48 protein-coding genes and 1 pseudogene (2 of these 49 only partly in view) are annotated in these 57,087 nt (G+C 72.3%); 27 read left to right on the forward strand and 22 right to left on the reverse strand.

The genetic code is table 11. The features are described 5' to 3' along the window. A protein-coding gene (gene map, locus AC07AW_RS10310; protein WP_478814998.1) for a type I methionyl aminopeptidase crosses the window boundary here: on the reverse strand, positions 1-732 show its 5' portion. Its footprint begins 126 nt before the window's first position; only the first 732 of its 858 coding nucleotides appear in the window; its start codon is at positions 730-732; its stop codon lies beyond the left edge, outside the window. A 61-nt stretch (positions 733-793) separates the two neighbouring features. Between map and AC07AW_RS10315 the strand changes: the two genes are divergently transcribed. Next, the gene (locus tag AC07AW_RS10315) at positions 794-1,027 is read left to right on the forward strand and encodes a hypothetical protein (RefSeq protein WP_478814999.1); all 234 of its coding nucleotides are present in this window, start codon (positions 794-796) and stop codon (positions 1,025-1,027) included. Positions 1,028-1,219: 192 nt separating this feature from the next. Here AC07AW_RS10315 and AC07AW_RS10320 read toward each other — a convergent pair whose 3' ends face one another. After that, entirely contained in the window at positions 1,220-2,533 is a 1,314-nt protein-coding gene (locus AC07AW_RS10320) for an MFS transporter (protein WP_478815000.1), read from the reverse strand. A gap of 129 nt (positions 2,534-2,662) precedes the next feature. Here AC07AW_RS10320 and AC07AW_RS10325 point away from each other — a divergent pair, with 129 nt between their 5' ends. The 3 genes from AC07AW_RS10325 (at position 2,663) to AC07AW_RS10335 (ending at position 4,283) form a co-directional block, all read left to right on the forward strand. Beyond that, positions 2,663-3,265 carry a hypothetical protein gene (locus tag AC07AW_RS10325; protein ID WP_478815001.1) on the forward strand — a complete coding sequence of 201 codons (603 nt, stop codon included), beginning with the start codon at positions 2,663-2,665 and terminating at the stop codon, positions 3,263-3,265. A gap of 56 nt (positions 3,266-3,321) precedes the next feature. Beyond that, the gene (gene npdG / locus AC07AW_RS10330; RefSeq protein WP_478815002.1) at positions 3,322-4,020 is read left to right on the forward strand and encodes an NADPH-dependent F420 reductase; all 699 of its coding nucleotides are present in this window, start codon (positions 3,322-3,324) and stop codon (positions 4,018-4,020) included. Positions 4,021-4,097: 77 nt separating this feature from the next. Beyond that, complete coding sequence (locus AC07AW_RS10335) at positions 4,098-4,283, forward strand: hypothetical protein (protein WP_478815003.1); 186 nt, start codon at positions 4,098-4,100, stop codon at positions 4,281-4,283. A 111-nt stretch (positions 4,284-4,394) separates the two neighbouring features. Here the strand turns inward: AC07AW_RS10335 and AC07AW_RS10340 are convergent. After that, positions 4,395-5,531 (reverse strand): annotated as a pseudogene (locus AC07AW_RS10340) (carotenoid oxygenase family protein); the annotation flags it as partial. Between AC07AW_RS10340 and AC07AW_RS10345 the strand changes: the two are divergent. Then, positions 5,464-5,778, forward strand: coding sequence for a virulence activator alpha C-terminal domain-containing protein (locus AC07AW_RS10345; RefSeq protein WP_478815329.1), 315 nt, complete (start codon positions 5,464-5,466; stop codon positions 5,776-5,778). The pseudogene AC07AW_RS10340 and the gene AC07AW_RS10345 sit on opposite strands and share 68 nt — an antisense overlap. A gap of 57 nt (positions 5,779-5,835) precedes the next feature. Here AC07AW_RS10345 and AC07AW_RS10350 read toward each other — a convergent pair whose 3' ends face one another. Beyond that, entirely contained in the window at positions 5,836-6,633 is a 798-nt protein-coding gene (locus AC07AW_RS10350; protein WP_478815004.1) for a site-2 protease family protein, read from the reverse strand. A gap of 192 nt (positions 6,634-6,825) precedes the next feature. On the opposite strand from AC07AW_RS10350, the gene AC07AW_RS10355 reads away from it, so the two are divergent. After that, positions 6,826-10,095 carry an AfsR/SARP family transcriptional regulator gene (locus AC07AW_RS10355; RefSeq protein WP_478815005.1) on the forward strand — a complete coding sequence of 1,090 codons (3,270 nt, stop codon included), beginning with the start codon at positions 6,826-6,828 and terminating at the stop codon, positions 10,093-10,095. 15 nt (positions 10,096-10,110) lie between these two features. On the opposite strand, the gene AC07AW_RS10360 is transcribed toward AC07AW_RS10355, so the two are convergent. From AC07AW_RS10360 to panB, 3 genes are all read right to left on the reverse strand, one after another. Next, entirely contained in the window at positions 10,111-10,971 is an 861-nt protein-coding gene (locus tag AC07AW_RS10360; RefSeq protein ID WP_478815006.1) for an ABC transporter permease, read from the reverse strand. Then, positions 10,968-11,978, reverse strand: a complete 1,011-nt coding sequence (locus AC07AW_RS10365) for an ATP-binding cassette domain-containing protein (RefSeq protein ID WP_478815330.1) — start codon at positions 11,976-11,978, stop codon at positions 10,968-10,970. Before AC07AW_RS10365 ends, AC07AW_RS10360 begins: the two co-directional genes overlap by 4 nt. 146 nt (positions 11,979-12,124) lie before the next feature. Further along, positions 12,125-12,988 carry a 3-methyl-2-oxobutanoate hydroxymethyltransferase gene (gene panB, locus AC07AW_RS10370; RefSeq protein ID WP_478815007.1) on the reverse strand — a complete coding sequence of 288 codons (864 nt, stop codon included), beginning with the start codon at positions 12,986-12,988 and terminating at the stop codon, positions 12,125-12,127. Between the two features lie 191 nt (positions 12,989-13,179). On the opposite strand from panB, the gene AC07AW_RS10375 reads away from it, so the two are divergent. The 4 genes from AC07AW_RS10375 to AC07AW_RS10390 all read left to right on the forward strand — a co-directional run bounded on the left by AC07AW_RS10375 (position 13,180) and on the right by AC07AW_RS10390 (position 18,362). Further along, complete coding sequence (locus tag AC07AW_RS10375) at positions 13,180-14,814, forward strand: MFS transporter (protein ID WP_478815008.1); 1,635 nt, start codon at positions 13,180-13,182, stop codon at positions 14,812-14,814. A 342-nt stretch (positions 14,815-15,156) separates the two neighbouring features. After that, on the forward strand, positions 15,157-15,804 hold the full coding sequence (locus AC07AW_RS10380) for a TetR/AcrR family transcriptional regulator (RefSeq protein ID WP_478815009.1): 648 nt from the start codon (positions 15,157-15,159) through the stop codon (positions 15,802-15,804). Positions 15,805-15,974: 170 nt separating this feature from the next. Then, positions 15,975-16,997, forward strand: coding sequence for an endonuclease/exonuclease/phosphatase family protein (locus AC07AW_RS10385; RefSeq protein ID WP_478815010.1), 1,023 nt, complete (start codon positions 15,975-15,977; stop codon positions 16,995-16,997). Between the two features lie 135 nt (positions 16,998-17,132). Further along, positions 17,133-18,362, forward strand: a complete 1,230-nt coding sequence (locus AC07AW_RS10390) for an MFS transporter (protein WP_478815011.1) — start codon at positions 17,133-17,135, stop codon at positions 18,360-18,362. On the opposite strand, the gene AC07AW_RS10395 is transcribed toward AC07AW_RS10390, so the two are convergent. Together AC07AW_RS10395 and AC07AW_RS10400 are read right to left on the reverse strand one after the other, a co-directional pair. Continuing rightward, a complete protein-coding gene (locus tag AC07AW_RS10395; RefSeq protein ID WP_478815012.1) occupies positions 18,328-20,088 on the reverse strand; it encodes an NAD+ synthase in 1,761 nt (586 codons plus the stop codon). The two genes, AC07AW_RS10390 and AC07AW_RS10395, sit on opposite strands and share 35 nt — an antisense overlap. Positions 20,089-20,146: 58 nt before the next feature. Further along, positions 20,147-20,917, reverse strand: coding sequence for a DUF4352 domain-containing protein (locus AC07AW_RS10400; protein WP_478815013.1), 771 nt, complete (start codon positions 20,915-20,917; stop codon positions 20,147-20,149). 430 nt (positions 20,918-21,347) lie between these two features. Between AC07AW_RS10400 and gadC the strand changes: the two genes are divergently transcribed. Further along, on the forward strand, positions 21,348-22,856 hold the full coding sequence (gadC, locus tag AC07AW_RS10405; RefSeq protein ID WP_478815014.1) for a glutamate/gamma-aminobutyrate antiporter GadC: 1,509 nt from the start codon (positions 21,348-21,350) through the stop codon (positions 22,854-22,856). Between the two features lie 97 nt (positions 22,857-22,953). Here the strand turns inward: gadC and AC07AW_RS10410 are convergent, their stop codons facing one another. The 4 genes from AC07AW_RS10410 to AC07AW_RS10425 form a co-directional block, all read right to left on the reverse strand. Further along, positions 22,954-23,373 (reverse strand): CBS domain-containing protein, encoded by a 420-nt coding sequence (locus tag AC07AW_RS10410; RefSeq protein ID WP_478815015.1) that lies wholly within the window; start codon positions 23,371-23,373, stop codon positions 22,954-22,956. A 122-nt stretch (positions 23,374-23,495) separates the two neighbouring features. Next, positions 23,496-24,119, reverse strand: coding sequence for a DUF305 domain-containing protein (locus AC07AW_RS10415; protein WP_478815331.1), 624 nt, complete (start codon positions 24,117-24,119; stop codon positions 23,496-23,498). A gap of 2 nt (positions 24,120-24,121) precedes the next feature. Next, positions 24,122-24,799 (reverse strand): DUF3105 domain-containing protein, encoded by a 678-nt coding sequence (locus tag AC07AW_RS10420; protein WP_478815016.1) that lies wholly within the window; start codon positions 24,797-24,799, stop codon positions 24,122-24,124. Positions 24,800-24,866: 67 nt separating this feature from the next. Then, a complete protein-coding gene (locus tag AC07AW_RS10425; RefSeq protein WP_478815017.1) occupies positions 24,867-25,244 on the reverse strand; it encodes a hypothetical protein in 378 nt (125 codons plus the stop codon). A gap of 281 nt (positions 25,245-25,525) precedes the next feature. On the opposite strand from AC07AW_RS10425, the gene AC07AW_RS10430 reads away from it, so the two are divergent. The 3 genes from AC07AW_RS10430 to AC07AW_RS10440 are packed head-to-tail and all read left to right on the forward strand — an operon-like array spanning position 25,526 to position 27,859. Continuing rightward, entirely contained in the window at positions 25,526-26,887 is a 1,362-nt protein-coding gene (locus tag AC07AW_RS10430; protein ID WP_392297116.1) for a glutamine synthetase family protein, read from the forward strand. Positions 26,888-26,892: 5 nt separating this feature from the next. After that, on the forward strand, positions 26,893-27,330 hold the full coding sequence (locus AC07AW_RS10435) for a hypothetical protein (RefSeq protein WP_478815018.1): 438 nt from the start codon (positions 26,893-26,895) through the stop codon (positions 27,328-27,330). Positions 27,331-27,370: 40 nt separating this feature from the next. Beyond that, a complete protein-coding gene (locus tag AC07AW_RS10440; protein ID WP_478815019.1) occupies positions 27,371-27,859 on the forward strand; it encodes a GNAT family N-acetyltransferase in 489 nt (162 codons plus the stop codon). A gap of 4 nt (positions 27,860-27,863) precedes the next feature. Here the strand turns inward: AC07AW_RS10440 and AC07AW_RS10445 are convergent, their stop codons facing one another. Continuing rightward, positions 27,864-29,057 carry an MFS transporter gene (locus AC07AW_RS10445; RefSeq protein ID WP_478815020.1) on the reverse strand — a complete coding sequence of 398 codons (1,194 nt, stop codon included), beginning with the start codon at positions 29,055-29,057 and terminating at the stop codon, positions 27,864-27,866. Between the two features lie 139 nt (positions 29,058-29,196). Continuing rightward, a complete protein-coding gene (locus AC07AW_RS10450) occupies positions 29,197-29,571 on the reverse strand; it encodes a MerR family transcriptional regulator (RefSeq protein ID WP_478815021.1) in 375 nt (124 codons plus the stop codon). Between the two features lie 92 nt (positions 29,572-29,663). Between AC07AW_RS10450 and AC07AW_RS10455 the strand changes: the two genes are divergently transcribed. Continuing rightward, complete coding sequence (locus tag AC07AW_RS10455) at positions 29,664-30,353, forward strand: histone deacetylase (protein ID WP_478815022.1); 690 nt, start codon at positions 29,664-29,666, stop codon at positions 30,351-30,353. Here AC07AW_RS10455 and AC07AW_RS10460 read toward each other — a convergent pair. After that, a complete protein-coding gene (locus AC07AW_RS10460) occupies positions 30,280-30,711 on the reverse strand; it encodes a VOC family protein (protein ID WP_478815023.1) in 432 nt (143 codons plus the stop codon). The two genes, AC07AW_RS10455 and AC07AW_RS10460, sit on opposite strands and share 74 nt — an antisense overlap. 58 nt (positions 30,712-30,769) lie before the next feature. Beyond that, positions 30,770-32,812: a PIG-L family deacetylase gene (locus AC07AW_RS10465; protein ID WP_478815024.1), complete on the reverse strand. Its 2,043-nt coding sequence runs from the start codon at positions 32,810-32,812 to the stop codon at positions 30,770-30,772. A 417-nt stretch (positions 32,813-33,229) separates the two neighbouring features. Between AC07AW_RS10465 and AC07AW_RS10470 the strand changes: the two genes are divergently transcribed. Then, positions 33,230-36,217 carry a bifunctional [glutamine synthetase] adenylyltransferase/[glutamine synthetase]-adenylyl-L-tyrosine phosphorylase gene (locus AC07AW_RS10470; RefSeq protein WP_478815025.1) on the forward strand — a complete coding sequence of 996 codons (2,988 nt, stop codon included), beginning with the start codon at positions 33,230-33,232 and terminating at the stop codon, positions 36,215-36,217. Between the two features lies 1 nt (position 36,218). Here the strand turns inward: AC07AW_RS10470 and AC07AW_RS10475 are convergent, their stop codons facing one another. Continuing rightward, a complete protein-coding gene (locus AC07AW_RS10475; protein ID WP_478815026.1) occupies positions 36,219-36,662 on the reverse strand; it encodes a MarR family winged helix-turn-helix transcriptional regulator in 444 nt (147 codons plus the stop codon). Positions 36,663-36,727: 65 nt separating this feature from the next. Between AC07AW_RS10475 and AC07AW_RS10480 the strand changes: the two genes are divergently transcribed. Further along, positions 36,728-37,138: a VOC family protein gene (locus AC07AW_RS10480; RefSeq protein ID WP_478815027.1), complete on the forward strand. Its 411-nt coding sequence runs from the start codon at positions 36,728-36,730 to the stop codon at positions 37,136-37,138. Here AC07AW_RS10480 and AC07AW_RS10485 read toward each other — a convergent pair. Further along, entirely contained in the window at positions 37,129-37,743 is a 615-nt protein-coding gene (locus AC07AW_RS10485; RefSeq protein ID WP_478815028.1) for a TetR/AcrR family transcriptional regulator, read from the reverse strand. The two genes, AC07AW_RS10480 and AC07AW_RS10485, sit on opposite strands and share 10 nt — an antisense overlap. Positions 37,744-37,859: 116 nt before the next feature. Between AC07AW_RS10485 and AC07AW_RS10490 the strand changes: the two genes are divergently transcribed. Both AC07AW_RS10490 and AC07AW_RS10495 read left to right on the forward strand, forming a co-directional pair. Next, a complete protein-coding gene (locus AC07AW_RS10490; RefSeq protein WP_478815029.1) occupies positions 37,860-39,395 on the forward strand; it encodes an APC family permease in 1,536 nt (511 codons plus the stop codon). Next, on the forward strand, positions 39,305-40,873 hold the full coding sequence (locus AC07AW_RS10495; RefSeq protein ID WP_478815030.1) for an amidohydrolase: 1,569 nt from the start codon (positions 39,305-39,307) through the stop codon (positions 40,871-40,873). Before AC07AW_RS10490 ends, AC07AW_RS10495 begins: the two co-directional genes overlap by 91 nt. Before the next feature lie 9 nt (positions 40,874-40,882). Here AC07AW_RS10495 and AC07AW_RS10500 read toward each other — a convergent pair whose 3' ends face one another. Next, positions 40,883-41,794 carry a phosphatase PAP2 family protein gene (locus tag AC07AW_RS10500; protein WP_478815031.1) on the reverse strand — a complete coding sequence of 304 codons (912 nt, stop codon included), beginning with the start codon at positions 41,792-41,794 and terminating at the stop codon, positions 40,883-40,885. Between the two features lie 75 nt (positions 41,795-41,869). After that, positions 41,870-42,904, reverse strand: coding sequence for a LacI family DNA-binding transcriptional regulator (locus tag AC07AW_RS10505; protein WP_478815032.1), 1,035 nt, complete (start codon positions 42,902-42,904; stop codon positions 41,870-41,872). 337 nt (positions 42,905-43,241) lie between these two features. Between AC07AW_RS10505 and AC07AW_RS10510 the strand changes: the two genes are divergently transcribed. From AC07AW_RS10510 to pulA, 7 genes are all read left to right on the forward strand, one after another. Then, on the forward strand, positions 43,242-44,519 hold the full coding sequence (locus AC07AW_RS10510) for an extracellular solute-binding protein (protein ID WP_478815033.1): 1,278 nt from the start codon (positions 43,242-43,244) through the stop codon (positions 44,517-44,519). A 19-nt stretch (positions 44,520-44,538) separates the two neighbouring features. Then, complete coding sequence (locus AC07AW_RS10515; RefSeq protein ID WP_478815034.1) at positions 44,539-45,552, forward strand: carbohydrate ABC transporter permease; 1,014 nt, start codon at positions 44,539-44,541, stop codon at positions 45,550-45,552. Between the two features lie 26 nt (positions 45,553-45,578). Then, entirely contained in the window at positions 45,579-46,418 is an 840-nt protein-coding gene (locus AC07AW_RS10520) for a sugar ABC transporter permease (RefSeq protein WP_478815332.1), read from the forward strand. Positions 46,419-46,463: 45 nt separating this feature from the next. Next, positions 46,464-48,131, forward strand: a complete 1,668-nt coding sequence (locus tag AC07AW_RS10525) for a glycoside hydrolase family 13 protein (protein WP_478815035.1) — start codon at positions 46,464-46,466, stop codon at positions 48,129-48,131. Next, complete coding sequence (locus tag AC07AW_RS10530; RefSeq protein ID WP_478815036.1) at positions 48,119-49,198, forward strand: LacI family DNA-binding transcriptional regulator; 1,080 nt, start codon at positions 48,119-48,121, stop codon at positions 49,196-49,198. The genes AC07AW_RS10525 and AC07AW_RS10530 overlap by 13 nt, the downstream gene beginning before the upstream one ends. Before the next feature lie 135 nt (positions 49,199-49,333). After that, a complete protein-coding gene (locus AC07AW_RS10535; RefSeq protein ID WP_478815037.1) occupies positions 49,334-51,019 on the forward strand; it encodes a carbohydrate-binding module family 20 domain-containing protein in 1,686 nt (561 codons plus the stop codon). Positions 51,020-51,093: 74 nt separating this feature from the next. After that, positions 51,094-56,382 carry a pullulanase-type alpha-1,6-glucosidase gene (pulA, locus tag AC07AW_RS10540; RefSeq protein WP_478815038.1) on the forward strand — a complete coding sequence of 1,763 codons (5,289 nt, stop codon included), beginning with the start codon at positions 51,094-51,096 and terminating at the stop codon, positions 56,380-56,382. Here pulA and AC07AW_RS10545 read toward each other — a convergent pair. Continuing rightward, positions 56,369-56,887, reverse strand: a complete 519-nt coding sequence (locus AC07AW_RS10545) for an N-acetyltransferase family protein (protein ID WP_478815039.1) — start codon at positions 56,885-56,887, stop codon at positions 56,369-56,371. The genes pulA and AC07AW_RS10545 overlap by 14 nt on opposite strands. A 54-nt stretch (positions 56,888-56,941) precedes the next feature. Here AC07AW_RS10545 and AC07AW_RS10550 point away from each other — a divergent pair, with 54 nt between their 5' ends. Then, on the forward strand, positions 56,942-57,087 hold the start of the coding sequence (locus tag AC07AW_RS10550; protein WP_392152780.1) for a 5-carboxymethyl-2-hydroxymuconate Delta-isomerase. 187 nt of this gene lie beyond the right edge of the window; the window shows 146 of its 333 coding nt (coding positions 1-146); its start codon is at positions 56,942-56,944; its stop codon lies off the right edge, out of view.

A 57,087-nucleotide genomic window follows, 5' to 3' on the forward strand; every position in this document is an offset into this window, starting at 1 on the left:
GCCGAGCGTCAGCATCGGCTCGATCGTGAACGTCATGCCGGTCTTGATCTCGGTGGTGTGGTGGGGGGAGTCGTAGTGCGGGACGATCAGGCCGGAGTGGAACGACGAGTTGATGCCGTGCCCGGTGAAGTCGCGCACGACCCCGTAGCCGAAGCGCTTGGCGTACGACTCGATGACCCGTCCGATGATGTTGATCTGGCGGCCCGGCTTCACCGCCTTGATGGCCCGGTTGAGGGACTCCCGGGTGCGCTCCACGAGCAGCCGCGACTCCTCGTCGACGTCGCCGCAGAGGTAGGTGGCGTTGTTGTCGCCGTGGACGCCGTTGATGTACGCGGTGACATCCAGGTTCACGATGTCGCCGTCCCGCAGGATGGTGGAGTCCGGGATGCCGTGGCAGATGACCTCGTTGATCGAGGCGCACAGCGACTTCGGGAAGCCGCGGTAGCCCAGCGTGGACGGGTAGGCGCCGTGGTCGCACATGTACTCGTGCGCGACCCGGTCGAGCGCGTCGGTGGTGACACCCGGGGCGATGTGCTTGGCGGCCTCCTCCATCGCCTGTGCGGCGATGCGGCCGGCGATCCGCATCCGTTCGATGGTGTCGGAATCCTGCACCTCGGGCCCGGTGTACGGGGCCGGTGCGGGCTTCCCGACGTACTCGGGGCGGCGGATGGAGCCCGGAACGGAGCGGTGGGGGGAGAGCTCCCCCGGTACGAGAAGCGACTGGCCAGACATGCCAGCGAGTCTAACGACCGGGTCTGGGGCAGCATGGTCTCGGAGGAAGGAGCCGAAGACGATGGCCCTGTTCAAGAAGCGCCCCACGGGCAAACCGGGCGAGTGGTACTACTGCCTGGAGCACAAGAAGGTCGAGGAGGGCCCCGAGTGCCCGGCGAAGAACCGCTTCGGCCCGTACACCAGCCGTGAGGAGGCCACCCACGCCATGGAGACCGCCCGCGAGCGGAACCTGGAGTGGGAGACGGACCCGCGCTGGCACGACGCGGCGGGGAAGGACAAGACGCCGGAGGAGTAGCCGCCCGGGGCCCCGGACTCCGGCCTGTGGAGTCCTGGGCCCGCGGGTCCTCAGAGGTCGCGGGTCCGCGAGCCGGCGGGTCCGTGAGCCGGCGGGTCCGTGAGCCGGCGGGTCCGCGGGTCCGCGGGTCGGCGGGTCCTCAGCGGTCGCCGGTCGGCGGGTCCTCGGAGGTCGCGGGTCCGCAGGCGACGCTCAGGCGACCTCGGCGGCCTGGGCGGTCTCGCGCTGCGTCGCCTCCTGCTGGGCCTTCCGCCGCAGGGAGTCCTCGTCCGTCGCCGAGTCGTACGTGAGGAGCTTCGGCAGCGCCAGGCACAGCAGGCCCACCGAGGCGACGCACGCCACGCCACCCGTCCAGACGGCCGCCCGGGTGCCGGTCCAGCCGGCCATCACGCCCGCCCGGACCTGGCCCAGCTGCGGGCCCACGCTGTAGGAGAGCACCTCGATGCCGGCGAGCCGGCCGCGCAGCTCCTCCGGGATCGTCTGGTTCCAGATCGTCGCCCGGCCGAGCCCGCTCAGCATGTCGCCCGCGCCTGCGAAGGCCAGGCACAGCAGCACCAGCCACACGTTGCCGAACCAGCCGGCCGCCGCGATCGCCAGACCCCAGCCCGCCGCGCCCCCGGCCACGAGCAGCCCGTGCCGCCGCACCTTCGAGGTCCAGCCGCTGGTCAGGCCGAGGACGAGGGAGCCGACCGAGCCGGCCGCGTACATCAGACCGAGCGACCAGTCCGCGTCCAGCTCGTCCGCGAGGAACGGGAAGATCGTGTTCGGGAAGGCGAACAGCATCGCCGCCAGGTCGATCACATACGTGCCGAGCAGCACCGGCCGCGACCAGGCGTACCGCGCCCCCTCCGCGATGCCCCGCAGCGAGGGCTTCTCCGCGTCGTGCGCGGGCGGCGCGGGGGAGAGACGGCGGCACATCAGGACCGAGACCGCGAAACAGGCGACCGTCGCCCCGTACGCGGGCGCGTGACCCGCGTACGCCACCACCAGGCCTGCGACGGCCGGGCCCGCGATCGAGCCGATCTGCCAGCGCAGCGAGTTCAGCGCGGCCGCCGCCGTCTGCTGGTCGTGCGGCACGATTCGGGCGAGCAGCGAGTCGAGCGCCGGACGCTGGAGCCCCGCGAGCGCCGACACCCCGGCCGCGACCACGTACAGCGGCCAGAGCATCGGGTCCGGGAGCAGCGAGTTGAGCAGCAGGAGCAGGGCGAGCAGCCCGAGCCCCGCCTCCGTCCAGAGGATCACCTTCCGCCGGTCGACCGCGTCCGCGAGCGCCCCGCCGTACAGGCCGAACACCACGAGCGGCACCAGCTCGACCGCGCCCATCGCACCGACGGCGAGCGGGGAACCCGTCAGCTCCTTGATCTGGAGCGGCAGGGCGATCATCGCCATCGCGCTGCCGAAGTACGTGACGAGCCCCTGCACCCACAGGAGCCGGAAGTCGGCGGAGGAACGCCACGGCGCGAGATCGGGCAGCAGGGCGGAGAGCCGGGAGAGGGGGGAGGACACGAAGGGTCATGATCCGTCCGCCGGATGGGGGTAGCAACCGAATTACGGGCGCCGCGCCCTGCGTCCCGTACGGGTGGAAGCTCGCCGATCGGCCGCGCGCGGGCCCCGGCTCGGGCAGGATGCGGGCCCATGGATGCCGTACGGGTCGCGTTGCTGCGGGAAGTGCTCGCCGGGACGGAGTGGCCGGGGGCGGCCCGCCGGTTCGCGGGCGCGCTCCGGTCCTCCGTCGTGCCGCACCGCGGCGGACTGCTCCTCGTGGGGACGGAGGAGTACGAGCCGTGGCACCTGGCGGCACACCTCGTCGACGAGTCCGCCTGGTCGGGCCTCCCGGAGCTGGCACCGACCCTCGTACGGCACCGGGTGCGGCCCGGGGACCCGGCGCACCTGGCCGTCGGCCTCGGCCGCCTGGAGGCCGCCGGGCGCGGGGCGACCCTGCTCATGGTGGCGCCCGAGCGTCCGGACGCGGGGCTGCTCCAGCGGGTGCACGACGCCCGGCGCGCGGGGGCGACGGTGCTCACGCTCGACGGGGGCGACGAGGAGGTGCGGGGCCTCGCGCACGAGACGCTCACCGTGACGGAGGGCGCCGGGGTCGACCTGGACACGGTGCAGCACCTGGTGAGCGCGGCGGCCGGGGAGAACAGCCTGCCGTCACCCCGCGGAACCCGCCGCTTCCGGGACCGCCTCTCGGACCTCGCGGACCGGCTGACGGCCCCGCCGCCGGCGCGCTGGTAGGGGCGCGGTGGCCGAGCCCGTCCCGAGGGGCCCGACCGGTCGGTAATGTCGGGGCCATGACTACGACTGAGAGCAAGCCCGCCCCCAAGGACCCGTGGGACCTCCCCGACGTGTCCGGTCTCGTCGTCGGCGTCCTCGGCGGCACCGGCGACCAGGGCCGCGGCCTCGCCTACCGGCTGGCCAAGGCCGGCCAGAAGGTGATCATCGGCTCCCGCGCCGCCGACCGCGCGCAGGACGTCGCCGCGGAGATCGGCCACGGCGTCGAGGGCGCCGACAACGCCGAGACCGCCCGCCGCAGCGACATCGTGATCGTCGCCGTTCCGTGGGAGGGGCACGCCAAGACCCTGGAGTCCCTGCGCGAGGAGCTCCGCGGCAAGCTCGTCGTGGACTGCGTCAACCCGCTCGGCTTCGACAAGAAGGGCGCCTACGCCCTCAAGCCCGAGGAGGGCTCCGCCGCCGAGCAGGCCGCCGCGCTCCTCCCGGACTCCCGGGTCGCCGCCGCCTTCCACCACCTCTCCGCGGTCCTCCTCAAGGACACCTCCATCGAGGAGATCGACACGGACGTCATGGTCCTCGGCGAGGAGCGCGCCGACGTCGAGATCGTCCAGGCCCTCGCCGGCCGCATCGCCGGCATGCGGGGCGTCTTCGCCGGGCGGCTGCGCAACGCCCACCAGGTCGAGTCGCTCGTCGCCAACCTGATCTCGGTCAACCGCCGCTACAAGGCGCACGCGGGCCTGCGCGTCACGGACGTCTGAGCCGGTCCCGTCGCGGATCGGGGCATGGGGGACACTGGACGGGCACCAAACGCCGTATCCGGACAGGAGCCGACCCCATGCCCCGCCTCGCCCTCTACTCCCTCGTGGTCTGCGCCCTGGCCGTCGCCGCGGCCGTCGTCTCCTTCATCGAGGGCAGCTTCCTCGGCGTCGTCTGGGTCCTCCTGGCGGGCCTCTCCTCGAACATGGCCTGGTACTACATCCGCCGCGCGAAGGTCGAGAAGGCCGCGGCGTCCCAGGGCTGACCGAGCCCCGGACGGATCGCCCGGGGCGGCCGGGGACCACGCGGCCCGGGACCATGCGGCCGGGGACCACGCGGCCCGGGACCACGCGGCCCGGGACCATGCGGCCGGGGACTACGGCAGGTCCGGCAGCCAGTTGCCGTGGAAGCCGTGCGGCACCCGGGCCGGCAGACGGATCGTGGCCACCGGTTCGGCCGCGAGGTCGTCGGCGTCGAGGACGACCAGGTCGCTGCGGCCGGAGCCGGCGTCGTGGACGTACGACATGAGCCAGCCGGCCGGGGACCCGTCGGCGGCCGGGGCGAACGAGGCCTCACCGGGCGTGCGGGCCGGCCCGAAGTCGTGGGTGACGGACGACCCCTCGCCCAGGTCGTAGCGCACCAGCGAGTTTCCGCAGGTCACGTGCCCGTGCGTGGCCCGTAGCCCGGCCAGTCGGTCGTCCACCCGCGGGAACTCGCCCGGGCGGTCGTCGCACTGTTCCTCCCGGACGGTCCCCGTGGCGGGGTCGATCGTCCACTCCCACAGCACGGCCTCCCCGCTCCGGTCGACCGTCCCGTCCGCGGCGCGCCGCCACAGCTCGGGGTAGCGCATGACGTGGACGACGATCGTCCCGTCCGCCGCGTCGTACGCGTTGAGCACGTGGAACACGTAGCAGGGGTCGACGCCGAACCAGCGCACCCGCCCGTACGGGTCGTCGCGGCGCAGCACGCCGAGCCGGGCCCCGTACCCGTCGTCCCAGCGGTACGGCATCGTGCCGGTGCCGGCGAGGCCGAGGTCGAAGACCACCGGCAGGTCCAGGAAGACGACGTGCCCGGCCGTGAGGCCGAAGTCGTGCATCATCGTCGGCCCCGGCACCTCCACCGGCCGGCTGACCGTCAGCTCGCCGGAGGCGTCGGCCCGGTGGTAGGTGAGATACGGGGCCTCCGCGATCCCGTAGCCGAAGAAGTGCAGTTCCCCGGTGAGGGGGCAGGTCTTGGGGTGCGCGGTCATCGCGGTCGCCAGCCGGCCGCCGAAGTCGTACGGACCGACGGTGTCGAGCGCGGGGGTGAGCTCGTAGGGCAGGGCCGTCTCGACGAGAGCGAGGGTGCGGCCGGCGTGCCGGACGACGTGGGTGTTGGCCGGCCCCGCGGTGAGATCCCGCCGGCCCTGCTCGTCGTACATCCGGGCCCCGTCGGTGAACTCGGTCGTGCGGACCCAGCGGTTGCGGTACGAGACGGCCCGGCCGCCCTCGAGCCGTACGCCGTCGCGCAACCCCCGCAGCGAAACCCTGCTGAGGGTCTTCTTCCTCGGCGTGCTGACGCGGGAGCAGGCGAGCGGGTACCTCGCCGGGCTGATGGACAGGTCCGAACGGGAGCTCGAAGCCCTGCGCGGGCTGGAGCGGTCGATCGACTGGGGCGACGACCAGCTGTCGGTGTACGGCCGCATCGCCCTGGAGTACGGGCTCCGCCTCAACGAGATGAACCGCGAGTGGGCCCGCTGGGCCGCCACCCGGCTCCGCTAGGGCCTGTCCGGGGCGGACCCGGCCGGGAGGATCGCACGGCCCCTCCCGGCCGGGGTGCTACCGGGCCCGGCAGAGCTCCGGGGCCTCCTCCCAGAACCGGAAGAGCTGCGAACCGCAGTAGCGGGACAGCTCCGGCACCCCGAGGGCCCGCATCAGGGCGTCGATCGCGTCGAAGAAGGCGTTGTTGATCGCCGGTACGAACAGCAGCGCGATCACGATGAAGAAGCCGTACGGCGCGTACGGCTCGATCTGCCGCTTCACCTTGTACGACAGCCAGGGCTCCACCACCCCGTAGCCGTCAAGACCCGGCACCGGCAGGAAGTTCAGGAGCGCGGCCGTCACCTGGAGGAACGCCAGGAACGCCAGCGCGTACTGGAACGGGAGCGGCACGCCGTCGAGCGCGCCCAGCCAGAACGGCGCCGTGCAGACGAGCGCGAACAGCACGTTGGCCAGCGGGCCCGCCGCCGAGATCAGGCTGTGCTTCCAGCGGCCCTTGATCCGGCCCTGCTCGATGAAGACCGCGCCGCCCGGCAGACCGATCCCGCCCATGATCACGAACAGCACCGGCAGGACGATGCTCAGCACGGCGTGCGTGTACGCCAGCGGGTTGAGCGTCAGATAACCCTTGGCGCCCACCGTGATGTCCCCGCCGTGCAGGGCGGTCCTGGCGTGGGCGTACTCGTGCAGACAGAGCGACACCACCCACGCCGCCGTCACGAAGAGGAACACCGCGAGGCCCGGCGAGGCGGCGAAGTCCGTCCACACCGCCCAGCCGGTGACGGCCATGACGGCGAGGATCGCCAGGAAGACGGGGCTGATCCGCCGTTCGTGGCGCCGGGTGGTGGCCGTGGTCATCGCGGGGGCTCCCAGGGGGACGAAGGTCAGATGCCCGAGAAACGTACCGGCCCGCACGGGGAGTTCCACCCCCCGGTGCGGGCATCCGCCTGCGGGGCGGTTGCCCACAACGGGGGTGGGTGCCGGCCCGGCGGGACGCGGGGCCACAACGGGGCGGCGGGGCGTCGGGGTCGGCTCGCGGAGAATGGGGGCGTGCGTTACTTCGTGCTCGGTTCGACCACCGCCCGTGCTCCCGACGGCACCGACCTCCCCGTCGGCGGCCCAAGGGTCCGCGCGCTGCTCACCGTCCTCGCCCTGCGGGCCGGCCGGAACGTCCCCGTGTCCGACCTCGTCGACGAGGTGTGGCACGGCGACGAACCGCCCGCCGACGCCCCCGCCGCGCTCCAGGCCCTCGTCGGCCGGCTCCGCAGGGCCCTCGGGCGGGACCGGGTGGTGTCCGCCGAGGGCGGCTACCGGCTCGACGCCCGGCCCGGGGACGTGGACGCCCGCCGTTTCGAGCACCTCGCCGGCGAAGGCGTCGCCGCACTCACCGCCGGCGACCCCGCCCGCGCCGCCGCCCTCCTCGACGAGGCCCTCGGGCTCTGGCGCGGCCCCGCCCTCGCCGATCTCCCGGACCGGGACGCGGAGGCCGCCCGCTGGGAGGCCCGCCGGCTCGACGCCCGCCGCATCAGGCTCGACGCGGCCCTCGCTCTCGGCGACGCGCCCGCCGCCCTCCCCGAGCTCACCGCCCTCTGCGCCGCCCATCCGCTGGACGAGCCGCTCCAGGCCCTCCGGATCCGCGCCCTGCGGGACACCGGCCGGGCGGCCGAGGCGCTCGCCGCGTACGAGTCGGTCCGCCGTGCCCTCGCCACCCGCCTCGGCACCGATCCGTCACCGGCCCTCCGCGCCCTCCACGCCGAACTCCTCGCCCCGGAACCCCCACGCGCCCCCCTCCGGGGCAATCTGCGCGCGCGGCTCACCAGTTTCGTCGGGCGCGACGAGGAGATCACCCTCGTCCGCGGCGACCTGCGCGGTGCCCGGCTCGTGACGCTGCTCGGGCCCGGCGGGGCCGGGAAGACCCGGTTGTCGCAGGAGGCGGCCGAGCGCGGCACCGGGGACTGGCCGGACGGCGTGTGGGTGGCGGAGCTCGCGCCCGTACGGGACCCGGAGGCCGTCCCCGAGGCGGTCCTCGCGGCCGTCGGCGCCCGCGAGACCGTGCTGCGCGGCGCCGGAGCCGAGGAGCTGCGCGGCGGCGGCGACCCGCTCGCCCGGCTCGTCGAGCACTGTGCCGGGCGGCGGATGCTGCTCCTCCTCGACAACTGCGAGCACCTCGTCGCCGCGGCCGCCGAACTCGCGGAGACCCTCCTCGCGCGCTGCCCGGAGCTCCGGGTGCTCGCCACGAGCCGGGAGCCGCTGGGCGTCCCGGGGGAGGCGATCCGGCCCCTGGGCCCGCTGCCGACCGGGATGGCGCTGCGGCTGCTCGGCGAGCGGGGCGCGGCGGTCCGCCCGGGCTTCCGCGTCGAGGACGACCCGGCCGCCGCGGGCGAGGTCGTGCGCCGTCTCGACGGTCTGCCGCTGGCGATCGAACTGGCGGCGGCACGGCTGCGGATGCTGACCCTGCGCCAGATCGCGGACCGGCTCGACGACCGCTTCCGGCTCCTGACCTCCGGCGCCCGGACCGTACTGCCCCGGCAGCAGACCCTGCGGGCGGTCGTCGACTGGTCCTGGGACCTCCTGGACGAGGCCGAGCGGGCCGTACTGCGCCGCCTCGCCGTCTTCACGGGCGGCTGCGACCTGGAGGCGGCCGAGGCGGTCTGCGCAGGGGAGACGACCCCGGTCCTCGACGTGCTCGGGGCCCTCGTCGACAAGTCCCTCGTGGTCGCCGCGCCCGGCGAGACCGGCATGCGCTACCGGCTCCTGGAGACCGTCGCCGAGTACGCCGGCGAGCGGCTCGACGAGGCGGGGGAGCGGACCGGCGCCGAGCGCCGGCACCTCACGTACTACCGCGAACTCGCCCGCCGTACCGACCCCGAGCTGCGCGGCTCGGGCCAGGCCGCGGCCATCGCCCGCCTCGGCACCGAGTACGGCAACATCCGCACCGCCCTGCGCCGGGCCGTCGACGCCCGCGACGAGGACGAGGCGCTCGTTCTCGTCCACTCGCTGCTCTGGTACTGGCAGATGCGCGATCTGCGCGGCGACGCCCTGCACTGGGCCGAGTCCGTCGTCGAGCTGGGCCCCGACCCGTTCGGGACGCCCGCCGCCCCCGTCGTACCGCTGCACGAGCCGTGCACGGCCGCGCCGCCGCCGCTCTCCGAGGAGCAGCGCTGGGAGGCCCGGCGCGGCGTGCGGCTGATCGAACTGCTCAACATGGACCACGAGACCGGCCGCTGGACCACCCCCGCGGGGGTGGAGCGGCTGCGGCGGATCAACGAGGTCTACCCGCCGGGCCTCCCGCAGACCTGCCGGCTGCCCGGCTCCTTCGCGGTCTTCGCCGTCCTCCTCATCGGCGAACCGGGCCGGATGGGCGAGGCCCTGGAGGCGCACGTCGCCGCCTGCCGCCGCTACGGCTACGACTGGGAGCTCGCCAACGCCCTCCAGCTGCGCGCCAACATGCTCGCCAACCGGTCCGACCTGGCCGAGCGGGCGAGCGCCGACGCCGAGGAGAGCCTGGGGATCTTCGTCCGTCTCGGGGATTCCTGGGGCGCGGCCGAGGCACTGTCCTCGCGGGCCGAGGCCCGCGAGCGGCGACTTGAGTTCGAGGGCGCCGCCCAGGACTACGCCGACGCCATCGCGTACGCGGAGCGGATCGGCGCCCAGTCCCAGATGGGGCTGCTGCGCGCCCGGTACGCCGACATGCTGATCGAGACCGGCCGCCGTGACGAGGCGGAGCGGATCCTGCGGGAGGTGGTGGAGGGCGAGCACGGCTGGGGTCACGAGCCGATGCTGGCGGCCCGGATCTTCCTGGCGCTGCTGCTCGGCCGGACCGGCCGGACGGCGGAGGCCCGGGTGCATCTGGAGCGGCTGCTCGACGAGTTCAGCTCGGAGACCTTCTCCATCTTCGAGGGCTTCACGCTGGGCAGCCTGGCCTGGGTGTTCAACCTGGAAGAGGGGTACGGCCCGGCGCTCGGTCTTGCCCGGCAGGCGTACGAGCGCTCCCTCGGCGCCCTGTCGCTGATGGTCGCCCCGCAGATGCCGGCGGTCCACCTGGTCAGTGCCGCCTGGGCGCTGGCCGGGCTCGGCGGCCCTCCGGCCCGTACCGCAGCCGTGCTGCTCGGCGCGTACGAGGGGCTGCTGCCGCCCGGTCATCTGCCGCCGCCGATGGAGCGGGAGAACAGGGCGCGGGCGACGGAACTGACCCGGTCCGCGCTCGTGGACGGGGAGTTCGAGGCGGCATACGCGGAGGGCGGCGGCCTCTCCCTGGAGGAGGCCGCCGCCCTGCTCGGTCGCGCCGCCGACGCGATCAGTGAGCGCGCCGAGTCATGATCCCCCGATCGGGACTCAGGTCTTGTTGCGGAACTTGGCGACCGCGAGCGGTGCCGTCACGACGGTGATCAGCGCCGCCCAGCCGAGGGTCATCCACACCGAGTGGGCGACCGGGCCGCCGTTGATGAGGTGGCGGGCGGCGTCGGCGAGGTTGGACAGCGGGTTGTAGTCGGTGAAGGTCTGCAGCCAGCCGGGCATCGTCGTCGGCGGGGCGAAGATCGAGGAGCCGAACTGCAGCGGCATCAGGACGAGCATGGCCATGCCCTGGACGGCCTGGGCCGTCTTCATGGTGAGGCCGAGCAGGATGAAGATCCACATCAGGGCGGCACCGAAGACCATCGACAGACCGATGGCGGCGAAGAGGTGCAGGACCGAGGTGTGGATCGTCAGGCCGAGCAGGAAGCCCATGCCGAGCAGGATCGCGGTGGCGATGAGCATCCGGCCCACCTCGACGACGATCTTCGCGATGAGGACCGAGGACCGGGCGATCGGCATGGTCCGGAACCGGTCCATGACGCCCTTCTTGAAGTCGTCGTTGATGCCGGTGCCGACGCCCATCGCGATGTTCATGCCCATCATGGCCATGAGACCGGGCGTCACGTAGTTGACGTAGACGTCGTTGTTGCCCTTGCCTGCGATGGCGCCGCCGAAGACGTACACGAACAGCAGGATGAAGATGATCGGCATCAGGACGGCGTCGAACATCGACTCCGGGTCCTGCTTGATCTGGAGGGCGTTGCGCCGGGCCAGGGCGCCGATGTGGCGGAGGTTGGCCCGCAGGCCGATCCGGCCCTCCGCGACGGGCGCGGTGCGCGGTGCGGCCGGACCCGGATCCCGGGTGTCGGCGGGGGACTTGGTGACAGTGGTCGTGCTCACGCGGCGACCTCCTCGGTGATCGCGTCGGAAGGTTCGGCGTCGGCGGTCTTCTGGCCGGTGATCGCGAGGAACACCTCGTCCAGGCTGGGCAGATGGGTGCCGATGTGGGCGATGCCGAAGCCGCGGGCGCCGAACAGGCCGATGACGGCGGTCAGCTGCTCGTCGGCGAGGATCGGCACGTACAGCACGCCCTCGTCGGGCACGACGGTCGAGCCGGCGACTCCGTCGAGGCCGGTCTCGCGGAGCGCGGCGGCCATGGCGGTCAGGTCGGCCGGGTCCGCCGGGCGGACCTTGAGGGTCCGGCCGCCGACCTTGGACTTGAGCTCGTCGACACCGCCCTTGGCGATGACCTTGCCCCGGTCGATGACGGTCAGCTCGTTGGCGAGCTGCTCCGCCTCCTCCATGTACTGCGTGGTGAGGAGGACGGTCGCGCCCTCGGAGACCATGCGCTGCACCTCGTCCCACACCTCGTTGCGGGTGCGGGGGTCGAGGCCGGTGGTCGGCTCGTCCAGGTAGAGGACGGCCGGCTGCCCGATCATGGAGGCGGCGAGGTCGAGGCGGCGCCGCATGCCGCCGGAGTAGTTCATCGCCGGGCGCTTGGCGGCGTCGGTGAGGGAGAAGCGCTCCAGCATCTCGTCGGCGCGGGCGCGGGAGTCCTTGCGGGAGAGGTCGAGCAGCCGCCCGATCATGTACAGGTTCTCCCAGCCGGACAGCTTCTCGTCGACCGAGGCGTACTGACCGGTGAGGCCGATGGTGCGGCGCAGCTGGCGGGGGTGCTTCACCACGTCGTAGCCGGCGACGGTGGCGGTCCCGGCGTCCGGGACGAGGAGGGTGGACAGGCAGCGGACGAGGGTGGTCTTGCCGGCGCCGTTGGGCCCGAGGACTCCGAGGACGGTGCCTTCCCGGACGTCCAGGTCGACCCCGTCGAGGGCCTTGGTGGCGCCGAAGTGCTTCACGAGGCCCCGGACCTCGACGGCGTTGGTGTGTGATCGCGTCATGTCCACCATGGAACAGGGGGCCACCGACAATCCCCCGACAGACGACCGACAGCCCCACCGACATCGGTCGGCGGGGCTGTCGGTCGCCTGTCGGGGGATGACCGACAGCCCGCCGATGGGGGATGTCGGCGGGCTGTCGGGTGGTACCACTGCGGCTAGTGGAAGGTGTGCTCCTCGGCGGGGAACGACCCGCCGCTGACGTCCTCGGCGAAGGCGCGGGCGGCGTCGCCGAGCGTCTCGCGGAGGTTGGCGTACTGCTTGGTGAAGCGCGGCACCTTGCCGCCGGTCAGTCCGGCCATGTCGGTCCAGACGAGGACCTGCGCGTCGGTGCCGGCGCCGGCACCGATGCCGATGGTCGGGATGTGCAGGGAGCGGGTGACCTCGGCGGCCAGCTCGGCCGGGACGAGCTCCAGGACGAGGGCGAAGGCGCCCGCGTCCTGCGCCGCCTTGGCGTCGCTGAGCAGCCGGTGGGCGGCCTCGTCGGAGCGGCCCTGCACCCGGTACCCCATGGTGTTGACGGACTGCGGGGTGAGCCCCAGGTGGGACATGACGGGGATGCCCGCCTGGACGAGGAGCTCGGTCTGCGGCAGCGAGCGCTCGCCGCCCTCCAGCTTGATCGCTCCGACACCGGCGTCCTTGACGAGCCGGGTGGCGTTGCGCAGGGCCTGGACGGGCCCTTCCTGGTACGAGCCGAACGGCAGGTCGCCGACGACGAGGGCGCGCTTGGTGCCCCGGACGACGGCGGCGGAGAGCAGGGTCATCTCGTCCATCGTGACGGGCACGGTGGTGTCGTAGCCGAGGTGACAGTTGCCCATCGAGTCGCCGACGAGGATCACCGGGATGCCGGCCTCGTCGAAGACGGAGGCGGTCATCGCGTCGTAGGCGGTGAGCATGGGCCACTTCTCGCCGCGGGCCTTGGCGGCGGCGATGTCGTGGACGGTGATGCGGCGGGTGCCCTTCCCTCCGTACAGCGCCTTGCTGCTGTCGGCGGGCGGTTTCTGGGCAGCCTGAAGCGTCATGGTGAACGGCTCCTCTGTGTCATCTCGAGGCGCCCTGTGGCGTCCCCGGACCACATCCATGGTGGCACTTCGCCGGGCAGGCGGGGAAGTGGGCCGGAGTGGCGCTGTTCACACCGCCGCAACGTAAAGACTTCCCCAGTATTTTCGATACGAGACGGTCTCGTATCGAAATTGCCCCTAGGGTGGTGCTCATGTCACAGCCGTCCACCGCACCCGCCGTACCCGCCGGGCCCCGCGTCCCCGAGGCCGTCCACCGGCGCCGCTGGGCCGTCCTCGGCGTCCTCATGCTCAGCCTGCTGATCGTCGTCCTCGACAACTCGATCCTGAACGTCGCGGTCAAGACGATCGCGGCCCCCGCGCCCACCGGCATCGGCGCCACCCAGAGCGAGCTGGAGTGGTCGATCAACTCCTACACGCTCGTCTTCGCCGGACTCCTCTTCACCTCCGGCCTCCTCGGCGACCGCCTCGGCCGCAAGAAGGTCCTCCTCTTCGGCATCACCGTCTTCGGCATCGGCTCCGCCCTCGCCGCCCTCTCCGGCTCCCCGGGCGAGCTCATCGCCTACCGGGCCGTCATGGGCCTCGGCGCGGCGTTCGTCATGCCCGCGACGCTCGCCGTCCTCATGAACGTCTTCGAACGCGACGAGCAGCCCAAGGCCATCGGCATCTGGGCCGGCAGCGTCGGCCTCGCCATCGCGATCGGCCCCATCACCGGCGGCATCCTCCTGGAGCACTTCTGGTGGGGCTCGATCTTCCTCGTCAACGTGCCCGTGGTGCTCCTCGCCCTCGCCCTGATGCTGTGGCTCGTGCCCGACTCCCGGGACCCGAACCCCGGCCGCATCGACATACCCGGCGTGCTGCTCTCCGTCGTCGGCCTCGTCCTCCTCGTGTACGGGATCATCCGCGGCGGCGAGCTGGCCAGCTTCACCGACGTCACCGTCCTCGCGCCCGTCCTCGGCGGCCTCGCGGTCCTCGTCGTCTTCGTCCTGCACGAGCGGCGCAGCGACCACCCGGCCATCGACATGTCGTACTTCAAGAAGCCGGCGTTCTCCGCCGCCGTCGCCGCGATCGCCCTCGTCTTCTTCGCCCTCATGGGCGTGACCTTCTTCTCCGCCTTCTACCTGCAGAGCGTGCGCGGCTACAGCGCGCTCGAGTCCGGGCTGCTCATCCTGCCGCTCGCCGTCGCGCAGATGGTCTTCGCGCCCCGGGCCCGGCTCGTCGTCGAACGCTTCGGCGCGAGGGCGGTCTGCACCGCCGGCATGCTGCTCGTCGCCGTCGGCCTGGCGGCCTTCGCCCTCTTCGACGCCACGACGCCCGTCTGGGTCCTCGAAGTCGTCTTCTTCCTCCAGGGCGCGGGCATGGCCCACATCATGCCGCCGGTCACGGTCGCGATCATGCAGGCGCTGCCCCGCGAGAAGGCGGGCTCCGGCTCCGCGATCAACAACACCTTCCGGCAGGTCGGCGGCGCACTGGGCGTGGCCGTCCTCGGCTCGGTGCTCTCCTCCACGTACCGGGGCGAGATCGAGGGGCACCTGGGCAACGTCCCGGCGGCCCTGCGCGACACGGCGGGCGAATCCGTCGAGGCGACGCTCGCGGTCGCTTCGAGGCTCGGCCCGGCGGGCAAGGACCTGGTCGCCCCGGCGTACACGGCCTTCCTGGACGCCATGCACGTCACGGCGATGGCCTCGGCGGCGATCGGGCTCGCGGGGGCGGCGGTGGTCGCGATCTTCCTCCCGGGCCGGGCGGGTGGCGGGGCGCCGGGCGGGGACGCCGGTGCGGGTACCGGTGCGACCCCGGACCAGACCCCGGCCGCGACCAGGGCCGGCTAGCCCCGCCTGCGCCCCACCGTCCCGCCCGTGTGGGCAATCGTCCCGCTGGGGCGGGACGGGTGGGCACACGGGACGGCGCCCTCTAGCGGCGCCTCCGCGTTCCGCGCCTGGACCCGCACCACCAGCGACGGTGCACACGGGGTGCGGGTCAGGGCGCGGAAGCCTCCGGCGCCGGCGAGGGCGCCGTTCCGTTGTGCCCACCCTCCCCCAAGCTCTCGGCTTCGCTCGAGCAGGGGGGACCCCCATCGCCCCGGCGGAACGCATGCCCACAACGGGTCCGGGGGGTGCGGGAGAATCGGGGGGACGACAGAGGCAGTACCCCGGATGAGAGACGGAGCGCACGTGTCCCTGCAGGACAGCGGGAACCCCGAACCCCAGGACGACGTGCCCCCGGGGCAGGCGACCGCCGCCCGCCGCGGCCGGCCCCGGTCCGAGGCCGTCGAGCAGGCGATCTTCGATGCCGTCGGCGGGCTCCTGGAGGAGGGCGTCCCGCTCACCGAGCTGTCCATCGAGCGGATCGCCCGCACGGCCGGCGTCGGCAAGGCCACCATCTACCGCCGCTGGCCCGGCAAGGAGGAGCTCTTCGTCGAGCTGCTCCGCTCGGTGGAGCCCCAGGACCCGGTGCTCACCGGCACCTCCGTCCGGGACGACCTGGTCATGCTCCTGGAGATGCTGCGGCAGCGCGGCCTCGCCAAGCGCTCCTCCGCCCTGCTCCACAACGTGTTCTCGCAGATGCAGGCCTATCCCAAGCTGTGGGAGGCTTACCAGAACACCGTCATCGAACCGCGCCGCCGCCTCGGCCTCGACACGGTGCGGCGCGGCATGGAGCTGGGGGAGATCCGCGACGACCTCGACGTCGAGTTCGTCAACGACCTCTTCACCGGCCCGCTGCTCCTCCGTACCGTCATCCGGCCCGGCGCCACCCTGGACCCCGGTCTCGCCGAGCGGGTCGTCGACGCCGTCATGGAGGGCGTGCGCCCCCGTCCCTGAACCGTACGAATGTGCGCGTTCTGTCACAGCCTCCCCGCCCGCGCCACCTGCAGGAACCCGCCACGCGCCCAGGTCGTCCCTGGGTGAGTACGACGGACCCGTCATCGCCTAGTGTCGACGTCGGGTCACGGAGCGGGACAGCACGGCAGCAAGGCAGTGAGGACAGTGCGATGGCGCGGGTGGACATGACGGAGACCGACCACGACGGTGCGGGGCACGAGCGTCCCCGGTCCCGGTTCCGGACCGCGCTCGACGGACTCCGCCACGACCGGGGCATCTGGCGCCGGGGCGTCCTGCTCGCCGCGACGGCGGTGGCGCTCACGCTGCTCATGGTGTTCCACTCGGACATCCCGAACCGGATCGGCAACCTGGGCAGTCTCACCGAGACCTTCCTGCCCTGGCTCGGCCTCTTCGTGCCGCTTCTCCTCGTGCTCGCCCTCGTGCGCCGCTCCGCCACCGCGCTGATCGCCCTGCTCCTTCCGGCCGCGGTGTGGCTCAACCTCTTCGGCGGTCTCGTCGCCGACAAGTCGGCCCCGGGCGGCGACCTGACCGTCGCCACCCACAACGTGAACGCCGACAACCCCGACCCCGAGGGCACCGCCCGCGCGCTCGCCGCCTCCGGCGCCGACGTGCTCGCCCTGGAGGAGCTGAAGGGCGACATGGTCCCGGTCTACGAGAAGGGCCTCGCCAAGGCCTACCCGTACCACTCCGTCCAGGGCACGGTCGGGCTCTGGAGCAGGCTGCCGCTGCGCGCCGCGCAGCCCGTCGACATCCACATGGGCTGGACCCGCGCCATGCGCGCCTCCGTCGTCACCCCGAAGGGCGAGGTGGCCGTGTACGTCGCCCATCTGCCTTCGGTACGGGTCAAGATGAACGCCGGCTTCACCGCCAACCAGCGCGACTCCAGCGCCGTCGCGCTCGGCGCGGCCATCGCCGACGACCGGCACGAGCGGATCGTCCTCCTCGGCGACCTCAACGGCACGATGAACGACCGCGCGCTCAACGCCGTCACCTCGCAGCTGCGCTCCACCCAGGGCGCCGCGGGCGACGGCTTCGGCTTCAGCTGGCCGGCCTCGTTCCCGATGGCCCGCATCGACCAGATCATGGTCAAGGGCGTGGAGCCGATGTCCTCCTGGGCGCTGCCGGAGACGAACAGCGACCACCTCCCCATCGCCGCCCGCGTGAAGCTCTGACACGTGATGCTCTGACCGTGAAGCTCTGACCGTGAAGCTCTGAAATCTGTCCTTCATCCTCCGGACGCCGCCGGGAAGAAAACGTCTGAGACGCTTTGTTCCGTCGAAGAACTAACTTCCGGAAAGGCTCCACCCATGCCCCTGGCGCTGCTCGCGCTCGCCGTCTCCGCCTTCGGCATCGGCACCACCGAATTCGTGATGATGGGCCTGCTCCCGCAGGTCGCCGACGACCTCGGCACCTCCGTCCCCACCGCCGGGTACCTCGTCTCGGCGTACGCGATCGGCGTCGTCGTCGGCGCCCCGCTGCTCACCGCGCTCGGCTCGCGCATCCCGCGCAGGAGGATGCTGCTCCTGCTCATGGCGCTCTTCACCGTCGGCAACCTGGCCTCCGCGCTCGCCCCCGGCTTCGGCTGGCTCGTCGCGGGCCGGGTCCTCGCCGGACTCCCGCACGGCGCGTTCTTCGGCCTCGGCGCGGTCGTCGCCGCCCGGCTGGTGCGTGAGGACCGGCAGGCGCGGGCGGTCGCCACGATGTTCCTCGGCCTCACCGTCGCCAACATCCTCGGCGTACCGGCCGCCACCCTGCTCGGCCAGCACCTCGGCTGGCGGGCCACCTTCCTCGTGGTCTCCGCGATCGGCCTGCTCGCCATGGCCGCGCTCGCCCGCCTCGTGCCGTACGTCCCGGTGGACGAGCGGCAGGGCCTCGCCGGCGAGGTGCGCGCACTCCGCCGCCCGCAGGTGCTGCTCGGCCTGCTCACGGCCGTCTTCGGCTTCGCGGGCGTCTTCGCCGTCTACTCGTACCTCGCCTCGATGACCACCGAGGTGATGGGCTTCGGCGACTCCACCGTGACGATCGTCCTCGCCCTCTTCGGCCTGGGCATGACCGGCGGGGCGCTCGCCGCGGGCCCGCTGACCGACCGGGCGCTGCGCCCCACGCTGTACGGCTCGCTCGCGGCCCTCGTCCTCGCCCTGGTCGCCTTCCGCTTCACCGTCCACGTGCCCTGGCTCGCCCTGGTCACGGTGGTGGTACTGGGCGCGGTCGGGTTCATGACGACCACTCCGCTCCAGATGCTGGTCATGAACAAGGCGAAGGACGCCCCGACGCTCGCCTCCGCCTCCAACCACTCCGCCTTCAACCTCGCCAACGCGGGCGGCGCCTGGGCCGGCGGGGCCGCCGTCGCCGGGGGCTGGGGCTGGACCTCCCCGGCGCTCGTCGGCGCGGGCCTCACCCTCGTCGGCCTGGCGATCGCGGCGGTGGCGGGCCTCCTCGACCGTCCTGGTACGGGGGAGGGGGCCTCCCGCGTCGTCGTGGGAAGCCCCCTCGGTGCCGACGTCAGCCGGTCGTCGTCTCCCGCCAGCCGTTCGTGATCGGCAGCCGCCGGTCCTTGCCGAAGCCCTTCGCCGAGATCTTGGTGCCCGGCGGGTACTGGCGCCGCTTGTACTCCGCCGTGTCCACCATCCGCAGCGTCCGCGCCACGAGTTCCTCGTCGAACCCGGCCGCCACGATGGCGTCCAGGCCCTGGTCCTGGTCCACGTACAGCGCGAGGACCGCGTCCAGGACGTCGTAGTCCGGCAGCGAGTCCGTGTCGACCTGGCCCGGCCGCAGCTCGGCGCTGGGCGGCTTGGTGATCGAGCTCTCCGGGATCGGCGGCGTCTGGCCGCGGTCCTCGGCCGCCCGGTTCCGCCAGCGCGCGAGCCGGAAGACGTCCGACTTGTAGACGTCCTTGATGGGCCCGAACGCGCCGACGGAGTCGCCGTACAGCGTCGAATAGCCCACCGCCAGCTCCGACTTGTTGCCGGGCGCGAGGACGATGTGGCCCTCCTGGTTGGAGAGCGCCATCAGCGTCGTGCCGCGCAGCCGCGACTGGAGGTTCTCCTCGGCCAGGCCGGTGAGCCCGAGGGCGCCCATGTACGCGTCGAACATCGGCTCGATCGACACGGTGCGGAAGTGCAGCCCGGTGCGGCGGGCCAGTTCGGCGGCGTCGCCGCGCGAGTGGTCGGAGGAGTACTTCGAGGGCATCGACACGCCGTACACCTGGTCCGCGCCGAGCGCGTCGCAGGCGATCGACGCGACGAGCGCCGAGTCGATGCCGCCGGACAGGCCGATCAGGACCGAGCGGAAACCGTTCTTCGCGACATAGGCCCGCAGCCCGATGACCAGCGCCGAGTACACCTCCTCGTCGTCGTCGAGCCGGTGCGCGTAACCGCCCGTCAGCTCCGGCTCGTACGCCGGCAGCGGCTCCTCGGAGAGCGCCACCCGGTCGATCCGCAGCCCGTCGTCCACCAGGCCCTCGGGTGCGTCCGGCTCGGCCGCCGGCAGCTCCAGGTCGAGGATCACGCTGCCCTCCACGAACTGGGGGGCGCGCGCGATGACTTCGCCTGCCGCGTCCACGACGATCGAGTCGCCGTCGAAGACCAGCTCGTCCTGACCGCCCGTCATCGCCAGGTACGCGGTGACGCAGCCGGCCTCCTGGGCCCGCTTGCGGACCAGTTCGAGCCGGGTGTCGTCCTTGTTCCGCTCGTACGGCGAGGCGTTGACCGAGAGCAGCAGGCCGGCCCGGGCGGAGCGCGCCGCCGGCACCCGGCCGCCCTCCTGCCAGAGGTCCTCGCAGATCGCGAGGGCCACGTCGACGCCGTGGACGCGGACCACCGGCAGGGTGTCGCCCTGCACGAAGTAGCGGTACTCGTCGAAGACGCCGTAGTTCGGCAGGTGGTGCTTGGCGAAGCGCAGCACCACCTCGCCGCCGTACAGGACGGCGGCGGCGTTCTCCGGGGACCCGGCGGGCCGGCCGAGGCGCGGCTCGGCCCGCTCGGAGCGGTCGAGGTAGCCGACGACGACCGGCAGCTCGCCGAACCCCTCGTCCGCGAGGCGCCGGGCGAGCCCGCGCAGGGCCGTCCGGGACGCCTCGACGAAGGAGGAGCGCAGCGCGAGGTCCTCGACGGGATATCCGGTCAGCGCCATCTCGGGGAACGCGACGAGATGCGCGCCCTGCCCGGCGGCGTGCCGGGTCCAGTGCACGATCGCCTCGGCGTTCCCGGCGATGTCTCCGACGGTCGAGTCGATCTGATTCAGGGCGAGGCGTAGTTGAGGCACCCGCCCAGTGTAATCGTCAGACCGACGCTATGTCCTGGGATCCGCGAGCGGGTCCCGGTCACTTCACCGGACCGGTCCAGATCGCCGGCTCGTACTCCAGGAGCTGCGGCGCCAGTTCCAGCTGCACCTCGCCGTCCGCGTCGGCCGGCAGGGCGAAGGCGTAACCGGCCTTGGCCTGCTTGCCCGGGAGCACCTTCCCCCGGAACATCTCGGTCCCCCTGCTGCCGTCGAAGATCGCGCTCACCTGCTCGCCCTCCGCGTCGCGGGCGTCCGGAAGCGCGGTGGTGACGTCGATGGCCTTCTCGCTGCCGTTGACGATCGTGATCGTCACCCGGACCGCCGTGTCGCCCTTCTCGTACCCGGCGGCGAACGCGTCGGGCCGGTAGGGCAGGGGCTTGGAGACGGTGACCTTCACCCCGTCCTCGTACGTGTGGGTCTCGCCGAACGCCAGTACCGCAGGGGCGGTCTCGGTCGGCTCCGGCGCGGTCTCGGGCAGGGTCTCGGCGCCCGGTGTCTCCGGCGCGCCGGAGACCGTCTCCCCCTCGCGGACCGGGTCGCTCACGGCGTCGGACGCGCGCACCACCACGAAGAGGAAGACCAGCCAGGCCGCCGAGACGAAGAGCGTCACGGCACCCAGCGCGACGCCGGCGGCCGCCTGCCCCCGCCCGGCCCCCGGCTCCGCCTGGGCGAGACCGATGATGCCGAGGACCAACGCCACGACGCCCAGGATCCCGCCGAGCCAGAAGAGGAACGGAACGATCGCCAGGACCAGACCGACGACGCCGAAGACGAGCGCGGCCACGCAGAGACCGCTGTGGGCAGCCGGCACGGCGTACGGAGACGGCCCGGGTGCACCGGACCCCGGCGGCATCCCGGGGGAACCCGCTCCCGGCGGCATCCCCGATCCGGCGGGCGGACCCGGCTGCGGCGGCATCCCCGATCCGGCCGGGGGGCCCGGCTGCGGCGGCATCCCCGATCCGGCCGGCGGGCCCGGCTGCGGCGGCACACCCTGCCCCTCGGGCACCCCCTGCAGGGGCGGAGCCCCCGGGGTGGGGGCGGGCTTCTCCATGGGCGTGGTCATGCGGGGTCCTCCGAGTCGATCCGAAACGCCGACGTTAGACCGGACGAACTGGGTCCGGCCAGGGGTTTCCTGACCGACCGGTGGATACGGCACACACCGGTGAGGCGGCCCGGGCGCCGCCGGAGCCCACTGCTCCGCCCGAGGTGCGGGGCCGCCGCCCCCCGCTGATCATGGCCCCATGACGACCACTGACGAACCGGCGGAGTCGCCACGGCCCGCCGCGACCGACACGGCGGTCCCCCAGGACGACGGCACCAAGGGGCAGGGGGTCCGGGGGCGTCCCCCGGGAATGAACAGCATCTCGTGGCTGACGCTCGCCTTCATGACGACCGCGTCCGTCGCCAGCCTGCGGCCCTCGCCGTCCATGGCCATCTACGGACTCGCCGCGATCTTCCTCTACCTGCTCCCCGCGCTCGTCTTCCTGCTCCCCACCGCCCTCGTCGGCGCCGAGCTCGCCTCCGGCTGGTCCGGCGGCATCTACCGCTGGGTCAGCGAGGCGCTCGGCAAGCCTCTCGGCTTCCTCGCCGTGTGGTGCCAGTTCGCCATGACCATCGCCTACTACCCGAGCCTGCTCGCGTACGTCGCCTCGACCTTCGCGTACGTCATCGACCCCTCCCTCGCGGAGAACGGGCTCTACGTCGCGATCGTCATCATCGTCGTCTACTGGTCCGGGGTCTGGATCTCCGCGCGCGGTACGAAGACGATCGCCGGCCTCTCCTCCTTCGGCCTGATCGTCGGCACCCTCATCCCCGGCGTGCTCCTGGTCGTCCTCGGCATCGTCTTCCTCGGCCAGGGCAACCCCTCCGCCCAGCCCATGAGCGCCGACCACTGGCTCCCGCCGTGGACCGGCCTCGCGAGCCTGGTCCTCATCGTCAACAACTTCCTGTCCTACGCGGGCATGGAGATGAACGGCGTCCACGTCTCCTCGCTGCGCGAGCCCAAGCGCGAGTACCCGAAGTCGATGTTCCTGGCGACCGGCCTCGTCCTGCTGATCTTCATCCTTCCGGCCCTCGCCATCGCCTGGGTCATGCCGTCCGAACAGCTCAGCCTCACCGCCGGTCTGATGCAGGCCTTCCAGGCCTTCTTCGACCACTTCTCCATCGGCTGGATGACCAAGGTCGTCGGCATCATGCTGGTCTGCGCCGCCCTCGGCGGCATGCTCACCTGGCTCGCCGGACCCGCCAAGGGCCTCGTCCTGCTCTCCCGGCAGGAGGGTTATCTGCCGCCCTCGCTGCAGAAGTTCAACAAGGACGGCGCCCCGCAGAACATCATGATCGCGCAGGGTGTCGTCACCACCCTGATCGGCATCCTCTACGCCTTCAGCGACAACGTCTCCAGCGCCTACTGGATGTTCTCCGTCATCACCGTGCAGATCTACCTCATCGCCTACCTGCTGATGTTCGTCGCGGTCGTCAAGCTCCGCAGGACCCAGCCGGACGTCGACCGGGGCTTCCGCGTCCCCGCCGTCGGGTGGGTCGCCGGCATCGGCTTCGTCGCCTCCGTCGCCGCACTCGTCATCGGCTTCGTCCCGCCCGACCAGTTCGGCGACCAGCCGCTCTGGCGCTACCTCCTCATCGTCGGCGGCGGCCTGCTGCTCCTCGGCCTCGCCATCCCGGCCGCGCTCCTCAAGTACCGCAAGCCCGGCTGGGTCCACCCCGACCACCGGGAACCCACCGCCGCACCCTAGGGACACGGCTCGGCCCGGCGCCCACTACGGGGCGGCCGGGCCGTCCGGGCGTGCCGGACCGCCCGGACGCGGTGGTCCGGGCGGGGTTCGGAGCGGTTCAGGAAGGGGCATAGACGCTCGCACAGAACGCCATGAGCTGCTCGTCCGACAGATGCTTGGCCAGATCGGCCTCGCTGATCATGCCGACGAGCCGCTTGTCCTCGATGACGGGAAGCCGACGGATCTGGTGGCTCTGCATCTCCTCCAGGACGGCGCCCACGTCCGCGTTCGACTCGACCCAGCGCGGGGTGCCCTTCGCCATCTCGCCGCAGGTGACCTTCGCCGGGTCGTGGCCCATGGCCACACAGCCGATCACGATGTCACGGTCCGTGAGGATGCCGCAGAGCCGTTCGTGCTCGTCGGCGATGGGCAGCGCGCCCACGTTCAGGTTGCGCATCAGCTGAGCTGCGCGGTCGAGCGTCTCGTGTGCCGGGATCCACTGGGCCCCGGTGTGCATGATGTCCTTCGCCGTGGTCATGGGGTGCGTACCTTTCGTCGAACGTGTCGTACGAACTCCCCGAGCCCACCCATTGTCGGCGGACGGACCGGCCCCCGCGACCGCAGCCGGTCACGGGGGCCGTAGGCCTGGAGCCCGGCGCCTCAGGCCCCGCGCTTCTTCAGCATGTCCGCCATCAGCGCCATCTCGGACCGCTGCGCGTCGACCATGCCCTGCGCGAGGTTCCGCTCGATCTCCACGCCGCACTTCTGGACGCAGCCCTCGGCCATGTGGACCCCGCCCATGTGGTGGGCGGTCATGAGCTTCAGGTACAGGACCTCGGCCTCCCGGCCGCTGGCCCTGCGCAGCTCGTCCAGCTGCGCGTTGGTCGCCATGCCCGGCATCAGGGCCCCGTCCAGGTCGCCCGTGTCACCCGAACCGCCCATGCCCATCCAGGCCATCGGCTCGACGCCGGACTCGTTCTTGGGCAGCCCCCACAGGTCGAGCCAGCCGAGCATCATGCCCCGCTGGTTGGCCTGCGTGTTGGCGATGTCGTACGCGAGCCGCCGGACCTCCTCGTCCTTCGTCCGGTCCCGGACGATGAACGACATCTCGACGGCCTGCTGGTGGTGGACGGCCATGTCCCGGGCGAAGCCGGCGTCCGCGGACGAGGAGACCGGGGTGCTCGGGGCCTCGTCGCGGTCGGCGGAGGCGACGGTGACCGCGCCCCCGGCGAACAGCACGGCGAGGGCGACCGCGGTGATCGCGGCCCCCTGCGTACGGTTCAGCTTCACTGGCCCATCCCGGTGCCGCCCTGGCCGTTCCCGTCCAGACCGCCCGTGCAGGCCGCGCCCGGCTCCGGGGTCTGCGGGCCCTGCACGTACTTGGTGAAGAAGGCGTCGACGCGCGGGTCGTCCGCGCCGTCCACGGTCACCTGCTTGCCCCAGGCGGACAGCATGATCGCCCCGGCCTGGTCGTCCACGGGGCTCATCAGCGAGTACTTGGTCTTGCCGACCTTGTCGGCCAGCTTCTTCACGTCGGCCTGGGAGGCCGACTTGTTGTACGTCACCCAGACGGCCCCGTGCTCCAGGGAGTGCACGGCGTTCACGTCGGCGATCTTCTTGTCGTAGACGACGCCGTCGCAGTTCATCCAGACCGGGTTGTGGTCACCGCCGACCGGCGGCTTCATGTCGTACTTCACGGCCGTGGTGACGTGGTTGCGGCCGAGCTTCTTCGGGTCCCAGCTCTTCTCGGCCGTGATCGGGGCCTTGGCTGCGGCTTCCTTCTTGTCCTGGTCCGCGGACTGCTTCATCAGCACGAAGGTGCCGAAGCCGACGAGGCCGAGCACGACGACGGACGAGATGCCGATGGTGAGGAAGCGGTTGCGGCGCTCACGGGCCTGCTCGGCGCGGCGCATCTCCTCTATTCGGGCGCGGCGGTCGGCGGTGGCGGAGCGGTTGGCGGCCATGGTGATGTCGTCCTTCTTCAGGAGTGGGGTGGAGTTCGGGGGTGGACGTGCGGGGGCAGGGCGCCCCTCACGTCCGGAGAACTTGAAGGACGTGCAGGTCCGGCGCGCGCGGCCGGGCGTCCGAACGCCGCGCCGGCCCGTCGGCGGGCGGCGGCGCGAGACGCGGGAGTCCGCCCCCGGCGTGGAGCGGGGTGTCGAGCGGGGGCGCGCTGAGCACCGCGGGGGAGAGGGAGGGGAAGAGGGAGCAGCCGCCGCGGTCGTACGGGCAGATGTACTCGCCGGTGACGGCGGTGGCCTCGGCGGTGCGGGCCGTGGGGCCCCCGTGGGCGGTGACGCCCGTCGCCCGCGGGCCCTCCTCGTGGTGGGCCCGTGCCCTGTCCGGCCCCGTCCCCAGACAGAGGAAGAGCGCGGCGAGGAGCGTCGCCATGGCACTCGCCAGTGCCATGGGACGCGCGTGTCGGGACAGGCGTACGAGCCGTGGGGCCCCCATGGGCGCAGATCGTAGTGGGCGGGAGGCGCCTGTGGGCCGAACGGGGTACCACTCGGTACCGGCGGGCGGGGGAGAACCACCCGGATCCGGCCGTTCCCCCGTTACCTGAGTCACACCCGAGCAGGCAGTATGGGTGTGCAACGTGCGCGAAACCATGTGGTGGGATGCTCAGGTGCCCCCCGATGCACCGGAGGCGGTGGGAGCAGGCGGCCTGACCAGCGAGGATGGGTGTGGAAATGGACAAGCAGCAGGAATTCGTGCTCCGTACGCTCGAGGAGCGCGACATCCGCTTCGTACGCCTGTGGTTCACCGATGTCCTGGGCTTCCTGAAGTCGGTGGCCGTGGCGCCCGCCGAGCTGGAGCAGGCCTTCGACGAGGGCATCGGCTTCGACGGCTCCGCGATCGAGGGCTTCGCCCGCGTGTACGAGTCGGACATGATCGCCAAGCCGGACCCGGGCACCTTCCAGATCCTGCCGTGGCGCGCCGAGGCCCCGGGCACGGCCCGGATGTTCTGCGACATCCTCATGCCCGACGGCTCGCCGTCCTTCGCGGACCCGCGCTACGTCCTCAAGCGGGCCCTTGCCAAGACCTCTGACCTGGGCTTCACCTTCTACACCCACCCCGAGATCGAGTTCTTCCTCCTGAAGGACAAGCCGCTCGACGGCACCCGGCCCACCCCGGCCGACAACTCGGGCTACTTCGACCACACCCCGCAGAACGTCGGCATGGACTTCCGCCGCCAGGCCATCACGATGCTCGAATCGATGGGCATCTCGGTGGAGTTCTCCCACCACGAGGGCGCGCCCGGCCAGCAGGAGATCGACCTCCGCTACGCCGACGCGCTGTCCACGGCGGACAACATCATGACCTTCCGCCTGGTCATGAAGCAGGTGGCGCTGGAGCAGGGCGTGCAGGCCACGTTCATGCCGAAGCCGTTCTCCGAGTACCCCGGCTCGGGCATGCACACCCACCTCTCCCTCTTCGAGGGCGACCGGAACGCCTTCTACGAGTCGGGCGCCGAGTACCAGCTGTCGAAGGTCGGCCGCTCCTTCATCGCGGGCCTCCTCAAGCACGCGGGCGAGATCTCCGCCGTCACCAACCAGTGGGTCAACTCGTACAAGCGCATCTGGGGCGGCTCCTCCCGCACCGCGGGCTCGGGCGGCGAGGCCCCCTCGTACATCTGCTGGGGCCACAACAACCGCTCCGCCCTCATCCGCGTCCCCATGTACAAGCCGGGCAAGACGGGCTCCTCGCGCGTCGAGGTCCGCTCCATCGACTCGGGCGCCAACCCGTACCTGACCTACGCGGTCCTCCTCGCCGCCGGCCTCAAGGGCATCGAAGAGGGCTACGAGCTCCCGGCCGGCGCCGACGACGACGTCTGGGCCCTCTCCGACGCGGAGCGCCGCGCGATGGGCATCGAGCCGCTCCCGCAGAACCTGGGAGAGGCGATCGCCCTGATGGAGAAGAGCGAACTGGTGGCGGAGACGCTCGGCGAGCACGTCTTCGACTTCTTCCTCCGCAACAAGAAGCAGGAGTGGGAGGAGTACCGCTCCGAGGTCACCGCCTTCGAGCTCCGCAAGAACCTGCCGGTGCTGTAGGAGCGGTGGTCGCTCCTCGTCGGGCCGGCGGTACGGACCTCGTGCCCACGCGCGTGAACCGGGTGGCCAACACGGTGCTCGGTCTCGCGCCCGGTGCCGGCGCTCTCGTGTACGGGGTGGGGGCCGGGGCCGCCTGGCAGCGGGCGGCCGCGGTGGCCGCCGTCCTCGTGTGCGGGATCCTCGCCGTGCGGGGGTTCCGCGCGGGGGTCCGGTGCGAGGCCGAGCGGCTCGTGGTCCGCGGCTATCTGCGGACGCGGGCGATACCGCGGTCGGCCGTCACCGGCGTCACGGACTTCCCGGCCGTTCGCTGGACCTCGCCCGGCGGCCGGCGCCGGTGGACGCCGGTCACGGCGTTCGCGACGGTCTCGGGGGAGACCGGCGGGGCGCGGTCGCGCAAGCGGAGCAACACGGCCCGGCTGCGGCGCTGGGCGGCCCGGGCCTAAACCCGTTGCCGCGGGTCCCGGGACCGTTCAGACTGCCCCGGTGAAGATCGAATCTGTCGCCACCGCGCGGCTCGTGTTGTATCCGATGGGCGTGGGCGCGGCCGAGCGCATCGTCGCCCGGGAGCCCGGGGACGGGGACCTCTGGGGGGAGGAGTACCCCCAGGACGGGGACGTCCGGGCGAGCACCGGCTTTCTGCGCGGGGTCGCCGAGCGCGGCGACCCGGGGGTGTTCCGGCCGTACGAGATACGGCTCGACGGCGTCACCGTCGGCGGGATCGGGTTCCACGGGCCGCCGGACGAGCTCGGCGTCGCGACCGTCGGGTACGGACTCGTGCCCGCGGTACGGGGCAAGGGGTACGCCTCCGAGGCGCTGCGGGCGCTTCTCGAGATCGCCCGGGTGGCCGGTGTCGCCGGGGTGAAGGGCGACGCCGACCTGGACAACCCGGCCTCGCACCGGGTGATGGAGGCCGCCGGCATGGCGTGCGTGGCGGAGGACGAGCAGCTCCGCCACTTCTACCTGGGGTTCTGAGGGGTCAGCGCGGGAAGCCGTGGCGGCGGGCCGCGCCCGCCGTCAGGGCCGACACCGTGAGCAGCGCCGCCGCCACCCACGGCAGGGCCGTCGTCCCCGCGCCCGTCAGGACCGCGCCGCCGAGGAGCGAGCCGCCCGCCATGGCGACGTTCCAGCCGGTCACCCAGAGGGAGTTGGCCGTGTCCGGGTCCTGGGGCGCCGCCCGGACGCCCGCCGTCTGCGTCAGTGCGGGGATGCCGCCGTGTGTCACGCCCCACAGGGCCGCGGCGGCCAGGACCACCGCGGAATGGCCGCCGGAGAGGCCGAGCGCCACCAGGCACAGGGCCGCCAGGGTCAGCAGGGCGAGGGTCGAGCGGCGCAGCCATCGGTCCGCCGTGACTCCCGCGATCCACACGCCCGCCGTCGAGCCGAGCCCGAACACGAACAGCACCGTGCCGGTGGAGACGGCGAGGTCCGCCCGCTCCACGAAGGGCGCGATGTACGTGTAGAGGACGTAGAAGCCGAGCACCATCGCGATCGACGCCGCGTTGATCGCCGCGATCCCCGGTGTGCGGATCGTGGCCCACAGGCCGCGGCCCTCCCTGACCTCTCCCGCCGTCTGCCCCGCGAGCGCCGGCAGACGCCACCGCGCCGTCGCCGCCAGGGCGAGCGCCAGGCCGGTCAGGGTCGCGAACACGCCCCGCCAGCCGATCAGTCCGCCGAGGGCCGTGCCCGCCGGGATGCCGAGCGAGAGTCCGACCGTCATGCCCGCGAGCGCGGTGGCGATGGCCTTGCCGCTGCGGTGCGGCGCGAGCCGGGCCGCGTACGCCGGGACCATCGCCCACAGCATTCCGGCGAACACCCCGGAGAGGATCCGCGCCCCCAGGGTGAGCGCGAAGCCGGTGGAGGCGGCCGTCACGGCGTTGGTGGCCGCGAAGCCGAGCAGGAGGGCGAGGAGCAGGGTGCGGCGGGGGAGACGCAGGGTCCAGACGGTCATGGGGATCGCGGTGACGGCCGCGGCCAGGGCGTAGACCGTGACGAGGAGACCGGCGCGGGCCTCCGTCACGCCGAGGCCGGCGCTCATCGCCGGGAGCACGCCGGCCGGCAGCGCCTCGGTCAGGATCGTGACGAAGGCGGCACCGGAGAGGGTGAGGAGGCCGCCGAGGGGCCAGGGGGGAGAAGGTGCGATGGGGGTAGGGGCGGGAGTCGTCGCTGTCATGACCGGACCGTAGAACCCTCACGTTTACGTGAGGGTCAAGCCGATCCCCTCACCGCGAGGGTCAAGCCGATCTCCGCGCCGCGAGGGTCAAGCCGATCTCCGCGCCGCGAGGGTCAAGCCGATCCCCGCGCCGCGAGGGTCAAGCCGATCCCCGCGCCGCCTTCCGCGCCGCCTTCAGATACGCGTCGAGGGCGTTCCGGTTCCGGACCAGGCAGTGGATCCGCCGGTCCAGCTGCTCGCGTTCGGCGGCCACCTGGTCGAGCATCTCCGCGCACGGCACCGGCGGCAGCAGATCGGCCGGCCCGTCCAGGTACGGCAGGATGTCGCGGATGATCCGGGTGGGCAGCCCGCAGTCGATGAGCCCCCGGATCTGCCGGACCACCTCGTCCGCGCCCTCGCAGTAGTCGCGGTAGCCGTTGTCGGAGCGGTCGGGGCGGATCAGGCCCTCCTCCTCGTAGTACCGCAGCGCGCGCACGCTGACCCCGGTCAGGCGGGACAGTTCACCGATCTTCACCCGTATCCCTCTCGTCCGCGTGACGGTTTGCGTGAGAGTTCACCCTAGCGCCGGTACTCCTCCGGCGACCGCCCGCGCTAGCGTCGGGCCCCATGCCGGAAACCGAGCCCCGCGTCTGGTACGCCGCCTACGGCTCCAACACGCACACCGAGCGCCTGCGGTACTACCTGGACGGCGGCCGCCCGCCCGGGGGCGCGCGGGAGTTCCCCGGGTGCCGGGACCGGCGTCCGCCCGAGCGGTCCGTGCCGGTCGTGCTGCCCGGGCGGGTGTACTTCGCGACCGACTCGCCCGTGTGGGGCGGCGGTCTCGCCTTCTACGACCCGGCGGCGGACGGCGACGCGTGGGGCGTCGCCCATCTGCTGACGGTCGGACAGTTCTCGGACATCGCCGCCCAGGAGATGTACCGCGAGCCCGGCACCGACCTCGATCTGGCCGAGGCCCTCGCCACCGGGCGCCGCGTCCTCGGGCCCGGCCGGTACGAGACGCTCGTGTGCCCCGGGCTCCTCGACGGGGTCCCGGTGATGACGTTCACCGCGCCCTGGCCGATGCCGGGCGACGGCGGGCTGCGGGCGCCCTCCGCCGCGTACCTCCGCCATCTTGCGGCCGGGCTCGGCCGGGCCGGGGCCTGGCGGCGGGCCGAGGTCGCCGCCTATCTCGCCGGCTGCCCCGGAGCCGCCGGGCACTGGACGGCCGAGGCCGTGGCGCGGCTCAGCGTTCCGACAGCTCCGACGGGGCCTCCTGCACCACCCAGCCGTTGCCGTCCGGATCCACGAAGGTCATGAACGAGTTCCAGGTGTCGCCCTTGCCGTCCTCCCAGCCCGCCGCACCGACGTGCATCACGGGCGAGACGTCGACACCCCGGCCGACGAGCTCCGTCCGCGCCGCCTCGATGTCGGTGACGCAGAGCTGGAGGCCGTGCAGGCTGCCCGGGCTCATCTCCTTCGTGCCCGGCATCTGCGGCATGCCGCTCTGCAGCGCGATCGAGCAGCGCGAGCCCGGCGGTGTCACCTGGATGATCCGGACGCCGGGCGCGACCTCGGTGTCCAGGTCGATCGTGAAGCCGCACTTCCCGCCGTAGAACTCCTTCGCCCGGTCCAAGTCCGCGACGGGGACCGAGACGACTTCCAGTGTCCAGTTCATGAGGAACACGGTCCCGTACGGGACCGGCCCACGCACCCGGAACGCCCCGGGAGAGCGGTCAGCGGCCCGCCGGTGTCCAGTGCAGCCGGCCGTCCAGGCCGATCGCCGCCACCCCGTCCGTACCGGCGTCCGGCGCGCCGGAGAACAGGAACTTCTCCAGCGTCCACACCGGCCGCGCCCCGGCCCGGCCGTGCGGCGCCGTTGCCAGGAAACCGGTGCGGGACCGGACCGCGAGCAGGCCGTCGCCGCCGCTCACCGGGCCGAAGCCGGCGACGCCGGTGCCGGACAGTTCGGTGACGGGGGAGACCGGGCCCGTACCGGAGAAGTCGGCGCTCCGCAGGTCGCCGGAGGCCGGCTTGCGGAACCAGAGCCGTACGCCCTCGCCGTCCGGCGCCGCGCTCGCGCTCAGTGCGAGGGTCGTCGGCGGCAGCCCGGTCGGCGCGGGCCCGGTCAGCGGCCCGCCGGGGCTCCGCCCGGCCCAGGCGAGGACGGTGTCCGGGGTGCTGGCGAAGACGTACCCGCGTCCGTTCGCGTCCGTCACCGCCACCGGGTCGCCGTACACCTCCGTGCCGCCCAGGGACCGCCACGGACCCCAGCCGCCGTCGGCCCGCTGCTCGCGGGCCGTCAGCCGGTGGCGGCTGTCGCGCAGGATCAGGGTGGCCCGGCCGTCGGCGGCCACCGTCACGGCGGGCGCGCTGATGTCCGAGGTCCCGTCGGCGTCGTCGCGCTCGGGCGTGCCGAGCGACAGCCAGGGGCCGAAGCCGCCCGTCGCGGTCTGGACGGTGGTGACCACCTCGCGCGCGTAGGCGGACGCCGCGCCGCCGAAGGTCGTACGGGTGCCGAAGACGGCTGTGCGGCCGTCGGGCAGGGTCACGGAGGTGACCCCGCTGTCGAGGCCGCCGCCGGGCAGCAGCACCGGGCCCTGCCAGGCCACGGCGTCCGCGGGCTTCCGCCAGGCCGCGAGGCGCCCGTCGAGGACGGAGAAGGCGTGCAGCCCGCCGGCCGGGTCGCGCTGGACCCAGGAGGTGGAGGTGCCCCGGGCGTAGCGGACGGTCTGCGTCCAGCCGCGTCCGGCGGGCCGCGCGGCCACCTTCAGGTCGCCGCAGCCCGCGCCGGTCCCGCAGTCGTGGACGCCGTCCAGCCAGGCGTAGGTCTCCAGGGTCCTCAGCTTCGCGTCGGCGGCCGCCGGGTCGAGGGTGTGCGGCAGTGCGCTGGTCGGGTAGCCGAGGTAGTTCTGCACGCCGACGTGCGGGTGCCCGGGCAGCTCCGCGTACCGGGCGAGCGCGGCCTGCGCGAACCGCGCCCCGAACAGGTGGTCCTGGTGGTCCCGGAAGGTCCCGGTCTCCGGGTACGTGCCGGGGCTCGGGTCCTGCATCCGGACGAAGGTCGGGCGGAACCGCTCCAGGATCCCGGTCACCGTGGCGACGACCTGATCCTTCGTGTACGCGAAGTCGGCGGGGACCGGGGTGCCGGCGGAGCGCTGCGAGCCGAGCGCGGTGATCCGCCCGTCCCAGAGGCCGTGGAGGCTGTCCGGGCGGTCGCCGTTGATGGAGCCCGCCTCGCGCAGCTGCAGCCACACCAGTCTGATCTGCGGTCGGGCGCGCAGGGTGTCCAGCTCGGCCCACCCGCCGCCGGCCGTGGGTATCGCCTCCCGGTCCCAGGCGCTGGTGCGGCTGCCCGTCGCCATCTCGGCGTACGCGGCGCGGATGCCGTTCTGCCGGGCCTCGGCGTAGCCCGCCTTGTCGGGCTCGGCCGCGGCGGCGTCGCGGGGGCGCGCGTTGACGCCGTCGGACTCGCCGGCGGTGAGGTAGACGGCGGTCAGGGGGCTGCCGGAGTGCAGGGACTGGGAGACGTCCGGGTTCATGAAGAACAGGTCGTCGTCCGGGTGGGCCACGATCTGCACCACGGAGACGGCGGGCCGTGCCGCCGGGGTCTTCGAGGGCGGCTTGGTGGCGGCCTTCGCGGGTGCCTTCGCCTCGGGTGCCTCGGGCTTCGGCGTCGTCACCGAGAGGAGTCCGGCGAAGGTGCCGCCGACCAGGACGGTCGCGACGGCCGCCGAAACGATTCTGCGGCGGGAGGGGCGGCGAGGGCGGACAGGCATGATCGGCGGCGCGCTTTCACTGACGGGCGGGACGGGGCAGGGCGGGGCGGGGCAGGCAGAGCAGGGCAGTGCGGAGCAGGGCAGGGCAGGGCAGGGGGCAGGGCGGGGCTGCGCGACGCCCGGCGGAGGCGTTGCGTACATCTGGACGGATCTTCCAGATTTACGGTTTATTCGCCCCGAAAGCGATCTTTGTGTGCGATCTCACGTGTGATGCGGCGCGATCGACAGGCGAGGAAGCCCCCGGCCCCCGCTCCCGATAGGCTCCTCCCAGGGCCTGTCTGACGATTCCCGTCGGGTCCGGCCCGCCCGGCACGCACGCTCGCCGCACGGCGATCGCACGCACCGAACGACCCGGCCCGATCCGACGCGAATCGTCGGACAGGCCCCGGGACTGACCTGCTCGGAGGGAGCGGCGGAATGACGGTGCCGGGACGCAGGAGCAGTACGTTCTCACGTCTGCTGCGGCACGGATTCACCGACCCCTCGGGCGCCGAACGGCTCCTCGACGTGCCCGAGCTGGCCGCGCTGCGCGACGACCCCGTCCTCCTCGACGCCCTCGGCGCCACCGCCGACCCCGACCTCGCCCTGCGCGGCCTGGTCCGGCTCGTCGAGGCGCAGCCCGGGACCGAGCGCCAGACCCTCACCACCACGCTGCTCTCCGCGAAGCCCTTCCGGGACCGGCTCCTCGGCGTGCTCGGCGCCTCCGAGGCGCTCGCCGACCACCTGGCCCGGCACCCCCGCGACTGGGAGTCCCTCGTCACGTACGAGGCGGCCGACCTGCACCCGGGGGTCGCCGAGTTCGAGCAGGGGCTCGCCGAGGCCACCGACGCGGTGTCGCTGCGGGTCGCCTACCGCCGCTGCCTCCTCGCCATCGCGGCCCGTGACGTGTGCGGCACCACCGACGTCGCCCAGACCGCCGCCGAACTCGCCGACCTGGCGACCGCGACCCTGCGCGCCGCCCTCGCCATCGCCCGGACGGCCGCGCCCGCCGACGCCGCCATGTGCCGGCTCGCGGTGATCGCCATGGGCAAGTGCGGCGGCCACGAGCTGAACTACGTCTCCGACGTGGACGTGATCTTCGTCGGGGAGCCCTCGGAGGGAGCCGACGAGGGCAAGGCGATCCAGGCCGCGACCCGGCTCGCCTCCCATCTGATGCGGATCTGCTCCGAGACCACCGTCGAGGGCACCATCTGGCCGGTCGACGCCAATCTGCGCCCCGAGGGCCGCAACGGCCCCCTCGTCCGCACCCTCTCCTCCCACCTCGCCTACTACCAGCGGTGGGCGAAGACCTGGGAGTTCCAGGCCCTCCTCAAGGCGCGGGCGGTCGCCGGCGACCTGGAGCTCGGCGCCCAGTACATCGACGCCGTCTCCCCGCTCGTCTGGCAGGCCGCCGAGCGCGAGAACTTCGTCCCCGACGTGCAGAAGATGCGCCGCCGCGTCGTCGACAACATCCCGGCCGCCCAGGTCGAGCGCGAGCTCAAGCTCGGCCCCGGCGGCCTCAGGGACGTCGAGTTCGCCGTCCAGCTCCTCCAGCTCGTGCACGGCCGCAGCGACGCCACCCTGCACAGCGGCACCACCCTCGACGCGCTCGCCGCCCTCGCCGCCGGCGGCTACGTCGGCCGCGCCGACGCCTCCCAGCTCGACGAGGCGTACCGCTTCCTGCGCGCCATGGAGCACCGCATCCAGCTGTACCGGCTGCGCCGCACCCACCTCGTCCCCGAGGACGAGGCCGATCTGCGCCGCCTCGGCCGCTCCCTCGGACTGCGCACCGACCCGGTCGCCGACCTCAACAAGGAGTGGAAGCGGCACGCCGCCGTCGTCCGGCGGCTGCACGAGAAGCTCTTCTACCGGCCGCTGCTCGACGCCGTCGCCCAGCTCGCCCCCGGCGAGATCCGGCTCAGCCCCAAGGCCGCCGGGCAGCGCCTCGAAGCCCTCGGCTACGCGGACCCCGCCGCCGCCCTGCGCCACCTGGAGGCGCTGGCCTCCGGGGTCACCCGCAAGGCCGCGATCCAGCGGACCCTGCTCCCCGTGCTGCTCGGCTGGTTCGCCGACTCGGCCGACCCGGACGCCGGACTCCTCGGCTTCCGCAAGGTCTCCGACGCCCTCGGCAGGACCCCCTGGTACCTGCGGCTGCTCCGCGACGAGGGCGCCGCCGCCGAGAACCTCGCGCGCGTCCTCTCCGCCGGGCGCCTCGCCCCCGACCTGCTGCTCCGCGCCCCCGAGGCGGTCGCGCTCCTCGGCGATCCCGAGGGACTGAAGCCGCGTGGGCGGGACCATCTGGAGCAGGAGGTCCTGGCGGCGGTGGGCCGCGCGGACGACGCCGAGCAGGCCGTCGCGGCGGCCCGCGGGGTGCGCCGCAGGGAGCTGTTCCGTACCGCCGCGGCCGATCTCATCGGCTCGTACGGCACCGAGGACAACCCCCGCGAGCAGGACCCGGGCGCACTCGTCGACCGGGTGGGGGAGGCCGTCACCGACCTCAACGCGGCGACGATCTCCGGCGCCCTGCGGGCCGTCGTGCGCGCCGAGTGGGGCGAGGAGCTGCCCACCCGGTTCGCGGTCATCGGCATGGGCCGCTTCGGCGGCCACGAGCTGGGGTACGGCTCCGACGCCGACGTGCTGTTCGTGCACGAGCCGCGCGAGGGCGTCGACGAGCAGGAGGCGGCCAAGGCCGCGAACCGGGTGGTCGCCGAGATGCGACGGCTCCTCCAGCTCCCGACCACCGACCCGCCGTTGCTGATCGACGCGGACCTGCGCCCGGAGGGCAAGAGCGGTCCCCTGGTGCGCACCCTGAAGTCGTACGAGGCCTACTACCGCCGCTGGTCGCTCGTCTGGGAGAGCCAGGCCCTGCTGCGCGCCGAACCCATGGCGGGCGACCTGGAGTTGGCGGACCGCTTCATCGAGCTCGTCGACCCGCTGCGCTATCCGGCGGAAGGGCTCGGCGAGGACGCGGTCCGCGAGATCCGCCGCCTCAAGGCGCGGATGGAGTCCGAGCGGCTGCCGCGCGGCGCCGACCCGACCCTCCACGCCAAGCTCGGGCGCGGCGGCCTCAGCGACGTCGAGTGGACGGTCCAGCTGCTGCAGATGCAGCACGGCTGGGTCGAGCCGGGCCTGCGGACGACCCGTACCCGCGAGGCCCTGGCCGCCGCCCACGCGGCGGGCCTGATCCCGACGGAGGAGGCGCAGACCCTCGACGAGGCCTGGGTCCTCGCCACCCGGGTGCGCAACGCGGTGATGCTGGTCCGCGGCCGACCCGGCGACACCTTCCCCTCGGATCCGCGTGAACTCGCCGCGGTGGGGCGGTACCTGGGGTACGAGGCGGGGCACGTCGGCGAGATGGTCGACGACTACCGCCGCATCACCCGCCGGGCCCGCGCCGTGGTCGAGGAGCTGTTCTACGGGGCGTAGGTCAGCCGAGCCCCTCGTGCACGCGGAGCAACAGGCCCTGGAGCAGTGACCGTTCCTCCGGGGCCAGCGGGGCGAGCAGCTCGTCCTGGACGGCCCGGGCCTCGGCGTCGAGCTCCGCGAGGAGGTCCCGGCCGGCGGGGGCGAGGGACACGGAGACGCGCCTGCGGTCCTCGGGGTCGCGCGCCCGCTCGACGTATCCGCCGCCGGCCAGCTGCTCGACGACCTTGGCCATGTCGCTGGGGTCGACGCCGAGCCGGACGACGAGGTCGCGCTGGGCGTGCGGGCCGAAGTCGGAGAGGGCGGCGAGGACCGCCATGTCCCAGAGGCGCAGGCCGCGTTCGGCCAGCCGGTCCGCCAGTCTGCCCCGGGCCGTCCTGCCGATCCTGGAGAGCAGATAGGTGCTGAGGCCGAGCAGGGCGGGCGGGGTGGATCGCGCGGAAGACATGACCAAAGTCTAAGGTCCGCTCCTATAGTGGGTGCAGACCTACTATTTTTTTCGAGGAGCCCTCCGTGGACGTCCCGTACCCCCGCCTGCTCGTCAGCCGCTTCGCCGACTGCTTCCGGTTCTACGCCGCGGTCCTGCCGCCGCTGACCGGCGCCGGCCTCGACAAGGGCGCCCCGGACGGGCCGTACGCCAACTGGGAGGTGGACGGCCGGGCCGTCCTGGTGCTGTTCGACCGGGGCGCGATGGCCTCCGTCCTCGGCACCGGGGCCCTTCCGGCCGCGTCGGCGCCGGCGCAGGACGCCGCGATGCTCGTGCTGCGGGTGGCCGACGTGGACGAGGCCCTCGCCCGCTGCCTGGAGGCCGGCGGGGTCCCTGCGCTCGGCGCGGCCGACCGCCCGGAGTGGGGACCCGGCCTGCGGACCGCCCATCTCCGCGACCCCGAGGGGTACTTGATCGAGCTGCAGTCCTACAGCTGATCCGCGTCGAGAAGCCCCCGGACATGTGTCAGATAGCCGGTGAGGGCCAGTTCGAAGGCCTGGTCGGTGCGGCCCTCGGGGACCGCGCCGAGGGCGCGGGCCAGCCGGGGCGTGGCCGTCTCGTCGGCCAGCTCCCACATCGCCTCGGGGGCGGCCATGTCGAGGGCCGAGCCGAGGACGATGTTCTCCAGGGCGATGATCACCGGCATGACGTCCGGCAGGGCGAAGCCCGCGTCGAGCAGGCGGCCGACGGCGTGCTCGTACTGGCCGAGGACCTTCGGCGCGCGCACCGGTGAGGTGGTGAGGAGCGGGATCGCGCGCGGGTGCGCGGCGAAGGCGGCCCGGTAGGAGCGGGCCCAGCCGGCCATGGCGGCGTCCCAGGGCTCCTGGTCGAGGGTCGCGCCGTCGATGGCGGCGGCCACCCGCTCGCGCAGCAGCTCGACGATGCCGTCCCTGCCGTCCACGTGGTGGTAGACGGAGGCCGTCTGCACCCCGAGCCGCTTGGCGATCTGCGGGACGCTGAACTCGCCCAGCTCGTCGACGATCTCGAGCGCCGTGGTGGTGATCCGCTCCCGGTCGAGGAGGGGTCTGCGCGGCCGGCCCATGAATCGTCACTCCCTGTTCGATCGCCCGTCGGGTCTTCCCGAACGGTCGAGGCCGAGGCTACATTGCGCAAACCGAAAGCCTTTAGGTTTCCTGTCGCGGAAAGGCTTCCCCCGCCATGTCCTCACCCACCTCCGACGAGCCCCCAGGACTGAGAACCGGCACCCTCACCACCGCCGACATCTCGTTCTTCGTCGTCTCCGCCGCCGCCCCGCTCACCGTCATGGCCGGCGTCGCCCCCGTCGCCATCCTGCTCGGCGGCATCGGCGCCCCCGTCGGCTACCTCCTCGCCGGCCTCACCCTCGCCGTCTTCGCCGTCGGCTTCACCACCATGAGCCGCCACGTCCGCAGCGCCGGCGCCTTCTACGCGTACATCACCCGCGGCCTCGGCAAACCGGTCGGCATCGCCGCCGCCCTCGTCGCCATGCTCGGCTACAACGGAATGGAGATCGGCGTCTACGGACTCCTCGGCTCCGCCACCTCCGACACCGCCGCCGCCCTCGGCCACCACATCCCCTGGCTGCCCGTCTCCCTCGCCGGGCTCCTGCTCATCTGGTACGGCGGCTACCGCTCCATCGACTTCGGCGCCAAGGTCCTCGGCGTCCTCCTCGTCGCCGAGACCGGCATCCTCGTCCTCCTCGCCGGCGGCGTCCTCCTCGACGGCGGAGCGCACGGCCTCTCGCTCGGCGGCCTCGCCCCCGCCCACGTCCTCACCGGCGGCACCGCCGCCGTCCTGGCCTTCGCCTTCGCCGCCTTCACCGGCTTCGAGTCCACCGTCATCTACCGGCGCGAGGCGAGGAACCCCGACCGCACGATCCCCCGCGCCACCTACATCGCGGTCGCCTTCCTCGGCCTCTTCTACGCCTTCGTCGTCTGGACCGTGATCCAGGCCTTCGGCGAGGACAAGGTCGTCCAGGCCGCCGCCGACGACCCCGGCGGCCTCTTCTTCGCCGCCATCACCACGTACGTCGGAGCCTGGGCCGCCGACCTGATGCACCTGCTCATCATCACCAGCGTCCTCGCCTCCCTCCTCGCCTTCCACAACGCCATCAACCGCTACACCCTCTCCCTCTCCGAGGAAGGCGTCCTGCCGAAGGCCCTCGGCCGGATCCACCCCCGCCACCGCTCCCCGTACCTGGCCGGAGCCGCCCAGACCGTGCTCGGCGCCGTCGTGGTCCTCGCCTTCGCGCTCGCCGGCGCCGACCCGTACCAGCAGCTCCTGCTCTGGGTGAACACGCCCGGGATGATCGGCCTGATGGTGCTCCAGCTGCTCGCCGCGCTCGCCGTGCCCTGCTTCTTCCGGCGGATCGACCACACCGAGGGCGCGCTCCGCACCGTCGTCGCCCCCGTCGCCGCGTTCCTGCTGCTCGCCGGGGCGATCGTCCTCGTCGTCACCCACGTCGACCTCTTCACCGGCGCCTCGACCGCCGTCAACACGGTCCTGGTCTCCGTCACCCCCGCCGTCTTCCTCCTCGGGCTCCTCCTCGCGTACCGGCTCCGCCGCACCCGCCCCGAGACCTACGCCCGCTTCGCCACCGAACCGTCCGACCCTGGAGACCCCTCGTGTCCGCACCCGACCTCGTCCTCGTCAACGCCCGCGTCCGCGACCCCGAGCTCACCGGGGCCACAGCCGTCGCCGTCCATGGCGGACTGATCACCGCCCTCGGCACCGACGCCGAGGCCCGCACCTGGGCAGGACCCGGCACCGAGACCGTCGACCTCGCGGGCGCCACCCTCACCCCCGGCCTCACCGACTCCCACAGCCACCCCGTCTGGGGCCTGGAGATGTTCACCGGCACCGACCTCTCCGGCGTCACCGACCTCGAAGGGCTCCGCGCCGCCCTCCGCGCCGCCGACCGCCGCGACGGCTGGATCATCGGCTACGGCCTCGACCACAACGTCTTCGGCGGCCGCCCCGTCCACCGCGACCTCGTCGAGGACGTCCTCGACGGCGCCCCCGCCTTCCTGCGCCTCTACGACGGACACTCCGCCCTCGCGAGCGCCACCGCCCTCAAGGCCGCCGGCATCGAAGGACCCCGCGCCTTCGCCCAGCTCTCCGAGATCGTCTGCGAGCCCGGCGGCCGCCCCACCGGACACCTCGTCGAGCACGCCGCCATGGACCTGATGACCCCGGTCCTGCCCACCCAGCCGTACGGCGAGCGCCGCGACCGGCTCGTCGAGCTGCTCTCCGGCATGGCCGCCACCGGCCTCACCGCCGCCCACGTCATGGACCTCGGCGGCCACGACGTCCCCGGCCTGCTCGCCGCCGTCGAGGAGGACGGCGACCTGCCGGTCCGCCTCCGCCTCGCCCCCTGGTGCATGCCCGGCGCCACCGCCGAGGAGCTCGACGGATTCGTACGGCTCCAGGAGCGGGCCGGGCGCCTGTGGGCGATCGGCGGCGTGAAGTTCTTCATGGACGGCACCGTCGAGGGCGGCACCGCCTGGCTGGAGCACGCCGACTGCCACGGCCAGGGCACCGACGCCTTCTGGCCCGACCCGGCCGCCTACTCCGCCGCCGTCCGCCACCTCCACCGGGCCGGCGTCGGCACCGCCACCCACGCCATCGGCGACGCCGCCGTCCGGCACGTCCTGGACACCGTCGAAGGCCTCGGTACGGGCGGTCCCCGCCACCGGATCGAGCACATCGAGACCGTCCCCGACGACCAGCTCGGCCGCTTCGCCGCGCTCGGCGTCGTCGCCTCCATGCAGCCCCCGCACACCGCGTACACCCGCGCCGACCACACCGACGAGTGGTCCAAGCGGCTCGGCGAGGAGCGGGCCGCCCGCGCCTGGCGCTGCCGCGACCTGCGGGACGCCGGCGCGCACCTCGCGCTCGGCTCCGACTGGCCCATCGCCCACTACGACGCCCGGCAGGTCCTCGCCACCGCGCGGGCCCCGCGCGGCGCGGCCGCCGCCCGGCACGGGCTGGCCGGTCTGATGGCCCTGGAGGGGATGACCACGCACGCGGCGGTCGCCGCGGGGGAGGAGACGGTCGCGGGCCGGATCGCCCCGGGCTTCCGGGCCGACCTCGCCGCCTTCGCCGTGGACCCGGTGGAGGCCCCGGCGGACGAGACGGCCGAGGCCCCGGTCCGGCTGACGGTCGCGGGCGGCCGCATCACCTACCGGAGCTGACCGGCCTCATCACCTACCGGAGCTGACCTGCTCCTCGGTCTGGTCCTTCGCGCGGTCCGTTCCCGTCACCGGGGGCGGACCGCCCCGTTCGACGACGCCCACCGGCTCCACCAGCTTCGGCAGCCGGTGCGGGCGGGAGCCGTACCAGAAGTAGGAGACGGCGAAGCCGAAGCAGAGGCAGAGCATGCCGCCGAACGCGTCCAGCCAGAAGTGGTTGGCGGTGGCGACGATGACGACCAGGGTCGCCGCCGGGTACAGCAGGCCGAGGATCCTCGCCCAGGGCGCCCGGGCCAGCAGGAAGATGGTGACTCCGCACCAGAGCGACCAGCCGATGTGCATCGACGGCATCGCCGCGTACTGGTTCGACACGTGCTTGAGGTTCCCCGAGGCCATCGAGCCCCAGGTGTGGTGGACGAGCACCGTGTCGACGAAGTTCTGGCCGTTCATGAGCCGCGGCGGCGCGAGCGGGTACAGGTAGTAACCGACCAGGGCCACACCGGTGGTGGCGAACAGGACCGTACGGAACGCCGCGTAACGGCCCGGATGCCCTCGGTACAGCCACACCAGCACACCGATGGTCACGACGAAGTGCAGCGTGGCGTAGTAGTAGTTCATCGAGACGATCAGCCATGTCACCGAGTTCACGGCATGGTTGACGGCGTGCTCGAAGGCGAGACCGAGGGATTCCTCGGTCTTCCAGATCCAGTCGGCGTTCCTGAGCGCCTCGGCCTTCTGCTCCGGCACGGCGTTGCGGATGAGCGAGTACGTCCAGTAACTCACCGCGATGAGCAGGATCTCGAACCAGATCGTGGGACGCCGGGGCGTGCGCGCGCGCAGCCGCGCGAACCTGCCCTCGTCGGCCGCGATGGGTGACGACGGGGTCGTCCGGCTGTCCAAGCTCTTCACGGTCGTTTCACCCATAGCGAGAGAGTCTGCCAGATCCCGTCCCCCCGACCGATCATCCCTCGGTCGGGTTCCGGGTGCACCCGCTCCACCTCAGGAAGGAGTGCGCGCGGGCGCCGGGGCCGATGCGGTCGAACCACGAACGACCAGCTCAGGCATGAAGACGAACTCGGAGTGCGGGGCCGGAGTGCCCCCCACCTCCTCCAGGAGCGCGCGGACCGCGGCCTGTCCCATCGCCTGCACCGGCTGCCGGATGGTGGTCAGCGGCGGATCGGTGAAGGCTATGAGCGGAGAGTCGTCGAAGCCGACCACGGAGACGTCACGGGGGACCTCCAGGCCCTGCTGCCGGGCCGCCCGGATCGCGCCGAGCGCCATCATGTCGCTCGCGCAGACGACCGCCGTGCAGCCGCGGGAGATCAGCGCGCCCGCCGCCGCCTGGCCGCCCTCCAGGGTGTAGAGGGAGTGCTGGATCAGCGCCTCGGACTCCTCCGGGGCCAGGCCGAGCCGCTCCTGCATGCCCTGCTGGAAGCCCTCTATCTTGCGCAGCACCGGCACGAAGCGCTTCGGGCCGACGGCCAGACCGATCCGGGTGTGGCCGAGCGCGGCCAGGTGCGTCACGGCCAGCTTCATCGCCGCCCGGTCGTCGGGAGAGACGAAGGGCGCCTGGACCTTGGGGGAGAAGCCGTTGAGCAGGACGTACGGGACGCCCTTGCCGCGCAGCTGGTCGTAGCGCGTCATGTCGGCGGTCGTGTCGGCGTGCAGGCCGGAGACGAAGATGATGCCGGCGACACCCCGCTCCACCAGCATGTCGGTGAGCTCGTCCTCCGTGGACCCGCCGGGGGTCTGGGTGGCGAGGACCGGCGTGTACCCCTGCCGGGTCAGGGCCTGCCCGATGACCTGGGCCAGGGCGGGGAAGATCGGGTTGTCCAGCTCGGGGGTGATGAGGCCGACGAGCCCCGCGCTGCGCTGGCGCAGTCGTACGGGCCGCTCGTAGCCGAGCACGTCGAGCGCGGCAAGGACGGACTCGCGGGTGGCGGCGGCCACGCCCGGCTTGCCGTTGAGCACGCGGCTGACTGTGGCCTCACTGACCCCCGCCTGGGCTGCGATGTCTGAGAGCCGCGCGGTCATGAAGGTGGACTGTACCGGTCACGGGGCGTATTGCCCACCGTTGGACCACAGGCTGTCACCGGGGGCCCCTTGCGCAAGGTCTTGCAGTCCTTGCGGGCGCCTTGCGGGGGCATTCGGGCGGGAAAGGGGGCCGACCGCCCCTGTCAAGCGATCCTTCGGCAACCTTAGGGACACGCGGATGTAACGATCGCCGGGTCTTGCAGAAAGTTCTCGCAAGGTCTTTCGGCTCGTTTTCATCCCTGTTACGTTCCTGGCAACCCGGAGCGCCGCGAGGGAGCGGTCGCAATGAGGAAGGTTCAAGGCCCTCCGTCTCCCCGGGATCATTGAAGGAGTTCACATGCGGCGTGGCATAGCGGCCACCGCGCTGGTCGCGGCCCTGGGCGTGACCCTGGCGGCGTGCGGCGGAAGCGACAGCGGTTCCAACGGCGGCTCGAAGGGCTCGGGCGAGCTCTCCGGCACCGTGACCTGGTGGGACACCTCCACGGTCGGCTCCGAGGACAAGGTCTTCAAGAAGATCGCCGAGGACTTCACCAAGGCGCACCCGAAGGTCACCGTCAAGTACGTGAACGTGCCGTTCGGCGAGGCGCAGAACAAGTTCAAGAACGCCGCCCAGTCCGGCTCCGGCGCGCCCGACGTGATCCGCTCCGAGGTCGCCTGGACCCCCGAGTTCGCCGACCTCGGCTACCTCGCGCCGCTCGACGGCACCCCGGCGCTCAAGGACCAGGACGACTTCCTCAAGCAGGCCGCGGCCTCCACGAAGTACAACGGCAAGACCTACGCCGTCCCGCAGGTCATCGACTCCATGGGCATCTTCTACAACAAGAAGATCTTCAAGGACGCCGGCGTCGAGGTCCCCAAGACCATCGACGAGCTCAAGTCCGTCTCCGCCAAGATCAAGCAGAAGACCGGCAAGACCGGCCTCTACCTGCGCGGCGACGACGCCTACTGGTTCCTCTCCTTCCTGTACGGCGAGGGCGGCGACCTGGTCGACGCCGAGAACAAGAAGATCACCGTCGACAGCCCGGCCGGCGTGAAGGCCTTCAAGGTCGTCAAGGACCTGGTGGACTCCGGCGCGGCCAAGACCGACGCGACCGACGGCTGGAACAACATGCAGACCGCCTTCAAGGAAGGCAAGGTCGCCATGATGATCAACGGCCCGTGGGCCGTCGCCGACACCTACGCCGGCAAGGAGTTCGCCGACAAGGCCAACCTGGGCATCGCCCCGGTCCCGGCCGGCTCGGCCGGCCAGGGCGCCCCGCAGGGCGGCCACAACCTCGCCGTGTACGCGGGCTCCAAGAACCTGGACGCCTCCTACGCCTTCACCGAGTACATGACCTCGGTCGAGACCCAGGCGAAGATCTCGCAGGAGCTCAGCCTCCTCCCCACCCGTGAGTCCGTCTACATCAAGCCGGACGTCGCGACCAACCCGCAGATCGCTTTCTTCAAGCCGGTCGTCGACAAGGCCGTCGAGCGCCCCTGGATCCCGGAGACCGGCAGCCTCTTCGCGCCGCTCGTCACCGAGTACACCAAGGTCCTGACCGGCCAGACCACCCCGGAGACGGGAGCCAAGACGGTGGGCGACGGCTACCGCAAGCTCCTGAAGGACTGGAAGTAACAGGAAGGCAGGCCGGCTGATGGCCGTGGACACCACCGGCCAGTCGGTGGCGAAGGCCGCGGGCGACGACGTCGCCCGCGGCCGGAGCCGCGGAACTGGCAGTCACCGGGGCGTGGCGAAGCGCTCCCTCTCCACCCACTGGTACGCCTGGGCGATGGTCGCCCCGGTGACGATCGTGATCGCCGTGATCATCGGCTACCCGCTGGTCCGCGGCATCTACCTGTCGCTGACCGACGCCAACGAGCGGAACGTCGCACGGTCGATCGGTGTCAACCAGATCCCGGCCACCTACGAGTTCGTCGGTCTGGACAACTACACCGACGCGCTCACCGGCAGCCAGTTCCTCGGGACCCTCGGCTGGACCATCGTCTGGACCGTGTCCTGCGTGGCACTGACCTTCGCCCTCGGCCTCGGCCTCGCCAACATCCTGAACCGCAAGATAGCCGGACGCTCCTTCTACCGGCTGCTGCTCATCCTGCCCTGGGCCGTGCCCGGCTTCGTCTCCGTCTTCGCCTGGCGCTTCCTCTACAACCAGGACAACGGCCTGCTCAACAAGGTCCTCGCGGGCGGCGGCATCGACGCCGTCCCGTGGCTCAACGACCCCACCTGGGCCAAGATCTCGGTCATCGCGACCAACGTCTGGCTCGGCGTCCCGTTCATGATGGTCGCCCTCCTCGGCGGACTCCAGTCCATCCCCGGCGAGCTGTACGAGGCCGCCGAGATGGACGGTGCGAGCGCCTGGCAGCGCTTCCGGCACATCACCATGCCGGGGCTGCGGTCCGTCAGCACCACCGTGATCCTGCTGAGCACCATCTGGACCTTCAACATGTTCCCGGTGATCTTCCTGCTCACCCGGGGCGGGCCCGGCGAGGCCACCCAGATCCTCGTCACCCAGGCCTACAAGTTCTCCTTCGAGGTCAGCCCGCGCGACTTCGCCCAGTCGTCCACGTGGGGCGTGCTCATCCTGGTCCTCCTGATGGTCTTCGCCGCGTTCTACCAGCGCGTCCTCCGCAAGCAGGGAGAAGTCTGGTGACCACCACGACCCCCACCCCCCAGGTCATGAACACCCCGGTCCGCGGCCGCCGTTCGCCGCTCGCCTCGGTCGGCCTGCACGTCACCCTGATCGTGGCGTCCGTGATCGCCGTCTTCCCGGTCCTGTGGGTGCTGCTGACCTCGCTGAAGCCCGCGAAGTTCGCCACCACCACGGACTTCTTCAAAGAGACGACCTTCGAGAACTACACGAACCTGCTGAACGACACCCCGTTCCTCACCTGGTTCGGCAACTCGCTGCTCGTCGCGGGACTCACCACCGTCGTCGGCGTCTTCCTCTCCGCCACCACGGGCTACGCCGTCAGCCGCTTCCGGTTCCCCGGCAAGCGCGGCCTGATGTGGACGCTGCTCATCACCCAGATGTTCCCGGTCGCCGTCCTGATCGTGCCGATCTACAACATCATGGCGTCGATGGGCCTGCTCAACCAGCCGGCCGGCCTGGTCATCACGTACCTGACCATCGCCGTCCCGTTCTGCGCCTGGATGATGAAGGGCTTCTTCGACACCATCCCGCGCGAGATCGACGAGTCCGGCTACGTCGACGGCCTCACCCCCTTCGGCACCTTCTGGCGGCTCATCCTGCCGCTCGCCAAGCCGGGCATCGCCGTCACCGCCTTCTACTCCTTCATCACCGCCTGGGGCGAGGTCGCCTACGCCTCCGCCTTCATGGTCGGCGACGAGAACCTCACGCTCGCCGGCGGACTGCAGAAGTTCGTCAACCAGTACGGCGCCCAGTGGGGCCCGATGGCCGCGGCCTCCGTGCTCATCGCCGTCCCCGCCGCCCTGGTGTTCCTCGTCGCCCAGCGTCACCTGGTCACCGGCATGTCCGCCGGTGCCGTCAAGGGTTGACGGTTGAACGCCCCACCTGTACGCCCCTTACCTCCCAGGGAAGACATGACCCAGCATCTCGCCACCCCGGCCGACGCCCACACCACCGGCACGCACACGGGCTGGTGGAGAGACGCCGTGATCTACCAGGTCTACCCGCGCAGCTTCGCCGACGGAAACGGCGACGGCATGGGTGACCTGGAGGGCATCCGCAGCCGGCTGCCGTACCTCAAGGCGCTCGGCGTCGACGCCGTCTGGCTCTCCCCGTTCTACGCCTCGCCGCAGGCCGACGCCGGCTACGACGTCGCCGACTACCGGGCCATCGACCCCATGTTCGGCTCGCTCCTCGACGCCGACGCCGTGATCCGCGAGGCCCACGAACTGGGCCTGCGCATCATCGTCGACCTGGTCCCCAACCACTCCTCCGACCAGCACGAGTGGTTCCAGCGCGCCCTGCGCGAGGGCCCCGGCTCGGTGCTCCGCGAGCGCTACCACTTCCGCCCCGGCCAGGGCGAGAACGGCGAACTCCCGCCCAACGACTGGGAGTCCATCTTCGGCGGCCCCGCCTGGACCCGTACGGAGAACCCGGACGGCACCCCCGGCGAGTGGTACCTCCACCTCTTCGCCCCGGAGCAGCCCGACTTCAACTGGGAGCACCCCGCCGTACGCGACGAGTTCCGCTCCATCCTGCGCTTCTGGCTCGACATGGGCGTCGACGGCTTCCGCGTCGACGTCGCCCACGGCCTGGTCAAGGCCGCCGGCCTGCCCGACATCGGCGCCCACGACCAGCTGAAGCTGCTCGGCAACGACGTCATGCCCTTCTTCGACCAGGACGGCGTCCACGAGATCTACCGCTCCTGGCGGCAGATCCTCGCCGAGTACGACGGGGAGCGCATCCTCGTCGCCGAGGCCTGGACCCCCACCGTCGACCGCACCGCGAACTACGTGCGCCCCGACGAGATGCACCAGGCCTTCAACTTCCAGTACCTGGGCACCCACTGGGACGCCGCCGAGCTCCGTACCGTCATCGACGCCTCGCTCGACGCGATGCGCCCGGTCGGCGCCCCCACCACCTGGGTCCTCTCCAACCACGACGTCACCCGGCACGCCACCCGCTTCGCCAACCCGGCGGGCCTCGGCACCCAGCTCCGCGAGGCCGGCGACCGCGAGCTCGGCCTGCGCCGCGCCCGCGCCGCGACGCTCCTCATGCTGGCCCTGCCCGGTTCCGCGTACGTCTACCAGGGCGAGGAGCTCGGCCTGCCCGACGTCACCGACCTGCCCGACGAGGTCCGCCAGGACCCGTCGTTCTGGCGGGCCAGCGGCCAGGACGGCTTCCGCGACGGCTGCCGCGTCCCGATCCCGTGGACCGTCGAGGGCTCCTCGTACGGCTTCGGCGACGGCGGCTCCTGGCTGCCGCAGCCCGCGACCTGGGCCGCCCTGAGCGTCGAGGCGCAGACCGGCGACCCCGGCTCCACCCTGGAGCTCTACCGCAGCGCCCTCGCCGTCCGGCGCGAGCGCCCCGAACTCGGTGCGGGCGAGTCCGTCGAGTGGCTGGAGGCACCCGAGGGTGTGCTCTCCTTCCGCCGCGACGGCTTCGTCTGCACCGCCAACACCACCGGCCGGGCCATCACCGTCCCGCTGCCCGGCCGGTATCTCCTCTCCAACGAGGAAGTCCGCACCGTCGACGACGAAGCGGAGCTGCCCGCCGACACCACCGTCTGGTGGGCGGTGTGACGATCCCCCTGCCGCGGGGCGCCGGGAACGGCGCCCCGCGGCTCGCGGACATCGCGGCCCAGTCCGGGGTCAGCGAGGCCACCGTCAGCCGTGTCCTCAACGGCAAGGCGGGGGTGGCCGGCGCGACCCGGCACAAGGTGCTCGCGGCCCTCGACGTGCTCGGCTACGAGCGTCCCGTACGGCTCAAACGCCGCAGCGCGGGCCTCGTCGGGCTCGTCGTGCCCGAGCTGACCAACCCGATCTTCCCGGCCTTCGCGCAGGTCGTCGAACAGGTCCTCGCCGGGCACGGCTACACCCCGGTGCTCTGCACCCAGATGCCCGGCGGCGCCACCGAGGACGAGCTCGTCGAGCAGCTCGTGGAGCGCGGGGTCGCCGGCATCGTGTTCCTGTCCGGGCTGCACGCGGACGCCTCCGCCGACCCCGCGCGCTACGCGCGGCTGACCGAGCGCGGCGTCCCGTACGTCCTCATCAACGGCTACAACGAGCACATCGACGCCAACTTCGTCTCCCCGGACGACCGGGCCGCCGCCCGCATGGCCGTCCGGCACCTGGTCGAGCTCGGCCACGAGCGGATCGGCCTCGCCATCGGCCCCACCCGGTACGTGCCCTCGCGCCGCAAGGCCGAGGGCTTCACCGCCGAGCTGCACGCGCTCCTCGGCGTCGACCGCACCGAGGCCGAACGGTTCATCAGGCCCACGCTCTTCGGCGTCGAGGGCGGGCACGCGGCCGCCGAGATCCTGCTCCGCGAGGGCTGCACGGGCATCGTCTGCGGTTCCGACCTGATGGCGCTCGGCGTGATCCGCGCGGTCCGCGCCCGCGGCCTCGACGTGCCCGGCGACGTCTCCGTCGTCGGCTTCGACGACTCGCCCCTCATCGCCTTCACCAGCCCGCCGCTCTCCACCGTGCGCCAGCCCGTCCAGGCCATGGCCACGGCGGCCGTCGGCGCGCTCCTGGAGGAGATCGAGGGGAATCCGGTGCAGCGCACGGAGTTCGTCTTCCAGCCCGAGCTGGTGGTGCGCGGTTCCACGGCGCAGCCGCCCGCCCGGCTCCCGCAACACCTTTCGTAACGGCTTGCATTCGGGCGTGCGGAGGGTTGACCGCACGCCCGTACGCCCCTACGGTCACGGCTGAAAACAGTTGCTGAACTTTTCGGCAACTTCTTGCACCCGCTCTTGCGACAGGGACGTCGTACAGGAGGAAACATGGCAAGAAAGACCGTGGCCGCTGCACTCGCCCTCGTGGCGGGAGCCGCTGTGGCCGTCACGGGCAACGCCCCGGCGCAGGCCTCCCCGCCCGGCGAGAAGGACGTCACCGCGGTGATGTTCGAATGGAACTTCGCCTCGGTGGCCAAGGAGTGCACCGACCGCCTCGGCCCCGCCGGATACGGATACGTCCAGGTCTCCCCGCCCCAGGAACACCTCCAGGGCAGCCAGTGGTGGACCTCCTACCAGCCGGTCAGCTACAAGATCGCCGGACGCCTCGGCGACCGCGCCGCCTTCAAGAACATGATCGACACCTGCCACGCGGCGGGCGTCAAGGTCGTCGCCGACTCCGTCGTCAACCACATGGCGAACGGTTCGGGCACGGGGACGGGCGGGACCCCGTTCTCCAAGTACGACTACCCCGGCCTCTACTCGGGCGCCGACATGGACGACTGCCGGTCCGCCATCTCCAACTACCAGGACCGCGCCAACGTCCAGAACTGCGAACTGGTCCAGCTCCCCGACCTCGACACGGGCGAGGACTACGTCCGCGGGAAGATAGCCGGCTACCTCAACGACCTCGCCTCCCTCGGCGTCGACGGCTTCCGCATCGACGCCGCCAAGCACATGCCGGCCGCCGACCTCGCGAACATCAAGTCCCGGCTGACGAACCCGAACGTCTTCTGGAAGCAGGAGGCCATCTACGGCGCCGGCGAGGCCGTCTCCCCGAGCGAGTACCTCGGCAACGGCGACGTCCAGGAGTTCCGCTACGCCCGCGACCTCAAGCGGGTCCTGCAGAACGAGAAGCTCGCCTACCTCAAGAACTTCGGCGAGGCCTGGGGCTACATGCCCTCCGGCCAGTCCGGCGTCTTCGTCGACAACCACGACACCGAGCGCGGCGGCGACACCCTCACCTACAAGGACGGCGCGAACTACACCCTCGCCTCCGTCTTCATGCTCGCCTGGCCCTACGGCTCCCCGGACGTCCACTCCGGCTACGAGTGGACCGACAAGGACGCGGGCCCGCCCAACAACGGCCAGGTGAACGCCTGCTACAGCGACGGCTGGAAGTGCCAGCACGCCTGGCGCGAGATCTCCTCCATGGTGGCCCTCCGCAACACCGCCCGCGGGCAGGCCGTCACCGACTGGTGGGACAACGGCAACAACGCGATCGCGTTCGGCCGCGGTGCCAAGGCGTACGTGGCGATCAACCACGAGTCCTCGGCCCTGACCCGCACCTTCCAGACCTCGCTCGCCGCCGGCACCTACTGCGACGTGCAGTCCAACACCGCCGTGACGGTGAACTCCTCCGGCCAGTTCACGGCCACCCTCGCCGCGAACACCGCTCTCGCCCTCCACACCGGGGCCATGAGCTGCGGGTCCCAGCCGGTCACCGCCGGCGCCTCCTTCAACGTGACCGCCACCACGGTCTCCGGCCAGAACATCTACGTCACCGGCAACCGCGCCGAACTCGGCAACTGGGCCCCCGCCTCCGCCCTCAAGCTCGACCCGGCCTCGTACCCCGTCTGGAAGCTGACGGTGAACCTGCCCGCCGGAACGGCCTTCGAGTACAAGTACCTCCGCAAGGACGCGGCCGGGAACGTCACCTGGGAGTCCGGCGCCAACCGCACCGCGACCGTCCCCGCCTCGGGCCAGATCGTCCTGAACGACACCTTCCGCAGCTGACCCCGCCTCCCCTCCAGGGCCGCCCCCGCGGGGGCGGCCCTCCCACCCGTACCCCCTTCTCCGGGAGCACCCCCGTGATACCCAAGAGAACGGCGGTCGCGCTGGCCGCCGCGCTGTGCGCCGCCCTCGTGCCCGCCGTCCCCGCGACGGCCGCACCCCGACCGCCGGCCCCGCCCTCCGACCAGGCCCTCGCCGCCCAGCCGGCCCGCCAGGACCTCACCCGCGAGCAGTTCTACTTCGTCCTGCCCGACCGCTTCGCCAACGGCGACACCGGAAACGACAGGGGCGGCCTCACCGGCAGCCGCACGGAGACCGGCTTCGACCCGAGCGACAAGGGCTTCTACCAGGGCGGCGACCTCAAGGGCCTCACCGAGCGGCTCGACTACATCAAGGGCCTCGGCACCACCGCCATCTGGATGGCGCCGATCTTCAAGAACCGGCCCGTACAGGGCACCGGCAAGGACGCCTCCGCCGGCTACCACGGCTACTGGATCACCGACTTCACCCAGGTCGACCCCCACTTCGGGACCAACGAGGACCTGGAGAGGCTGATCGCCGCCGCCCACGCCAAGGGCATGAAGGTCTTCTTCGACGTCATCACCAACCACACCGCCGACACCGTCGACTACGCCGAGAAGAAGTACGGCTACCGCCCCAAGGGCGCCTACCCGTACCTCGACAAGGACGGCCGTCCCTTCGACGACCGGACCGCGCTCGGGAAGGTGGACGCGGACTCCTTCCCGTACACGCCGACGACGACCGGCGGCAAGGTCCCGTCCTGGCTGAACGACCCCACGATGTACCACAACCGGGGCGACTCCACCTGGGCCGGCGAGTCCGCCGAGTACGGCGACTTCGTCGGCCTCGACGACCTGTGGACCGAGCGCCCCGAGGTCGTCGAGGGCATGAAGAGGATCTACGAGACGTGGGTCCGGGACTTCGACATCGACGGGTTCCGCATCGACACCGTCAAGCACGTGAACCTGGACTTCTGGACGCAGTGGGCCACCGCCCTCGACGCGTACGCGAAGACGCAGGGCCGCGAGGACTTCTTCATGTTCGGCGAGGTGTACTCCGCCGACACCGCCGTCACCTCCCCGTACGTCACCCGGGGCCGGCTCGACGCCACCCTCGACTTCCCCTTCCAGGACGCGGCCCGCGCCTTCGCCTCCCAGGGCGCCGGAGCCGACCGCCTCGCCAAGGTCTTCGCCGAGGACTACCGGTACACCACCGACAAGGCCAACGCCTACGAGCAGGTGACCTTCCTCGGCAACCACGACATGGGCCGCATCGGCACCTTCGTGAAGCAGGACAACCCGAACGCCTCCGACGAGGAGCTCGTCCGCCGCGACCGGCTCGCCAACGAGCTGATGTTCCTCTCCCGGGGCAACCCGGTGGTCTACTACGGCGACGAGCAGGGCTTCACAGGACCCGGCGGCGACAAGGACGCCCGCCAGACCCTCTTCGCCTCGAAGACCGCCGACTACCTCGACGACGACCAGCTCGGCACCGACCGGACGCACGCCTCCGACGCGTACGACACCACGCACCCGCTGTACCGCTCGATCGCCGCCCTCTCGAAGCTCACACGGGAGAACCCCGCCCTCCGCGACGGCGTCCAGCAGGAACGGTACGCCGAGGGCTCCGTCTACGCCTTCACCCGCACGGACGCGAAGACCCGCACCGAGTACCTGGTCGCCGTCAACGGCGCCACCGAGCCGAAGACCGTCACCGTCCCCGTCGGCTCCGCCGCGTTCCGCGCCCTGTACGGGGGTCAGGGCGCCGTCACGGCTTCCCAGGGCAAGGTCACCGTCACCGTCCCGGCCCTCTCCTCCCTGGTCCTCAAGGCCGACGGGCCGCTCCCGGCCCCGGCCACCGCGCCCACCGTCTCCCTGAAGGCCCCGGCCGCCGGCTCCACCGGCACCGTCGAGCTCTCCGCCGACGTCACCGGCGGCGGCCTCAACCGCGTCGTCTTCGCCGCCCAGGTCGGCGACGGCCGCTGGCAGACCCTCGGCACCGCCGACCACGCCCCCTACCAGGTCACCCAGCACATCACCGCCCCCGCCGGCACCGCCCTGCGCTACAAGGCCGTCGTCGTCGACGCCGCGGGCCGCACCGCCAGCGCCCTCGCCGCCACCACGGCCGGCGCGCCCCCGGCCCCCGAGAAGCCGGTCGCCGTCGAGCGGGCCTACGCCGTCGTGCACTACAAGCGCGAGGACGGGAACTACGACGGCTGGACCCTGAAGGCCGCCGGCCAGGAAGCCGCCTTCACCGGACGCGACGCCCACGGCGCCTTCGCCTGGGTCAAGGTCCCCGAAGGCGCCTCCACCGTCACGTACACCGTCGAGAAGGACGGCGCCGCCGACGGCCCCCAGCGCAGCATCAACCTCGGCCGCACCGGCGAGGTCTGGATCACGCAGGGCACCGACGGCCAGTCCGACACGAACCCGGCCCCCGCCACCCAGGACAAGAGCAAGGCCGTCATCCACTACCAGCGGGCCGACGGCGACTACGACGGCTGGGGCCTCCACACCTGGACCGGCGCCGCCCAGCCCACCGACTGGTCCCGGCCGCTGACGCCGACGCGTGTCGACGCGTACGGAGCGGTGTACGAGGTGCCGCTGGTGGACGGCGCGAGCTCCCTCTCGTACATCCTCCACAAGGGCGACCAGAAGGACCTCCCCACCGACCAGTCCCTCGACCTCGGCACCTACGGCCACGAGGTCTGGCTCCTCTCCGGACAGCCCAAGTACCTCCTCCCCACCACCGGCGGCGCCCCGAACCTCGACCTCGGCAAGGCCGAGGCCCAGTGGATCGACCGGAACACCGTCGTCTGGAAGGTGAAGACCACCGACGCCACCAGCCAGCAGCTGGTGTACGCCAAGGACGGCGGGATCACCGTCACCGACGGCGCCCTGAACACCGAGGGCCAGTGGCTCCGCCTCACCCCGGCCGCACTGACCGACGCCCAGAAGGCGAAGTTCCCCCACCTCAAGGACTACCCGGCCTTCACCGTCGACCCGCGCGACGCCGACCGGACACGGGACTCCCTGCGCGGCCAGCTGATCGCCACCCAGCGCGCCGCCAACGGCGCCCTGCTCGCCGCCACCGGCGTCCAGACCGCCGGAGTCCTCGACGACCTGTACGCGGCGAAGGCCACGCGGGCGAACCTCGGCCCGGTCTTCCGCAGCGGCCGCCCCACCCTCTCCCTCTGGGCCCCCACCGCCCAAGCCGTCTCCCTCGAACTCGACGGGAAGACCGTGCCCATGCGGCGCGACCCCGCCTCCGGCGTCTGGTCGGTCACCGGCCCCCGCACCTGGACGGGCAAGCCGTACCGGTACGTCGTGAAGGTCTGGGCCCCCAGCGTCCAGAAGGTCGTCGAGAACCGGGTCACCGACCCCTACTCCACCGCCCTCACCACCGACTCCGCCCGCAGCCTCGCCGTCGACCTCACCGACCCGGCCCTGGCACCCCAGGGCTGGAAGACGCTGAAGAAGCCCGCCGCCGTACCGCTGCGGGACGCCCAGATCCAGGAACTCCACATCCGGGACTTCTCGATCGCCGACCCCACGGCGAAGGCCGACCACCGGGGCACCTACCTCGCCTTCACCGACGAGGACAGCAGGGGATCGGAGCATCTGAAGGCGCTCGCCGCCTCCGGCACCTCCTACGTCCACCTGCTCCCGGCCTTCGACCTCGGCACCGTCCCCGAGAAGAAGTCCGCGCAGACCACCCCCGCCTGTGACCTCAAGGTCTACGCCCCCGACTCGGAGGAGCAGCAGGCCTGCGTCGCCGCGGCGGCCGCCAAGGACGCCTACAACTGGGGATACGACCCCCTGCACTACACCGTCCCCGAGGGCTCCTACGCCACCGACCCCGAAGGCACCCGCCGCACGGTCGAGTTCCGGCAGATGGTCCAGGCCCTCAACGGCGACGGACTGCGCACCGTCATGGACGTCGTCTACAACCACACCGTCGCCGCCGGACAGGCCGACAAGTCCGTCCTCGACAAGATCGTGCCCGGCTACTACCAGCGCCTCCAGGCCGACGGCTCCGTCGCCACCTCCACCTGCTGCGCCAACACCGCGACCGAGAACGCCATGATGGGCAAGCTCGTCGTCGACTCGGTCGTCACCTGGGCCAAGCAGTACAAGGTCGACGGCTTCCGCTTCGACCTCATGGGCCACCACCCGAAGGCCAACATCCTCGCCGTACGGAACGCCCTCGACGCGCTGACCGTCGAGAAGGACGGCGTCGACGGCAAGGCGATCGTCCTCTACGGCGAGGGCTGGAACTTCGGCGAGATCGCCGACGACGCCCGCTTCGTCCAGGCCACCCAGAAGAACATGGCCGGCACCGGCATCGCGACCTTCTCCGACCGGGCCCGCGACGCCGTCCGCGGCGGCGGCCCCTTCGACGAGGACCCCGGCGTCCAGGGCTTCGCCTCCGGCCTCTACACCGACCCCAACACGTCGACCGCCAACGGCACCCCCGAGCAGCAGAAGGCCCGCCTCCTGCACTACCAGGACCTCATCAAGGTCGGCCTCAGCGGCAACCTCGCCTCGTACTCCTTCACCGACACCTCGGGGCGCACGGTCAAGGGCTCCGAGGTCGACTACAACGGCGCCCCCGCCGGATACGCCGCCGCCCCCGGCGACGCCCTCGCCTACGCCGACGCCCACGACAACGAGTCCCTGTACGACGCGCTCGCCTTCAAGCTCCCGGCGGACACCGCCCCGGCCGACCGCGCCCGCATGCAGGTCCTCGCCATGGCGACGGCCACCCTCTCGCAGGGCCCGGCGCTCTCCCAGGCCGGCTCGGACCTGCTGCGCTCCAAGTCCCTGGACCGCAACTCCTTCGACAGCGGTGACTGGTTCAACGCCATCCACTGGGACTGCCGCGACGGCAACGGCTTCGGCCGCGGGCTGCCGCCGGCCGCCGACAACAAGGCCAAGTGGTCCTACGGCAGGCCGCTGCTCGTCAACCCGGCCCTGACCGTCGGCTGCGCCCAGATCGACGGCGCCTCCGCCGCCTACCGGGACCTCCAGAAGATCCGTACCACCGAGCCGGTGTTCTCGCTGGCCACGGCGGACCGGGTGCAGGAGGCCCTGTCCTTCCCGCTCTCCGGCCGCGACGAGACCCCGGGCGTGATCACCATGCGCCTCGGCGACCTGGTCGTCGTCCTCAACGCGACCCCGGCCGGCACCGCGCAGAAGGTCCCGGCCCTGGCGGGCAAGGGCTACGCCCTCCACCCGGTCCAGGCCGGCGGCTCCGACCAGGTGGTGAAGTCCTCCGCCTACGACCAGGCCTCGGGCACCTTCACGGTCCCGGCGCGGACGGTCGCGGTCTTCAGGGCCGGGTGAGCGGCCGCTCCATCAGGGTGACCCCGTACCGGGTCCCGTCGGCGGCGAGCTTCCCCGGCTCCTCGCCGACGACCCGGTAACCCGCGGCTTCGTAGTACGTACGGAGCCGCGGGTTGCTCGACACGCAGTCCAGCCGTGCGACCACCCGCCCGCCGGCCGCGATCCGCCCCTCGGCGTGCGCGAGCAGCGCCCGCCCCGTACCGGCGGGCGCGGCCTCCCGGTCCGCCATCAGCCGGTGGACGTACCCGGCGACCGGGGGCTGCGGGCCCCAGGCCTGCTCGTCCTCCCACCACAGCTCGTACGCGCCGACCGCCCGCCCCTCGTGACACGCGAGCCACACCTCGCCCCCGGCGATCCGCTCCCCGAAGTGCCCGGCGCTCTTCCCGCCCGGCTTCCACTGGTCGATCCCGTTGCGCACCATCCAGCGCGCCGCCCCGTCGAACAACTCCACCAGAAGGTCGAGATCACGGTCGTCCGCCTGCCGGAAGGTCACTTGTGCCGTCATGACGATCACCGTAAAGGTGTGGCCAGACAATCGTTTCACCGGGGAGTGACCCTCATGCCGCAGATCACCGTCGACTACTCCGCGCCCCTCGACCGGCGCGGCTTCGCGCTCGCCCTGCACCCGATCGTCGTGGAGACGGTCGACGCCACGCTCGACGCGTGCAAGACCCGGTTCCGGGAGGTCGAGGAGCTGGTCGTCGG

It is taken from the genome of Streptomyces sp. NPDC044003, from assembly GCF_056435185.1.

Coding starts and splice junctions, on each gene's coding strand:
- AC07AW_RS10470 (WP_478815025.1), top strand. CDS start 33,230: ATGACGGTGCCGGGACGCAGGAGCAGTACGTTCTCACGTCTGCTGCGG.
- AC07AW_RS10315 (WP_478814999.1), top strand. CDS start 794: ATGGCCCTGTTCAAGAAGCGCCCCACGGGCAAACCGGGCGAGTGGTAC.
- AC07AW_RS10525 (WP_478815035.1), top strand. CDS start 46,464: ATGACCCAGCATCTCGCCACCCCGGCCGACGCCCACACCACCGGCACG.
- gadC (WP_478815014.1), top strand. CDS start 21,348: ATGACGACCACTGACGAACCGGCGGAGTCGCCACGGCCCGCCGCGACC.
- AC07AW_RS10520 (WP_478815332.1), top strand. CDS start 45,579: ATGAACACCCCGGTCCGCGGCCGCCGTTCGCCGCTCGCCTCGGTCGGC.
- AC07AW_RS10420 (WP_478815016.1), bottom strand. CDS start 24,799: ATGGCCGCCAACCGCTCCGCCACCGCCGACCGCCGCGCCCGAATAGAG.
- npdG (WP_478815002.1), top strand. CDS start 3,322: ATGACTACGACTGAGAGCAAGCCCGCCCCCAAGGACCCGTGGGACCTC.
- AC07AW_RS10430 (WP_392297116.1), top strand. CDS start 25,526: ATGGACAAGCAGCAGGAATTCGTGCTCCGTACGCTCGAGGAGCGCGAC.
- AC07AW_RS10485 (WP_478815028.1), bottom strand. CDS start 37,743: ATGGGCCGGCCGCGCAGACCCCTCCTCGACCGGGAGCGGATCACCACC.
- AC07AW_RS10500 (WP_478815031.1), bottom strand. CDS start 41,794: ATGGGTGAAACGACCGTGAAGAGCTTGGACAGCCGGACGACCCCGTCG.
- AC07AW_RS10385 (WP_478815010.1), top strand. CDS start 15,975: ATGGCGCGGGTGGACATGACGGAGACCGACCACGACGGTGCGGGGCAC.
- AC07AW_RS10375 (WP_478815008.1), top strand. CDS start 13,180: ATGTCACAGCCGTCCACCGCACCCGCCGTACCCGCCGGGCCCCGCGTC.
- AC07AW_RS10410 (WP_478815015.1), bottom strand. CDS start 23,373: ATGACCACGGCGAAGGACATCATGCACACCGGGGCCCAGTGGATCCCG.
- AC07AW_RS10535 (WP_478815037.1), top strand. CDS start 49,334: ATGGCAAGAAAGACCGTGGCCGCTGCACTCGCCCTCGTGGCGGGAGCC.
- AC07AW_RS10325 (WP_478815001.1), top strand. CDS start 2,663: ATGGATGCCGTACGGGTCGCGTTGCTGCGGGAAGTGCTCGCCGGGACG.
- panB (WP_478815007.1), bottom strand. CDS start 12,988: ATGACGCTTCAGGCTGCCCAGAAACCGCCCGCCGACAGCAGCAAGGCG.
- AC07AW_RS10425 (WP_478815017.1), bottom strand. CDS start 25,244: ATGGCACTGGCGAGTGCCATGGCGACGCTCCTCGCCGCGCTCTTCCTC.
- AC07AW_RS10350 (WP_478815004.1), bottom strand. CDS start 6,633: ATGACCACGGCCACCACCCGGCGCCACGAACGGCGGATCAGCCCCGTC.
- AC07AW_RS10490 (WP_478815029.1), top strand. CDS start 37,860: ATGTCCTCACCCACCTCCGACGAGCCCCCAGGACTGAGAACCGGCACC.
- AC07AW_RS10365 (WP_478815330.1), bottom strand. CDS start 11,978: ATGGTGGACATGACGCGATCACACACCAACGCCGTCGAGGTCCGGGGC.
- AC07AW_RS10510 (WP_478815033.1), top strand. CDS start 43,242: ATGCGGCGTGGCATAGCGGCCACCGCGCTGGTCGCGGCCCTGGGCGTG.
- AC07AW_RS10460 (WP_478815023.1), bottom strand. CDS start 30,711: ATGAACTGGACACTGGAAGTCGTCTCGGTCCCCGTCGCGGACTTGGAC.
- AC07AW_RS10390 (WP_478815011.1), top strand. CDS start 17,133: ATGCCCCTGGCGCTGCTCGCGCTCGCCGTCTCCGCCTTCGGCATCGGC.
- AC07AW_RS10475 (WP_478815026.1), bottom strand. CDS start 36,662: ATGTCTTCCGCGCGATCCACCCCGCCCGCCCTGCTCGGCCTCAGCACC.
- AC07AW_RS10545 (WP_478815039.1), bottom strand. CDS start 56,887: ATGACGGCACAAGTGACCTTCCGGCAGGCGGACGACCGTGATCTCGAC.
- AC07AW_RS10335 (WP_478815003.1), top strand. CDS start 4,098: ATGCCCCGCCTCGCCCTCTACTCCCTCGTGGTCTGCGCCCTGGCCGTC.
- AC07AW_RS10445 (WP_478815020.1), bottom strand. CDS start 29,057: ATGACAGCGACGACTCCCGCCCCTACCCCCATCGCACCTTCTCCCCCC.
- AC07AW_RS10455 (WP_478815022.1), top strand. CDS start 29,664: ATGCCGGAAACCGAGCCCCGCGTCTGGTACGCCGCCTACGGCTCCAAC.
- AC07AW_RS10515 (WP_478815034.1), top strand. CDS start 44,539: ATGGCCGTGGACACCACCGGCCAGTCGGTGGCGAAGGCCGCGGGCGAC.
- AC07AW_RS10465 (WP_478815024.1), bottom strand. CDS start 32,812: ATGCCTGTCCGCCCTCGCCGCCCCTCCCGCCGCAGAATCGTTTCGGCG.
- AC07AW_RS10505 (WP_478815032.1), bottom strand. CDS start 42,904: ATGACCGCGCGGCTCTCAGACATCGCAGCCCAGGCGGGGGTCAGTGAG.